Annotated in this window: 51 protein-coding genes and 1 pseudogene (2 of these 52 running past the window's edge); 33 read left to right on the forward strand and 19 right to left on the reverse strand. The window is 73.1% G+C overall.

Annotated elements, in window-relative coordinates; genetic code table 11:
- The 3 genes from ACH4NX_RS01660 to ACH4NX_RS01670 form a co-directional block, all read right to left on the reverse strand.
- On the reverse strand, positions 1-285 hold the 5' end (the start) of the coding sequence (locus ACH4NX_RS01660; RefSeq protein ID WP_398127327.1) for an NHLP family bacteriocin export ABC transporter peptidase/permease/ATPase subunit. 1,938 nt of this gene lie to the left of the window's left edge; only the first 285 of its 2,223 coding nucleotides appear in the window; the start codon lies at positions 283-285; the stop codon falls past the left edge of the window.
- Positions 282-1,088: an HlyD family efflux transporter periplasmic adaptor subunit gene (locus ACH4NX_RS01665; RefSeq protein WP_398127328.1), complete on the reverse strand. Its 807-nt coding sequence runs from the start codon at positions 1,086-1,088 to the stop codon at positions 282-284. The genes ACH4NX_RS01660 and ACH4NX_RS01665 overlap by 4 nt, the downstream gene beginning before the upstream one ends.
- 113 nt (positions 1,089-1,201) lie before the next feature.
- Positions 1,202-1,417 (reverse strand): hypothetical protein, encoded by a 216-nt coding sequence (locus tag ACH4NX_RS01670; RefSeq protein WP_003978108.1) that lies wholly within the window; start codon positions 1,415-1,417, stop codon positions 1,202-1,204.
- A 566-nt stretch (positions 1,418-1,983) separates the two neighbouring features.
- Here ACH4NX_RS01670 and ACH4NX_RS01675 point away from each other — a divergent pair.
- From ACH4NX_RS01675 to ACH4NX_RS01700, 6 genes are all read left to right on the forward strand, one after another.
- On the forward strand, positions 1,984-3,159 hold the full coding sequence (locus ACH4NX_RS01675) for a S1 family peptidase (RefSeq protein ID WP_398127329.1): 1,176 nt from the start codon (positions 1,984-1,986) through the stop codon (positions 3,157-3,159).
- Positions 3,160-3,714: 555 nt separating this feature from the next.
- On the forward strand, positions 3,715-6,171 hold the full coding sequence (locus ACH4NX_RS01680; RefSeq protein ID WP_398127330.1) for a SpoIIE family protein phosphatase: 2,457 nt from the start codon (positions 3,715-3,717) through the stop codon (positions 6,169-6,171).
- Positions 6,172-6,350: 179 nt separating this feature from the next.
- Complete coding sequence (locus tag ACH4NX_RS01685) at positions 6,351-6,770, forward strand: CBS domain-containing protein (protein ID WP_351400284.1); 420 nt, start codon at positions 6,351-6,353, stop codon at positions 6,768-6,770.
- Positions 6,771-6,857: 87 nt separating this feature from the next.
- On the forward strand, positions 6,858-7,037 hold the full coding sequence (locus tag ACH4NX_RS01690) for a hypothetical protein (protein WP_351400285.1): 180 nt from the start codon (positions 6,858-6,860) through the stop codon (positions 7,035-7,037).
- A 184-nt stretch (positions 7,038-7,221) separates the two neighbouring features.
- Positions 7,222-8,193, forward strand: a complete 972-nt coding sequence (gene rfbB, locus ACH4NX_RS01695) for a dTDP-glucose 4,6-dehydratase (RefSeq protein WP_351400286.1) — start codon at positions 7,222-7,224, stop codon at positions 8,191-8,193.
- 36 nt (positions 8,194-8,229) lie between these two features.
- Complete coding sequence (locus tag ACH4NX_RS01700; protein WP_351400287.1) at positions 8,230-8,730, forward strand: metallophosphoesterase; 501 nt, start codon at positions 8,230-8,232, stop codon at positions 8,728-8,730.
- 102 nt (positions 8,731-8,832) lie between these two features.
- Here the strand turns inward: ACH4NX_RS01700 and ACH4NX_RS01705 are convergent, their stop codons facing one another.
- Entirely contained in the window at positions 8,833-10,587 is a 1,755-nt protein-coding gene (locus tag ACH4NX_RS01705; RefSeq protein ID WP_351400289.1) for an ABC transporter ATP-binding protein, read from the reverse strand.
- 179 nt (positions 10,588-10,766) lie between these two features.
- On the opposite strand from ACH4NX_RS01705, the gene ACH4NX_RS01710 reads away from it, so the two are divergent.
- The 3 genes from ACH4NX_RS01710 (at position 10,767) to ACH4NX_RS01720 (ending at position 13,511) form a co-directional block, all read left to right on the forward strand.
- Positions 10,767-11,855: an S-(hydroxymethyl)mycothiol dehydrogenase gene (locus tag ACH4NX_RS01710; RefSeq protein ID WP_351400290.1), complete on the forward strand. Its 1,089-nt coding sequence runs from the start codon at positions 10,767-10,769 to the stop codon at positions 11,853-11,855.
- On the forward strand, positions 11,855-12,484 hold the full coding sequence (locus ACH4NX_RS01715; RefSeq protein WP_398127331.1) for an MBL fold metallo-hydrolase: 630 nt from the start codon (positions 11,855-11,857) through the stop codon (positions 12,482-12,484). The genes ACH4NX_RS01710 and ACH4NX_RS01715 overlap by 1 nt, the downstream gene beginning before the upstream one ends.
- Before the next feature lie 88 nt (positions 12,485-12,572).
- Positions 12,573-13,511, forward strand: a complete 939-nt coding sequence (locus ACH4NX_RS01720) for an SDR family oxidoreductase (protein WP_351400308.1) — start codon at positions 12,573-12,575, stop codon at positions 13,509-13,511.
- Here the strand turns inward: ACH4NX_RS01720 and ACH4NX_RS01725 are convergent.
- Positions 13,495-13,894 (reverse strand): annotated as a pseudogene (locus tag ACH4NX_RS01725) (hypothetical protein). The gene ACH4NX_RS01720 and the pseudogene ACH4NX_RS01725 sit on opposite strands and share 17 nt — an antisense overlap.
- Here ACH4NX_RS01725 and ACH4NX_RS01730 point away from each other — a divergent pair.
- Entirely contained in the window at positions 13,893-14,693 is an 801-nt protein-coding gene (locus ACH4NX_RS01730; RefSeq protein WP_351400292.1) for an SDR family NAD(P)-dependent oxidoreductase, read from the forward strand. The pseudogene ACH4NX_RS01725 and the gene ACH4NX_RS01730 overlap by 2 nt on opposite strands.
- Positions 14,694-14,810: 117 nt before the next feature.
- On the opposite strand, the gene ACH4NX_RS01735 is transcribed toward ACH4NX_RS01730, so the two are convergent.
- From ACH4NX_RS01735 to ACH4NX_RS01750, 4 genes are read right to left on the reverse strand one after another with little or no spacing between them, the layout of a single operon-like run.
- On the reverse strand, positions 14,811-16,013 hold the full coding sequence (locus tag ACH4NX_RS01735; protein ID WP_351400293.1) for a Gfo/Idh/MocA family oxidoreductase: 1,203 nt from the start codon (positions 16,011-16,013) through the stop codon (positions 14,811-14,813).
- 14 nt (positions 16,014-16,027) lie between these two features.
- The gene (locus ACH4NX_RS01740; RefSeq protein ID WP_398127332.1) at positions 16,028-17,368 is read right to left on the reverse strand and encodes an ABC transporter substrate-binding protein; all 1,341 of its coding nucleotides are present in this window, start codon (positions 17,366-17,368) and stop codon (positions 16,028-16,030) included.
- A gap of 10 nt (positions 17,369-17,378) precedes the next feature.
- Positions 17,379-18,344, reverse strand: a complete 966-nt coding sequence (locus tag ACH4NX_RS01745) for a carbohydrate ABC transporter permease (protein WP_351400295.1) — start codon at positions 18,342-18,344, stop codon at positions 17,379-17,381.
- A gap of 16 nt (positions 18,345-18,360) precedes the next feature.
- Entirely contained in the window at positions 18,361-19,257 is an 897-nt protein-coding gene (locus ACH4NX_RS01750) for a sugar ABC transporter permease (RefSeq protein WP_351400296.1), read from the reverse strand.
- Between the two features lie 157 nt (positions 19,258-19,414).
- On the opposite strand from ACH4NX_RS01750, the gene ACH4NX_RS01755 reads away from it, so the two are divergent.
- The 3 genes from ACH4NX_RS01755 (at position 19,415) to ACH4NX_RS01765 (ending at position 21,795) form a co-directional block, all read left to right on the forward strand.
- Positions 19,415-20,578 carry an ROK family protein gene (locus tag ACH4NX_RS01755; protein WP_398127333.1) on the forward strand — a complete coding sequence of 388 codons (1,164 nt, stop codon included), beginning with the start codon at positions 19,415-19,417 and terminating at the stop codon, positions 20,576-20,578.
- Positions 20,579-20,728: 150 nt separating this feature from the next.
- Positions 20,729-20,914 carry a hypothetical protein gene (locus ACH4NX_RS01760; RefSeq protein ID WP_052841123.1) on the forward strand — a complete coding sequence of 62 codons (186 nt, stop codon included), beginning with the start codon at positions 20,729-20,731 and terminating at the stop codon, positions 20,912-20,914.
- A 56-nt stretch (positions 20,915-20,970) separates the two neighbouring features.
- The gene (locus tag ACH4NX_RS01765) at positions 20,971-21,795 is read left to right on the forward strand and encodes an EamA family transporter (protein ID WP_398127334.1); all 825 of its coding nucleotides are present in this window, start codon (positions 20,971-20,973) and stop codon (positions 21,793-21,795) included.
- A 38-nt stretch (positions 21,796-21,833) separates the two neighbouring features.
- On the opposite strand, the gene ACH4NX_RS01770 is transcribed toward ACH4NX_RS01765, so the two are convergent.
- Positions 21,834-23,198, reverse strand: coding sequence for a S1 family peptidase (locus ACH4NX_RS01770; protein WP_398127335.1), 1,365 nt, complete (start codon positions 23,196-23,198; stop codon positions 21,834-21,836).
- 208 nt (positions 23,199-23,406) lie between these two features.
- Between ACH4NX_RS01770 and ACH4NX_RS01775 the strand changes: the two genes are divergently transcribed.
- Positions 23,407-24,585: an aminotransferase class I/II-fold pyridoxal phosphate-dependent enzyme gene (locus ACH4NX_RS01775; RefSeq protein WP_351400300.1), complete on the forward strand. Its 1,179-nt coding sequence runs from the start codon at positions 23,407-23,409 to the stop codon at positions 24,583-24,585.
- Between the two features lie 109 nt (positions 24,586-24,694).
- The gene (locus tag ACH4NX_RS01780; protein ID WP_351400301.1) at positions 24,695-25,081 is read left to right on the forward strand and encodes a PPOX class F420-dependent oxidoreductase; all 387 of its coding nucleotides are present in this window, start codon (positions 24,695-24,697) and stop codon (positions 25,079-25,081) included.
- A gap of 56 nt (positions 25,082-25,137) precedes the next feature.
- On the opposite strand, the gene ACH4NX_RS01785 is transcribed toward ACH4NX_RS01780, so the two are convergent.
- Together ACH4NX_RS01785 and ACH4NX_RS01790 are read right to left on the reverse strand one after the other, a co-directional pair.
- Positions 25,138-25,569, reverse strand: a complete 432-nt coding sequence (locus tag ACH4NX_RS01785) for a Zn-ribbon domain-containing OB-fold protein (RefSeq protein WP_398127336.1) — start codon at positions 25,567-25,569, stop codon at positions 25,138-25,140.
- A gap of 187 nt (positions 25,570-25,756) precedes the next feature.
- Positions 25,757-26,491, reverse strand: a complete 735-nt coding sequence (locus tag ACH4NX_RS01790; protein ID WP_351400303.1) for a TetR family transcriptional regulator — start codon at positions 26,489-26,491, stop codon at positions 25,757-25,759.
- 609 nt (positions 26,492-27,100) lie between these two features.
- On the opposite strand from ACH4NX_RS01790, the gene ACH4NX_RS01795 reads away from it, so the two are divergent.
- The 4 genes from ACH4NX_RS01795 to ACH4NX_RS01810 all read left to right on the forward strand — a co-directional run bounded on the left by ACH4NX_RS01795 (position 27,101) and on the right by ACH4NX_RS01810 (position 33,928).
- A complete protein-coding gene (locus ACH4NX_RS01795; protein WP_398127337.1) occupies positions 27,101-30,532 on the forward strand; it encodes an ALF repeat-containing protein in 3,432 nt (1,143 codons plus the stop codon).
- 35 nt (positions 30,533-30,567) lie between these two features.
- Positions 30,568-30,918: a hypothetical protein gene (locus ACH4NX_RS01800; RefSeq protein ID WP_398127338.1), complete on the forward strand. Its 351-nt coding sequence runs from the start codon at positions 30,568-30,570 to the stop codon at positions 30,916-30,918.
- A 270-nt stretch (positions 30,919-31,188) separates the two neighbouring features.
- Positions 31,189-31,695: a hypothetical protein gene (locus tag ACH4NX_RS01805; protein WP_351401981.1), complete on the forward strand. Its 507-nt coding sequence runs from the start codon at positions 31,189-31,191 to the stop codon at positions 31,693-31,695.
- Positions 31,696-31,729: 34 nt separating this feature from the next.
- A complete protein-coding gene (locus tag ACH4NX_RS01810) occupies positions 31,730-33,928 on the forward strand; it encodes a S1 family peptidase (RefSeq protein WP_351401980.1) in 2,199 nt (732 codons plus the stop codon).
- Between the two features lie 53 nt (positions 33,929-33,981).
- Here ACH4NX_RS01810 and ACH4NX_RS01815 read toward each other — a convergent pair whose 3' ends face one another.
- From ACH4NX_RS01815 to ACH4NX_RS01825, 3 genes are all read right to left on the reverse strand, one after another.
- Complete coding sequence (locus ACH4NX_RS01815; RefSeq protein ID WP_398127508.1) at positions 33,982-34,209, reverse strand: hypothetical protein; 228 nt, start codon at positions 34,207-34,209, stop codon at positions 33,982-33,984.
- A 123-nt stretch (positions 34,210-34,332) separates the two neighbouring features.
- Entirely contained in the window at positions 34,333-34,716 is a 384-nt protein-coding gene (locus tag ACH4NX_RS01820) for a hypothetical protein (RefSeq protein WP_351401979.1), read from the reverse strand.
- Between the two features lie 244 nt (positions 34,717-34,960).
- Positions 34,961-35,881 (reverse strand): MurR/RpiR family transcriptional regulator, encoded by a 921-nt coding sequence (locus ACH4NX_RS01825; protein WP_398127339.1) that lies wholly within the window; start codon positions 35,879-35,881, stop codon positions 34,961-34,963.
- Between the two features lie 274 nt (positions 35,882-36,155).
- On the opposite strand from ACH4NX_RS01825, the gene ACH4NX_RS01830 reads away from it, so the two are divergent.
- A complete protein-coding gene (locus ACH4NX_RS01830; RefSeq protein WP_351401975.1) occupies positions 36,156-36,317 on the forward strand; it encodes a hypothetical protein in 162 nt (53 codons plus the stop codon).
- 55 nt (positions 36,318-36,372) lie between these two features.
- Here the strand turns inward: ACH4NX_RS01830 and ACH4NX_RS01835 are convergent, their stop codons facing one another.
- Positions 36,373-37,044, reverse strand: coding sequence for a nucleoside/nucleotide kinase family protein (locus ACH4NX_RS01835; protein WP_398127340.1), 672 nt, complete (start codon positions 37,042-37,044; stop codon positions 36,373-36,375).
- A gap of 54 nt (positions 37,045-37,098) precedes the next feature.
- Here ACH4NX_RS01835 and ACH4NX_RS01840 point away from each other — a divergent pair, with 54 nt between their 5' ends.
- From ACH4NX_RS01840 to ACH4NX_RS01855, 4 genes are all read left to right on the forward strand, one after another.
- Positions 37,099-37,839: a beta-phosphoglucomutase family hydrolase gene (locus tag ACH4NX_RS01840; protein ID WP_351401971.1), complete on the forward strand. Its 741-nt coding sequence runs from the start codon at positions 37,099-37,101 to the stop codon at positions 37,837-37,839.
- Entirely contained in the window at positions 37,836-40,190 is a 2,355-nt protein-coding gene (locus tag ACH4NX_RS01845; RefSeq protein WP_351401969.1) for a glycosyl hydrolase family 65 protein, read from the forward strand. Before ACH4NX_RS01840 ends, ACH4NX_RS01845 begins: the two co-directional genes overlap by 4 nt.
- Before the next feature lie 181 nt (positions 40,191-40,371).
- Entirely contained in the window at positions 40,372-41,850 is a 1,479-nt protein-coding gene (locus ACH4NX_RS01850; RefSeq protein ID WP_398127341.1) for a hypothetical protein, read from the forward strand.
- A gap of 197 nt (positions 41,851-42,047) precedes the next feature.
- Entirely contained in the window at positions 42,048-42,536 is a 489-nt protein-coding gene (locus ACH4NX_RS01855) for a DUF5709 domain-containing protein (protein ID WP_351401964.1), read from the forward strand.
- Positions 42,537-42,624: 88 nt separating this feature from the next.
- Here the strand turns inward: ACH4NX_RS01855 and ACH4NX_RS01860 are convergent, their stop codons facing one another.
- Both ACH4NX_RS01860 and ACH4NX_RS01865 read right to left on the reverse strand, forming a co-directional pair.
- Positions 42,625-42,846 (reverse strand): hypothetical protein, encoded by a 222-nt coding sequence (locus ACH4NX_RS01860; protein WP_279565300.1) that lies wholly within the window; start codon positions 42,844-42,846, stop codon positions 42,625-42,627.
- A 148-nt stretch (positions 42,847-42,994) separates the two neighbouring features.
- Positions 42,995-44,209, reverse strand: coding sequence for a beta-1,3-glucanase family protein (locus ACH4NX_RS01865; RefSeq protein ID WP_398127342.1), 1,215 nt, complete (start codon positions 44,207-44,209; stop codon positions 42,995-42,997).
- Positions 44,210-44,694: 485 nt separating this feature from the next.
- Here ACH4NX_RS01865 and ACH4NX_RS01870 point away from each other — a divergent pair, with 485 nt between their 5' ends.
- Both ACH4NX_RS01870 and ACH4NX_RS01875 read left to right on the forward strand, forming a co-directional pair.
- Complete coding sequence (locus ACH4NX_RS01870; RefSeq protein ID WP_398127343.1) at positions 44,695-45,597, forward strand: GNAT family N-acetyltransferase; 903 nt, start codon at positions 44,695-44,697, stop codon at positions 45,595-45,597.
- 132 nt (positions 45,598-45,729) lie between these two features.
- Entirely contained in the window at positions 45,730-46,116 is a 387-nt protein-coding gene (locus tag ACH4NX_RS01875; protein WP_351401985.1) for a hypothetical protein, read from the forward strand.
- A 9-nt stretch (positions 46,117-46,125) separates the two neighbouring features.
- On the opposite strand, the gene ACH4NX_RS01880 is transcribed toward ACH4NX_RS01875, so the two are convergent.
- Positions 46,126-47,007 carry a Gfo/Idh/MocA family oxidoreductase gene (locus ACH4NX_RS01880; RefSeq protein WP_351401958.1) on the reverse strand — a complete coding sequence of 294 codons (882 nt, stop codon included), beginning with the start codon at positions 47,005-47,007 and terminating at the stop codon, positions 46,126-46,128.
- A 436-nt stretch (positions 47,008-47,443) separates the two neighbouring features.
- On the opposite strand from ACH4NX_RS01880, the gene ACH4NX_RS01885 reads away from it, so the two are divergent.
- The 7 genes from ACH4NX_RS01885 to ACH4NX_RS01915 form a co-directional block, all read left to right on the forward strand.
- Positions 47,444-48,379 (forward strand): alpha/beta hydrolase, encoded by a 936-nt coding sequence (locus tag ACH4NX_RS01885; protein ID WP_351401956.1) that lies wholly within the window; start codon positions 47,444-47,446, stop codon positions 48,377-48,379.
- Between the two features lie 248 nt (positions 48,380-48,627).
- Positions 48,628-51,420 (forward strand): LuxR C-terminal-related transcriptional regulator, encoded by a 2,793-nt coding sequence (locus ACH4NX_RS01890; protein WP_398127344.1) that lies wholly within the window; start codon positions 48,628-48,630, stop codon positions 51,418-51,420.
- A 116-nt stretch (positions 51,421-51,536) separates the two neighbouring features.
- Positions 51,537-52,829 (forward strand): PucR family transcriptional regulator, encoded by a 1,293-nt coding sequence (locus tag ACH4NX_RS01895; protein ID WP_398127345.1) that lies wholly within the window; start codon positions 51,537-51,539, stop codon positions 52,827-52,829.
- Positions 52,830-53,283: 454 nt separating this feature from the next.
- On the forward strand, positions 53,284-54,075 hold the full coding sequence (locus ACH4NX_RS01900; protein WP_351401853.1) for an ABC transporter ATP-binding protein: 792 nt from the start codon (positions 53,284-53,286) through the stop codon (positions 54,073-54,075).
- Positions 54,072-54,872, forward strand: coding sequence for an ABC transporter ATP-binding protein (locus tag ACH4NX_RS01905; protein ID WP_398127346.1), 801 nt, complete (start codon positions 54,072-54,074; stop codon positions 54,870-54,872). Before ACH4NX_RS01900 ends, ACH4NX_RS01905 begins: the two co-directional genes overlap by 4 nt.
- The gene (locus tag ACH4NX_RS01910) at positions 54,869-55,765 is read left to right on the forward strand and encodes a branched-chain amino acid ABC transporter permease (protein ID WP_351401849.1); all 897 of its coding nucleotides are present in this window, start codon (positions 54,869-54,871) and stop codon (positions 55,763-55,765) included. The genes ACH4NX_RS01905 and ACH4NX_RS01910 overlap by 4 nt, the downstream gene beginning before the upstream one ends.
- On the forward strand, positions 55,758-56,538 hold the 5' portion of the coding sequence (locus tag ACH4NX_RS01915) for a branched-chain amino acid ABC transporter permease (RefSeq protein WP_351401847.1). The gene runs 356 nt beyond the window's last position; the window shows 781 of its 1,137 coding nt (coding positions 1-781); it begins with the start codon at positions 55,758-55,760; its stop codon lies off the right edge, out of view. Before ACH4NX_RS01910 ends, ACH4NX_RS01915 begins: the two co-directional genes overlap by 8 nt.

Below are 56,538 nucleotides of genomic sequence, written 5' to 3' on the forward strand. Positions count from 1 at the left end.
GTCCATCTGCATGCCCTTGGCGGTGAAGCCGTAACCGCGTGCCGCCTTCAGCAGGTTGCTCGCCCGGGAGCCGTCCCGGGAGACGCCGCAGGCGATGCGCAGCTCCTCCAGCGGTATGTGCCGGCCGTAGTGGCCGAGCACCATCGCGAGGGAGGCGGCGCCGCACTCCACGGCCTCCATCTGGAGGATGGTGGGTGTGCGGACGGTCTTCGCCCGGCTCCTGGGCACCCCGCGCCTCGGCGGCGCGGCGCGGCGTCTGCCCCGGGTCTCCTGTGCGGTACTCACGGCAGCAGCCAATCGACGGGTCGCTGGTCGGCCAGCCGGATGGAACCCTCGGCCATGGTCATGGAGGTCAGCTCGAACGGTGGTCCGTCCGCGGACGACCACTCGTAGCCGCTCCTCGTGGATTTCGACGTGTCCAGCCGGACCGTCACGGCCACCGGCCTGCCCTCCTTGGTGAACTGTTCGCCGAGCTGGCTGTCGCCGAGGAACGCGGAGATCGTCTGCGCCGACTGCGCCGAGCGGTCCACCGACCTCACCCGGCCGTGCAGGACGCCGTACTCCTGCGTCGGCACCGACTGGACGGTCAGGTCGACGGAGGCGTGCGCGGGGATGGCGGCGGCGTTCTCGGCGGGGACGTAGACGGTGGCGAAGAGCGGATCGTCGGCGTGGGCGACCTTCTCGACGGAGGCGATGTTGGCGCCGGTGCCGATGATCTGCCCGACGGTCGCGGCGAGTGCGCTGACCCGGCCGGCGTCGACCGCGCGGACGACGGTCTCACCGTCGGCGGTGCGGACCTTCAGCACGGGGGCGTCGGCGGCGAGTCGCTCGCCCTGGCGTGCGAGGACGGCGGTGACCTGGCCGGAGACCGGGCTCTGCAGGAGGTAACTGCCCTGCCCGTGCGTGAGGATGGCGGGTGCGGCGACCGTGGAGGTCACCGAGCCGCTCACCGCCCACACGGACGCGGCGGCCATCGCGACCACGGTCACGGACAGCACCAGCCAGCCCTGCGGGCGGGCGAAACGCACCGGAAGATCCAGCTCCTCCGGTGACTGGAGTTTTGCGAGGGCCTGTTGGCGGAACTGCACGTCGGACGTATCCCAGGGTTTTCCGGCGAAGCCACGGAGGGCGGACCGCGGCACGACGGCCGAAGAGTCCCGGAGCCTGGACGGCTCCGGGACTCAGCGGCACATGGGCGCGATCAGAGACCGGCGACCAGGCCCGTGACCGGGGCCGTGTTCAGGCCGGTGACACCCTCGACGGTGCCGACGGCCGTGTTGAGCAGGCCCGAGACCGGGGCGATGCCGTCCACCAGGCCGGTGACGGTGCCGACGGCGTTGACGTTCAGGCCGCCGGAGACGTTGTCGAGGTCGGCGTCGGAGATCTCGACGGTCTCGACCTGGGGGGTGGAGTTCATGATGGAACTTCCCTTCGTATAGCCATTTCACAAGGGGGGAGCGGCCCCCTCTGGGGACAGAAGACGGCCGCGACCGCGGGCGCCGGGCGCCCCGTTCCGGAGCCCTCCGCGGCCCCCGCGGTGCGATGGATCAAAGCACGCGGCCGGTCCGCGCTTCCAATCAATCATCCCTCTCACCTGGGCACTTATGGCCCCCCGGCGCTCAAGCGTGCAGGTGCGGGCACGCCTTCGCGGCGACTTCTTCACATGGTGCGCGGCATCGTCCCGTGCCACCCCTTGCTCCTGGGCGGCGGAGTCGGCTCACCCTCCCCGCAGGAGTGCGGGACGCCCCCGGGTTGTGCAGATCCTCCAACGAGGGTGACCGGGTTGGGCATTCGATGTGCAGATTCCCTGAAGTGGGCATTCCGCTCCGCGACCGGAACCGAGCGTCGCCGAACGCATGCGCAGCGTGCCGAGGCGGCGTGATTGAACGGCCCGTCCGGCCTGTGCGTATGAACAGCCATCCAGGCGCCCCCCGACAGCTGCCGGACCGGCGGCACGGACCCCGTCCCAGGAGGTCGAGAAGGTTGAGTCACAAGCGGATTCCGAAGCGCAGGGCCGCGATGGCGGCAGGCGGTGTGGTGGCGCTCGGCGCGGCCGCCGTCCTGCTGCCGAACGCCAACGCCTCGCAGGACGGCGGTACCCCGCACGACGCGGCGGCGGCGCCGAGGACCCTGAAGGCGGCGGACGCGTCGGATCTCGCCTCGCGGCTGGCCGGCCTGCTCGGCGACGCCTTCGCGGGGTCGTACTACGACACCGGCGAGCAGCGGCTCGTCGTCAACGTCGTTCCGGGCGACGACGACCAGGTCGTCGCGCGGGCGAGGAAGGCGGGCGCGGAGGTCCGCGAGGTCGGCAACAGCATGGGCGAGCTGAGCGGCGGCGCGCGGACTCTGCGGTCCGAGGCGACCATCCCGGGCACCTCCTGGGCCCTCGACCCGCGCACCAACAAGATCCTGGTGACCGCCGACAGTACGGTCACCGGCGCGAAGTGGGACCGACTCGAGTCCACCGTCGAGAGCCTCGGTCCCGGCATGGCGACCCTCAAGAAGTCCGCCGGCACCTTCAAGACGTTCGTGTCGGGCGGCGACGCCGTCTTCGGCGGCGGTGCGCGCTGCTCGCTCGGTTTCAACGTCACCGCGGGCGACGGCTCTCCCGCGTTCCTGACGGCCGGTCACTGCGGCGTCGCGGACGACCAGTGGTCCGACGTGCAGGGCGGGCAGCCGATCGCGACCGTGGACCAGACGGTCTTCCCCGGTGAGGGCGACTTCGCGCTCGTCAGGTACGACGACCCCGCCACCGTGGCGCCGAGCGAGGTCGACCTCGGGGACCAGACCGTCCGGATCAGCCGGGCCGCGGAGGCGACGGTCGGGCAGCGGGTCTTCCGCATGGGCAGTACGACCGGACTGGCGGACGGCCAGATCCTCGGCCTGGACGCCACCGTCAACTACCCCGAGGGGACGGTCACCGGCCTCATCCAGACCGACGTGTGTGCCGAACCCGGCGACAGCGGTGGCTCCCTCTTCACCCAGGACGGCCTGGCGACAGGCCTGACATCCGGCGGCAGCGGCGACTGCGCGGTCGGCGGCGAGACGTTCTTCCAGCCGGTCACCACCGCTCTGGAGGCCGTCGGCGCCACCCTGGGCGGCGACGCCGGTGACGGTGAGGGCGTCGGCGGTGTGGACGGCTCCGGCCTGACGGGCTGACCCGAACGCCCACCCCTCGGGCACGGCTCCCCGCACCACCGGCCGGCCCCCGGCGGCGGTGGGCGGTCCGGGCCTTCGGCGGGAGGCCCGGACCGCCCCCCTACCCGCACCCGGCCTCCCGCCCGGGCTCACCCAGGTCCGCCGGGCAGGTGCCCGCGCGCCCGCAGCGGACCAAGGCGGACGGGTGGGACCGGACCACGGCGACGCGGGGACGGCGCCGGGCCATCTCCCCACCTTCGCCGACCCGGCAGCCGTCGCTACGCACCGCGTCCGCCACCGGGATCGGCGCGTGCGGGGCCACCCGTTCCCAGGGGCGCGGCGAACGCCCTGGGCAGCCCAGGGCGAGGACGACCGATCGTCACAGACGCCGGCCACCTCCTCGCACGGCCACGCCCGTGACCCCGCTTCCAATCCCCTCCCCACGGGCCCGCCACGCACGGCGAGCGTCGCATCGGCACGTCCCCACCACGCCACCGACTCCCCTTCGTGCCCCTGATCGCCGTTTCCCTGTCCGCAGGGGCTGCGCAGGTGCCCCACAAGCGCTGTAATGGCGGCGTGGTCAGTGAGGGCGGTGCGGAGCGCGGATCGAGAACGCCGCGTACCGAGGGTGCCCTGAAGGCGATCGCGTCCGGCCCGGACCCGGGGGAGCGGCTGCGCCGTGTCCTGGAACAGGCGCTGGTCTTCGCCGGTGCCTCCTTCGCCGCCCTCTACACGCCCGCCGAGAACCGCGAGCTGCTCTGCCTGGTCGAGTCGGCCGGTGTGCCGCGCACCCTGTACGGCGTGCGCGACAGCTACCCGGCGGCCGGTGGCTCCCCGGTGGCGGACGCCCACCGCGGCGGGACACCGGTGTGGCTCGGGCCCGAGGAGTTCGCCGGGTCCGCCGAGTCGCGGCGCGTGCCGTCGAGCGGCTTCTCCCTCGCCACCCTGCCCGTGCGCGGGGACGGAGGCGGGTGTCTCCTCGCCCTGACCGAGCGCCCGGAGGGCTTCGACGGCGACGACCGCGCGTGCCTGGAACTGATCGCCGAAGCCGTCACCTGCCCCGCCCCGGCCGCGGCCGCCGGGGCCGAGGGAGCCCAGGAGCTTCAGCCGGCCGCCTTCACGCTGGCCATGGACACCGGCCGGGTCGAGGCCGGCGACGGCATCCTGCGCCTGTTCGGCCTGGCCCCGGGCGAGTTCGACGGCAAGGTCGAGACGCTGCTGGGCCTGACGGTGCCGGAGGACCTGCCCTCGCTGATGTCGGTGACGGAGGCCGACCACATGTCCATCGGCGACCGCGAGCTGGAGTTCCGGGTGCTGCAGCCCACCGGTCCGCCGAAGTGGCTCCGGCTGAGCGGGCGCCTGCTGCCCGGCGGCGAGGGCCGCCCGGCCCGCCTCGTGGGGACGGTCGTCGACGCCTCCACCCTGCGCCCGGACGTGACGGACGTGGCCCGCGTCCAGCGTCTGGCCGCCGCGCTGGCCACCGCCGGCACCGTCCGCGACGTCAGCCAGGCCGTGGTCGCCGCCCTGCGCAGGCCGCTGCGCGCCGACCGGATCGCGCTGGCCGAGGTGGAGAACGACCGGCTGGTCGTCACCGTCCTCGACCCGCCCGAGCCCGAGTCCTGGCCCGAGCTGTGGCGGCTGGAATGGCGCACCGAGTGGCCCGACGCGCCCGTACGGGCCATGCCCACCCTCGCCGCCGCGCTGCGCGAGGGCCGCGCCCGGATCTGGCCCGCCGGCACCGGCGACCTGGAACCAGCCCTCGCCGACGTCGGCCCCGGCGGCCTCGCCGTACTGCCCCTGCCCGCGGCCGGGCGCATCGCCGGCGCCTGCCTGATCGGCTGGGACACCCCGCACGACTTCGGCCCCGACGAACGAGCCCTGCTCACCGCCTCCGCCGGCCTCGCCGGGCAGGCCCTGATGCGGGCCCACGCCTTCGACGCCGAGCACGAACTCGTCGGCATGCTCCAGCGCCAGCTGCTCCCGCGCCGCCTGCCGAAGCTGCCCGGCGCGGTCGCCGTCGCCCGCTACCTGCCCAGCACGGCCGGACTGGAGCTGGGCGGCGACTGGTACGACGTGATCCCGCTGCCCGACCACCACGTCGCCCTGGTCATCGGCGACGTCCAGGGCCACAGCGCCGCCGCCGCCACCCTCATGGGCCAGATGCGCACCGCCCTGCGCGCCTACGCCGTCGAGGGCCATCCGCCGGACGTGGTGGTCTCCCACGCCAACCGGCTGCTGATGGACATGGAGAGCGACCTCTTCGCGACCTGCGTCTACGTCGAGCTCGACATGGAGGAGGGCTCCGCCTGGTGCGTCCGGGCCGGGCATCCGCCCCCGGTGCTGCGCCACCCCGACGGCACGACGGAGATCGTGGAGGTGGAGGGCGGCCCCCCGCTGGGCGTGCTGACGCAGGCCGACTTCCCCATGAGCCCGCTGGGGCTCAGGCCCGGCACGCTGATCGCCCTCACCACGGACGGTCTCGTGGAGTCCGCCGACGCCGACATCGACGAGGGCCTGGACCGCTTCGCGCACGTGCTGGGCGCCGCCGACCCCGCACACCTCGGGCTCGTCGCCGACGCCCTGCTCGGCGACGCCCGCCGCAGCGACGACGTCGCCCTGCTGCTGGTGCGCTACGACGGCATGGCCCTGCGCCCGCTGCGGGAGAGCTGGTCGGTGTGGCGGCTGCCCGAGGCCGTGCGGCACGCCCGGCGATTCACCCGGCGCACCCTGCGTGTCTGGGGAGCCCCGGAGGGCGCCGTCGACGGCGCCCTCCTGATCGTCTCCGAACTGGTCACCAACGCCCTGGTGCACACCGACGGCAAGGTCCGTCTCGACCTCACCCTGATCGGCGACCGGCTGCGCGTCGCGGTCGCCGACGCCTCCCCCCGTACGCCCGTCAAGCCGACCAGCATCGGCTGGGAGGCGACGGGCGGCCGCGGCATCCTCCTGGTCGAGGCGATGTCGGCGACGTGGGGGACGCTGCCGGTCAGCGGGGGCAAGCGGGTCTGGAGCGAGATCCCGCTGGGCGGGTGAGCCTCGCCTCGACGACTTCCGGCCCGAGCCCGGTACGCGGCCCGCGGCCCGTCCCCCGGTGGCCTCCTGGTGCGGCACCGCACCGGATCGGCACCGACGACGAGGTGCCGGCACCGCTGCACCGGGTACCCGGCCGGCCACACCATGAGCCAGAGAGCGAAGGAACGAGGTAACACGCCATGACCCAGTACGTCCGCGACATCATGACCGGCGACCCGGTGACCGTGGAGCCGCAGGCCTCCGTCACCTCGGTGGCCCGCATCATGCGCGACCAGGACCTCGGTGCCGTCCTGGTCACGGACGGCGACGAACTGCGCGGACTGGTCACCGACCGCGACCTGGTGATCCGGTCCGTCGCGGAGGGCGGCGACCCGGAGCGGACCACCGTGGCCGGCGCGTGCAGCGACGACATGGTGACCGTACGGTCCGACGAGGAGCTGGACCACGCCGTCGAGCTGATGCGCGAGCACGCCGTACGCCGTGTCCCGGTCGTCGACGACGGCCGCCCCGTGGGCATCGTCTCCCTCGGCGACCTGGCCATGGAGCGCGCCCCGGAGTCGGCGCTGGGCGACATCAGCGTGGCCCGGCCCAACCCGTAGGGGGTGCGGGGCACCCGGCGTTTCACGCAGTCACGGCCGGGGACCCGTAGGTCAACGGCACCGGACGCAGAAGGAAGATGATGCCTCGTGACCGCTGACACCAGCGAGAAACCCGTCGCCCGTCGCCTGGAGACGGGCTGGTCGAAAGCCCGCCGCCTGCGCGGCAGGGGTGTGATGCGCACCTGGATACCGGCCGTCGAGGACGGCAACGCCGCACGCGCACCGCGGTCGGGCCAGGAGTCGAACATCGTCCGGGGCGAGGACTGACCGACCGAGCCCCGAGGGCGGTGGAGACCGCCCAGCGCGCCGGCCTTCGTGCCGGCGCGGTGCGCGTCCGGGCCGGCCGCGGACCACACGGGGCACGCGGGTAACGTCAAGACGCCCCCACAGCCCCACAGCTGTCACTCTGTCCCACCCGTACGTCCCACCGCAGCAAGGCACAGCACCGCTCATGAACCTCCTGGTCACCGGCGCCGCCGGATTCATCGGCTCCCGGTACGTCCGGACGCTCCTCGCCTCCGACGCGCCCGAGCCGCCGAGGGTCACGGTGCTGGACAGCCTCACCTACGCGGGCACCCCCGCCAACCTCGACCTCGGCCACCCCCGGCTCGACTTCGTGCACGGCGACATCCGCGACGCCGCGCTCGTCGACAAGCTGATGGCCGGGACCGACGAGGTGGTGCACTTCGCCGCCGAGTCCCACGTGGACCGCTCGATCGACGCGGCCGCCGACTTCGTCCTCACCAACGTCGTCGGCACCCGGACTCTGCTGGACGCGGCCCTGCGCCACGGCGTGGGACCCTTCGTGCACGTCTCCACCGACGAGGTGTACGGCTCCGTCGAGTCCGGATCGGCGACGGAGGACCACCCGCTGCGGCCGAGCTCCCCGTACTCCGCCTCGAAGGCTTCGGGCGACCTGCTGGCCCTCGCGTACCACCGCACCCACGGCCTGGACGTACGCGTGACCCGGTGCTCCAACAACTACGGACCGCACCAGTTCCCCGAGAAGCTCGTGCCGCTGTTCGTCACCCACCTCCTCGACGGCCTGCCGGTCCCGCTGTACGGGGACGGGCGCAACGTCCGCGACTGGCTGCACGTGGACGACCACTGCCGGGGCGTCGACCTGGTGCGGACCCTGGGCCGGGCCGGCGAGGTGTACAACATCGGCGGCGGCACCGAGCTGACCAACCGCGACCTCACCGGCCTGCTTCTCGACGCCTGCGGCGCCGGCTGGGACCGGGTCGTGCACGTCGAGGACCGCAAGGGCCACGACCTGCGCTACTCCGTCGACTGGAGCAAGGCCCGCGACGAACTGGGCTACCGCCCCCGCCGCGACTTCACGGCCGGGCTGGCCGGGACCGTCGCCTGGTACCGGGACAACCGCCCCTGGTGGGAGCCGCTCAAGCGGCGCATCGCGCGATGAGGTCCCTCCGTCACGCCGGCCGTTAGGCTGGAGCACGTGCGCCTGCTGCTCGTTGCCGACACCCATCTGCCGAAGCGGGCGAAGGAACTGCCCGCGCCGCTGCTGGCGGAGATCCCCCGTGCCGACGTCGTCCTGCACGCGGGGGACTGGGTCGACACCGCCACCCTCGACCTGCTGGAGAGCCGCAGCCGCCGACTCGTCGGCGTGTACGGCAACAACGACGGGCCCCCTCTGCGCGCCCGGCTGCCCGAGGTGGCGTACGCCGACCTCGGCGGCCTGCGCTTCGCGGTGGTCCACGAGACGGGTGCCGCCCGGGGCCGCGAGGCACGCTGCGCCGCCCGTTTCCCCGACCTCGACGTCCTGGTCTTCGGGCACAGCCACATTCCCTGGGACACCACCGCGGACACCGGCCTGCGCCTGCTCAACCCTGGGTCGCCGACCGACCGGCGCCGTCAGCCGCACTGCACCTACATGACGGCCACGGTCGCCGACGGCCGGCTCGGGGACGTCGAGCTGCACCGGCTCCCGAGGCGGTAGGCGGCCGCACCGGTGCCCGAGCCCGCGCTCCGGCCGCAGCCGCTTCTCCGTAAGGCCGTGTATACGACAGGGTCGGCCCGGGGGCAGAGGAGCCGGCGTCGCTCAGCCGCCGGCGGCCAGGAACTGGGTCGCCGCCAGCTCCGCGTACAGCGGATCGGCGGTCACCAGCTCCCGGTGCGTGCCGACCGCCCGGACGCGCCCCGCGTCCATCACCACGATCCGGTCGGCCATCGTCACCGTGGACAGCCGGTGGGCGACGACCAGCACCGTGGTCGTGCGGGCCACGTCGGCCACGGTGTCGCGCAGCGCCGCCTCGTTGACCGCGTCCAGCTGCGAGGTCGCCTCGTCGAGCAGCAGCAGCCGGGGACGCCGCAGCAGGGCCCGGGCGATGGCCACCCGCTGACGCTCACCGCCCGACAACCTGGTGCCGCGGTGCCCGACCAGCGTGTCCAGCCCGTTCGGCAACCGGGCGACCAGACCATCGAGCCGGGTCGTCTTCACCACCGCGGCGAGGGCCCCCTCGTCCGCCTCAGGACTGCCCAGCAACAGGTTGTCCCGCAGCGAGCCGGACAGCACCGGGGCGTCCTGCTCCACATACCCGATCGCCGCCCGCAGCGAGGCCAGCTCCCAGTCCGCCAGGCTCCGTCCGTCCAGCGTGATCTTTCCCGAGCCGGGGTCGTAGAACCGTTCGATGAGGGAGAAGACGGTGGTCTTGCCCGCGCCGGACGGTCCGACGAACGCCGTCATGCCCCGGGCCGGCACGTCGAAGGTCACCCCGTGGTGGATGTACGGCAGGTCGTCGGCGTAGCGGAAGCGGACGTCCTGGAAGGCCACCGCGGCCGGTTCCGCGCCCGGGGACGGCAGCGGGGCGGGGCGGACCGGGGGCTCCGCGGGCAGCCGCAGCGCGTCCTGGATGCGCGCGAGTGCCGCCTTGCCCGTCTGATACTGCGTGACGGCGCCGACGACCTGCTGTATCGGCGACATCAGATAGAAGACGAACAGCAGGAACGCGACCAGCGTGCCGATGTCGATGGCCTCCGTCGCGACCCGGGCCCCGCCCACCGCGAGTACCGTGATGAAGGCGATCTGCATCGCCAGCCCGGCCGTGTTGCCCGCGGCGGCCGACCACTTGGCGGCGCGCACACTCTGCCGCCACGACTCCTCGGCGGCCTCGTGCAGCGCCCGCTCCTCCCGGGCCTCGGCGCCGGAGGCCTTCACCGTGCGCAGCGCGCCGAGGATCCGCTCCAGCGCGGCACCCATCACGCCCACCGCGTCCTGCGCCTGCCGGCTCGCCCGGTTGATGCGCGGCACGATCAGACCCAGGACCGTCCCCGCTCCCAGCACCACCGCCAGCGTCACCCCGAGGAGCACCGGGTCGACCAGGCCCATCATCACCAGCGTCGCCACCAGCGTGAGCCCGCCGGTGCCGAGGCCGACGAGGGAGTCGGTGGTGACCTCGCGCAGCAGCGTCGTGTCGGAGGTGATCCGGGCCATCAGGTCACCCGGCTCGGTGCGGTCCACGGCCGTGATGCGCAGCCGCAGCAGATACGACGACAGGGAGCGCCGCGCGCCGAGCACCACCGACTCGGCGGTGCGCCGCAGCACGTACGAACCCAGTCCGCCCAGCGCCGCGTTGGCGACCACCAGGCCCGACATGGCCAGCAGCGCACCCGCGATGGTGCGGTCGTGTGACAGGTCGTCGATCAGCTCCCGTGCCACCAGCGGCAGCATCAGCCCGGTGGCTCCCGTGGCCAGCGACAGCAGGGCGCCCGCCAACAGGGTGCGGCGGTGCGGCCGTACGTATGTCAGGAGCAGTCGCCAGGCGGGGGGACCGGTCTCCGTCTCTGCGGTGCTCACGGCACTCCTTCGGCAGGTGGGCGGACGACTCAGGCTACGCCGGGGCCGAACGGCACGGCCCGCCGGTGCACGGGCGGGAACCCGGCACACCCTGCGGACCGCCTGTCACCTGCCCTTTGCCGGTCGGTTGCGCGTAGGGTCGTCAGGAACGCTGAACGGCCGAAGAAGGAGTCAGGACCATGGCGCAGGAAGTACGCGGCGTGATCGCACCGGGCAAGGACGAGCCCGTGCGGATCGAGACGATCGTCGTGCCCGATCCCGGACCGGGAGAGGCCGTGGTCAGTATCCAGGCATGCGGGGTGTGCCACACCGACCTGCACTACAAGCAGGGCGGGATCAGCGACGACTTCCCCTTCCTGCTGGGCCACGAGGCCGCGGGCGTGGTCGAGTCGGTCGGCGCCGGCGTCACCGACGTCGCCCCCGGCGATTTCGTGATCCTCAACTGGCGCGCGGTGTGCGGCAAGTGCCGGGCCTGTCTGCGCGGCCGGCCCTGGTACTGCTTCGACACCCACAACGCCGAGCAGAAGATGACCCTCGCCTCGACCGGGCAGGAACTCTCCCCGGCCCTGGGCATCGGCGCCTTCGCCGAGAAGACGCTGGTCGCCGCCGGACAGTGCACCAAGGTCGACCCGGCCGTCTCCGCGCAGGTGGCAGGCCTGCTCGGCTGCGGGGTGATGGCCGGCATCGGCGCCGCGATCAACACCGGGAACGTCGGCCGCGGTGACACGGTCGCCGTCATCGGCTGCGGTGGCGTCGGTGACGCGGCGATCGCCGGCTCCCACCTGGCCGGGGCCGCGAAGGTCATCGCCGTGGACATCGACGACCGCAAGCTGGAGACCGCCCGGGGCATGGGCGCCACCCACACCGTCAACTCCCGCGAGAACGACCCCGTCGAGGCGATCCGCGAGCTGACCGGCGGCTTCGGCGCCGACGTCGTCATCGAGGCGGTCGGCCGCCCGGAGACGTACCGGCAGGCCTTCTACGCCCGCGACCTGGCCGGCACCGTCGTCCTGGTCGGCGTACCGACGCCCGAGATGAAGCTGGAACTGCCGCTGCTGGACGTCTTCGGGCGCGGCGGCTCGCTGAAGTCGTCCTGGTACGGCGACTGCCTGCCCTCCCGCGACTTCCCGATGCTCATCGACCTCCACCTCCAGGGCCGCCTGGACCTGGGCAAGTTCGTCACCGAGACCATCCAGCTGGACGAGGTCGAGAAGGCCTTCGAGCGGATGCACGCCGGCGACGTGCTGCGTTCGGTGGTGGTGCTGTGATGGCCGCCCGTATCGAACGCCTCGTCACCTCCGGGCAGTTCAGCCTCGACGGCGGCACCTGGGACGTCGACAACAACGTCTGGCTCGTCGGCGACGACCAGGAGGTGATCGTCATCGACGCCGCCCACGACGACGACGCGATCGCCGAGGCCGTCGGCGACCGCCGGCTCACCGCCATCGTGTGCACCCACGCCCACAACGACCACGTGAACGCCGCGCCCGCCCTGGCCGAGCGCACCGGCGCCGTCATCTGGCTGCACCGCGACGACCTGCCGCTGTGGCGGCAGACCCATCCCGACCGGGATCCCGACGCCTGGCTGCGCGACGACCTCGTCATCGAGGCCGCCGGCGCCGACCTGACGGTCCTGCACACCCCGGGGCACGCGCCCGGCGCGGTCTGCCTGTACGACCCGGGACTCGGCGCCGTCTTCACCGGCGACACCCTCTTCCGGGGCGGACCCGGCGCCACCGGCCGTTCCTTCTCCGACTTCCCGACCATCATCGACTCGATCCGCGACCGGCTGCTGGTCCTCCCGCCCGAGACGAAGGTCCACACCGGCCACGGCGAGGCGACCACCATCGGCGCCGAGGCCCCGCACCTGGACGAGTGGATCAAGCGCGGGCACTGACACGCGTAAAAGGTGACAGAGGATGTCCGGCTTCCAGGGCACTCTCGAGCACGACATCGCTCGTGCGCGAGAGGAACGGGAGCCGGACATGGCCAAGTCACCGCAACAGTCACCGAAGAAACCGCTGGCAGGCAGGGTCGCACTGGTCGCCGGGGCGACCCGCGGCGCCGGACGCGGCATCGCCGTCGAACTGGGCGCGGCCGGCGCCACCGTCTACGTCACCGGCCGCAGCACCCGCGCCCGGCGCTCCGAGTACGACCGCCCCGAGACCATCGAGGACACCGCCGACCTGGTCACCGAGGCCGGCGGCCAGGGCATCGCCGTACCGACCGACCACCTCGACCCGGCGCAGGTCGCCGCACTGGTCGACCGCGTCGGCCGCGAACAGGGCCGCCTCGACGTCCTGGTCAACGACATCTGGGGCGGCGAGAACCTCTTCGATTGGGACAACCCCGTCTGGGAGCACGACCTGGACAACGGCCTCAGGCTCCTGCGGCTCGCGGTCGAGACCCACGCCGTCACCAGCCACCACGCCCTGCCGCTGCTGCTGCGCCACCCCGGCGGACTGGTCGTCGAGGTCACCGACGGCACCGACGACTACAACCGCGACCACTACCGCGTCTCCTTCTTCTACGACCTCGCCAAGACGTCCGTCCTGCGCATGGCCTTCGCCCTCGGCCACGAACTCGGCCCGCGCGGCGCGACGGCCGTCGCGCTCACCCCCGGCTGGCTGCGTTCGGAGATCATGCTCGGCCACTTCGGCGTACGCGAGGAGAACTGGCGCGACGCCCTCGACCGCGTCCCGCACTTCGCCATCTCCGAGACGCCCCGCTACGTCGGCCGCGCCGTCACCGCCCTCGCCGCCGACCCGGACGTGGCGCGCTTCAACGGCCGGTCCCTCTCCAGCGGCGGCCTCGCCCAGGAGTACGGCTTCACGGACCTCGACGGCAGCCGCCCGGACGCCTGGCGCTACATCGTCGAGGTCCAGGACGCGGACAAGCCGGCCGACGTCACCGGTTACCGCTGACGGGCGGCAGCGGCCGGCGGGCCGCGTGCCCCGGCGGCAGTTCCAGATCCGCCCGTACGGCCGTGCAGCGTTCCATCTCCAGCACCGACACGGCCCAGGCCCGGGCCGGGCGCGGGTCGTCGCCGAGGTGGGCGGCGATCCGGTACGTCAGCGTGACGGAGGTCTTGAGGGTGCGCGTAGTCGGCACAGACCGCGAGCCCGCGCTCCTCCCAGCGGGCCGCGGACTCGCGGCGCAACCGGGCCCGGGCGCCGCGGACCACGGCGAGATACGAACCGAGAGCGCCGACGACGACACCTATGAGCGCGGGGAGTTGCCGCAGAAACTCGGACGTGGGAGCACGCTGCCTGCCCGGATGATCGTCGCGGCAGTACCGTCGGGCCATGACGGACACAGGGCGATTCACCGACCACGGAGTACTGATCACGGGTGCCGCCCGGGGCATCGGCGCGGCCACCGCCCGCCGGTTCGCCGCCGAGGGGGCGCGGGTGCTGCTGACCGACGTGGACCTCCCCGCGGCGCGGCGCACGGCGGGGGAGCTGACGGAACAGGGGTTCACCGCCGAGGCGTTCGTCTGCGACGTGGCCGACCGGACGTCCGTCGAGGCGGCCGTCGCCCACGCCGTGGACGCTCTCGGCACCCTCGACGTGCTGGTCAACAACGCCTACGCCTGTACGCCCGACGCCCCGCTCTTCGAGGACGAACCGGACGAGGCATGGGCCCGCGACCTCGACGTCACCCTCACCGGCGCCTACCGCTGCTGCCGCGCCGCCTTGCCTCACCTGGCAGCCTCGGGGCGCGGCGCCATCGTGAGCGTCGGCTCGGTCAACGGCGTCCAGGACTTCGGCAACCACGCCTACAGCGCCGCCAAGGCGGGCCTCGCCTCCCTCACCCGCACCCTCGCCGGGCACGCCGCGCCGCGCGGTGTCCGCGTCAATCTCGTGACGCCGGGGACCGTGCGCACCACCGCCTGGGAGGGGCGGGACGAGGACCTGGCGGCGGTCCGGCGGCTGTATCCGCTGGGGCGGGTCGGTGAACCCGAGGACATCGCGGCGGCCGTCGTCTTCCTCGCCTCGCGCGACGCGTCCTGGATCACCGGCACCACCCTGGTCGTCGACGGCGGCCTGACCGCGGTGAACACCGGGTTCCGGCAGGCGGTCCAGGAGCGTGACGGCACGGACTGACGGCGGCCGACGCGCCGGGAGACGGACCGGGACCGCTGGGGAACGGCGACGCCGTCCACGTGTACGGCCGCGAGCCGGGCACCCGGCGGACCCGGGCGCCCGGCTCACGCCTTCGTGTCAGAGCTGAGGAGCGTCCCCGAAGTCCGGGATCTCCAGCCTGGCCCCGCCCTGCCGCGCGGACTCGTGCGCGACGATGCCCGGCAGGGTGTAGCGGGCCGCCACCCACGCGTTGACGGGCGGCAGGGTCCGGGAGTTGACCGCGGTCACGAAGTCGTCCGCCAGGAAGTGGTGGCTGCCCTCGTGCCCGTTGCGCATCTCGTCGAACTCCCGCGGCAGCCGCGCCCGGTCGTGCACCGGTGCCGAACCCGAGGTGAAGGCGGCCCGCAGCTCCGGCGCGATGTGCTGGAGGGACGGGTCGTCGGGGGACGTCGTCGGCTTGGGCTCCAGCAGCTCGCTGATGTCCTCCACCCCGGTCTTGTCCTGCCACAGCGCCACCGTGGCCAGCTGCTCCATGCTCGCCTCGGTACCGAAGAACCGGAAACGGGACTCACGGATGTGCGAGGGGTAGCCGACCCGCCGGAACTCGTTGGTACGGAACGACCCGCCGCCGGCCACCTCGAACAGCGCCGTCGCGTTGGAGACGTCGTTGTCGAACTGGCTGACCGACCGGTCGAAGACACCGTCCCCGCGCTCGTCCACCACCCCCAGCGCCGAGACACTGACCGCGTGCGTCTGCCAGGCGCCCAGCACCCCGCCCACCGAGTGCGTCGGGTACAGCAGCGGCGGATAGCTGGCGGTGGACTTCCATTCCTCGCCGCCGCTGTACTGGTACGCCTCGTAGAAGCCCAGGTCCATGTCGTGGACGTAGTCGCCCTCGGCGTAGAAGAGCCGCCCGAAGGCGCCCTCGGCGATCCGGTTGCGGGCGTGCACGGTCGCCGGGTTGTACTGGCTGGTCTCGCCCATCATGTAGGTCAGTCCGGTCGACTTGACCGCGTCGAGGATCTCCGCGATCTCCTGCGTACTGATCGCCATGGGCACGGCGGAGAACACGTGCTTGCCCGCGCCCAGTCCCTGGAGGACCAGCGGGGCGTGCGTCCAGCGCTGCGTGAAGACGGCGACGGCGTCGACCGCCCTGGACTCCAGCATCGCCTCGTAGGTCGGGAAGGTGCCGGCGAGGCCTTCGGCGGCGGTGAGCTGTTCGGCCCGTTGTGGCAGCAGGTCGGTGACGTACACGTCGCTCACACCCGGGTGGGCTTGGAACAGCTTGGCGAACTGGCCGGAGAACTGGCCGGCGCCAACGATGCCGAGGGAGAACGTCATGAATGGTGTGCCTTTCACTGGTCGAGAATCAGGTTGATCTGGTCGTTGGTCTCGTCGAGGCCGCTCACCGGTTTTCCGCCGCCGTAGACGTCCTGCATGGCGGGGCGCATGAGGGCCTGCACGTCCGCGGCGTAGTTGGTGATGGGGTAGGAGAAGGTCCGGAAGTTCTCCTTGTCGTCGACCGGCCGGGTGAAGGCCGTCACGTCGATGCCCTTCTCCTCGTAGGCCGCGACGGCCGCCTCGGTGCCGCCGGGCGTGGCCGGGAAGACGATGCCGTAGCCGCCCACGGTGCGCTGGCACTCCTCGGAGGCCAGGTACTTCACCCACTTCAGGGCGCCCGGCTTGTTGCGGGCGTCCTTGGTGACGGAGTCCGCGAGGCCGTTCATCATCGTGGCCCGCTTGCCGGTCGGGCCGGCCGGAGTGACGGCGGTGGCGAAGTCCACGCCCTCGAAGCCGGCGTACGTCGAGAGCATCCACGCCCCGTCGAAGGCGGTGGCCGCCTTGCCCGCGGCCACCTGGGCGTTGGCCTGGTTGGACACGGAGTAGTCGGTGAAGGGGGCCATGTAGCCCTTGTCCGCCAGTCCGAAGTACCACTCGATCATCGACTGGAAGGTGTCGTCGTCGTACCGGTACTCGGTGCCCCACCGCTCCTTGTCCGTGTAGGTCCACCCGGCGGACGCGGCGAAGTGGCTCCAGGTGGTCTGGCCGTCGCCGTCACCGCCCCCGTTGGTGGCCAGCCCGTAGACCTCGACGTTGTCCTTGTCGAAGCCGGGCTCGTCGCCCCGTCTGCCCTTCTCGTCCACGGTCAGGTGCGCGACGGCCTTCTCGAAGGTGCCGCCGTCCCGCGGGTTCCACGACAGGCCGCCCAGTTCCCCGGCGCTCAGCCCGGCGTCCTTCGCCATCTTCTCGTTGTAGAAGAGGGCGACGGTGTCCCAGTCCTTGGGGACGCCGTAGCGGTGGCCGTCCTCGCCGAGCCAGCTGGCGGCCAGACCGGGCTGGTAGTCGGAGTCCTCGATACCCAGGTCGTCGAGCGGCTCCAGCACCTTGAGGTCGGCGAACTGGCCGAACTTCTGGATGTGGTCGGTGAACACGTCGGGCTGGGTGCCCGCGATGAAGCTCGCGGTGAGCTTGGTCCAGTAGTCGTCCCAGCCCATCTGGGAGATCTTGACGTCCAGGCCCGGGTTCCGCTTCTCGAAGTCCTCGGCGCACGCCCGGTACGCGGGCAGCTGGTTGGTGTCCCAGAGCCAGTACGTCACCGTGTTCGCGGACGATCCGGCGCCGCCGCCCCCAGCGCAGCCGCTCACCAGGGACAGCGCCAGCGCCCCGGTCAGAGCGGCGGCCGTACGAAATCGCATGTCCGTCCCCTCACTTGATGCCGGTGAAGCTGATGGTGGTCACGATGCGGCGCGCGAAGACACCGAAGAGCAGCAGCATCGGCAGGGCCGCGATGAGCGTGGCCGCCATCAGGCCGGACCAGTCGGTGCCGGTCGTCGGGGTCTGCGCGCGGAAGACGGCCAGTGCCACGGTGAGCACGCGCGAGCTGTCGCTGTAGGAGACCATCAGCGGCCAGAAGTAGTCGTTCCAGGACGTGATGTAGGTCAGCACGGCCAGTGTCAGTACGGGCGTCGCCGCCATCGGCAGCAGCACCCGGAAGAAGACCCGCACCTTCCCGGCGCCGTCCAGCAGGGCCGCCTCCTCCACTTCCAGGGGGATGCTCATGAAGAACTGCCGCAGGAAGAACACCGCGAACGGGGTCATGAACATCGTAGGCAGGGCGATGCCCAGCAGGGAGTCCACCAGGCCGAGTTCCTTGACGAGGATGAAGTTCGGCAGCAGGGTGAAGATCGCCGGCACCATCAGTCCCGCCAGGAACAGGCCGAACACGGTGTCCCGGCCCCGCCAGCGCAGCCGGGCGAAGGCGTACGCGGCCATGGCGGAGAAGAGGATCTGGCAGACGGTGATCAGGGTGGAGACGAACACCGAATTGAGCAGGTACCGCCAGAACCTCAGTCCGCTGCCCGAGCCGCCCTGCGCGATCGCCTCCTCGGCGGACTGCAGGCCGAGCGCCCGCTCGAAGCCGCCGGTGGTCGGGTCGACGGGCAGCGGGTCGGCGGGGTGGCCGGCCAGTCCGCTGTTGGTGGACAGAGCGGTGCGCAGGATCCAGTAGAAGGGCAGCAGGGTGATGAGCACGATCGCGGCCATCACCGCCCAGGCCACGATCCGCCCGGGGGAGAGCCGCCCGCGCCTGCCGCGCCGTGCCGGCGCCCGGCCGGCCACGGGGGCCGGGCCGGTCACGGAGGCCGCGTCGGCCGTGGAGGTGGTGTCGGTCATCTCGTTCTCCTCTCCGTCAGCCGAGGTCACTCTGGCCGGCCCGGGTGAGCCGGTACTGGACGAAGGTGATGGCGCTCAGCACGACGAGCAGGGCGACCGACATCGCCGAGGCGTACCCGAACTGGAAGCGGCCGAAGGCGGCGCCGTAGATGTAGAACTGGAGCACGTTGGTGGCGTTCGCCGGTCCGCCCGCGGTGGTCACGGCGACCGTGTCGAAGACCTGGAACGATCCGATCACCGTCATGATGAGGACGACCGCGAGGACCGGCCGCAGCAGCGGCATCGTGATCCGCCAGAACATCCGCCACTCGCTCGCGCCGTCCACCTTCGCGGCCTCGTACATGTCGCCCGGGATGGCCTGGAGCCCCGCGAACAGCAGCAGGGCGGTGTACCCGACGTGCCGCCACACGTTGATCAGCGCGATGGTCGGGACCGCCCAGGTCTCGTCGGCGAGGAAGGGGATGCGGTCGAGTCCCATCGCCGTGACGATCTCGTTGCCGATGCCGAGCTGGGTGTCCAGGATCCACAGCCAGACGATGCCGGCCACGACGTTGGACATCAGGTACGGGGTGAGCACGATCCCGCGCAGCAGTGACGACTGGGTCAGCCGCTGCAGGAGCACGGCGACGGCCAGGGCCGACACCGTCTGCACGCCGATGTTGATGACGACGTAGACGACCGTGACCCGCATCGACTCCCAGAAGATGGGGTCGTTGACCATCCGCACGTAGTTGTCCAGGCCCACCCACTCGGCCGGGGTCAGGAGGTTGAAGCGGGTGAAGCTCAGGTAGATCCCGCGCAGCGTCGGCCAGAGCAGGAAGACCACGAAGCCCAGGAGCGCCGGCGCGATGAACACCGCGGCGAGACGTCCGTCACCCCGCTTCCCGGCAGGGCTGCTGGAGGCGATGGTCATCGGCAGACTCCCTCGCATGCGGCGGCTCGTCCTCGTTTACTTTTGGGCTGGAACAATCGATGCGTCAAGAGGTCGCGCGAACATCCTTTTCGAAGGCAAACTTGCCTGAAACAGCCTTGTTGTTTCCGGTCCGAAAGAAAGTGGAGGGCTCGATCTCATGCCCACCAGTGCCGAGAACTGGCTGCCGCTGAGCCCCACGGAGCGCTCCGTGGCGATCGAGGTGCTCGTCCACGGGCCCCTGTCGCGTACCGAACTCGCCCGGCGGCTCGACCTCTCACCGGGCAGCCTCACCCGGCTGACCAAACCGCTCATCGAGTCGAGGCTGCTGGTCGAGGTCCCCGAGGCGGGGGCGCCGGCCGGGGTCCGCCAGGGGCGCCCGTCGCAGCCGCTCGACGTGGTCACCGACTCCCGGTACTTCATCGGCTTCAAGATCACCGGTGACACGGTGTACGGCGTCGTCACCACCCTCAGGAGCGAGATCGTCGCACGTCACGACCGTGCGCTCACCACGCACGACCCCGGTGGGGTGGCGGACGTCCTGGCGGAGATGGCCGGGGAGCTGTCCCGCGGCCGTCCCCGGGTCGCCGGCATCGGCATCGGCGTCGGCGGACTCGTCGAGGGCCGGGCGGTGGTCGGCGAGTCGCCCTTCCTGGGGTGGCGCGGGGTCCCGCTGGCCCCACTCGTCGAGGAGCGCACCGGACTGCCGGTCGTCGTCGAGAACGACACCGCCGCCTTCGTGGAGGCCGAGACCTGGTTCGGCGCGGGGCGCGGCCTGGACCGGTTCGTCGTCCTCACCATCGGCGCCGGCGTCGGGTACGGGCTGGTGCTCGGCGGCAAGCGGGTGCCGTACTCGGGGGATGAGGACCGCGATTTCGGCCGCCACTGGATACTCGATCCCCACGGTCCGCTCACCCCCGACGGCCGGCGCGGCAGCGCCGTCTCGCTGCTGACCATCCCCAACATCCGCTACCAGGTCCGGGCCGCCACCGGCCGCGACCTGGGGTACGAGGAGATCCTCGCGTCCGCCGCCGCCGGGGAGCCCATGCCCGCGCGGGTCGTGGAGGAGGCGGGACGGGCCCTGGGCACCCTGGTGGCGCAGATCGCCAACTTCGTGATGCCGCAGAAGATCCTGCTCGCGGGGGAGGGAGTGGGTCTGATGGACGTGGCCGGAGAAGTGGTGGAGAACACCATCCGCGAGAACCGGCATCCGCGGGCCGAGCCGGTCGGTCTGGAGACCAGGGTGTCCGACTTCCACGACTGGGCGCGCGGCGCCGCGGTGTTGGCGATCCAGGTGCTGGTACTGGGGGCGGCGCAGGTGTGAAGGGGCGGGCCGTGTGCGCCAGAACACAAGTGGTGTGAACGAACTCGCTGGTAGGCCTTGACAGATGGAGAGTTCGACGTGATCAGCGACACGGTCCGGTATGTCCGGTTAGCTCGCGATTACTCACATCGTCTTCACGCCCGGCGCCGTATGCTTCACAGCATGTCCACCACTGTTGAACCCTCCTCCGAGCGATCGGCTGCCGAGGTCAACGAGGAGATCCGGGCCCTGTGGCTCCGGTCGGGCGGGACACTGAGCGTCGAGCAGCGCGCGGAGTACCAGCGGCTCGTCATGGAGTGGGCCACCGCGGCCCCCGAGTCCGTGAACGCCGCCTGACCGGCGCCTGAAGCTCCCCGGCGCATCGGAGCCCCGGCCCCGGGCACCCCCACGGGATGGGTGCCCTTCTCGCACTGACCTCGGCCGTCTGCTACGGCATCGTAGACTTCGCCGGCGGCCTGCTGTCCCGACGCGTCCACTTCGCCGCCGTCACCTTCCTCGGCCAGGTCGGCGGACTCGCGCTCGCCTGCGTGGCCGCCCTCCTCGTGACCGCCCCAGGCGTCCGCCCCGCGGACCTGCTGTGGGGCGCCCTGTCCGGCGTGGGCAGCGGCGTCGCCATGCACTTCCTCAACCGCGGCCTGAGCCGCGGCGCGATGAGCGTCGTGGTGCCCGTGAGCGCCGTCACAGGCGTCGCGCTCTCCGTCCTGTGCGGCGTACTCGTCCTCGGGGACCGTCCGGGCGCCGTCGCCTGGGTGGGGATCGCCGTCACCGTGCCCGCTCTCTGGCTCGTCTCCGGCGGCGGCACCGGCCCCGGCCACGCCGTCACCGACGGGCTGCTCGCCAGCGCGGGGGTCGCCGTCCAGTACCTCGCCCTCGGGCAGGCGGGCCCCGACAGCGGGCTGTGGCCCGTGGCCGCCGGCCGCGTCGCCGCCGTACTCCTGCTGCTGCCCGCCGCCGTACGGCACGCCGAACGCCTGCGCCTGCCGCCGCGCCGGTCCGCCGAGGCGCTGCTGATCGGCGCCGGCGCCGCCCTCGGTCTGATCCTGTACCTTCTCGCCGCCCAGCGGCAGCTGCTGTCGGTCGCCGTGGTCCTGGCCTCCCTCTACCCGGCCCTGCCCGTGATCCTCGGCCTCGCCCTCCTGCGCGAACGGGTCGGCCGCGGCCAGGCAGTCGGCCTGATCGGCGCGGCGGCGGCCACGGTGCTGCTGACGCTGGGCTGAGAGCGGGCCGGCTCCGGCCGAGGCGGCGGACGATCGGCTCACCCCCACGTCGTCGAGTAGTGCCGTCGGTAGGCCTTGCGGTCCTGCTCCGCGCGGATCCACCGGGTGGCCACCAGGGCGATCAGGCTGCCGGCGACGACGAGCATGCCGGGGCCGACGTTCCGGCGGTCGGTGAGACGGGAGAGCGGCGTCGAGCCGTCGACACCCGTCACGGGCGCCGCGGCGCCCGGCGCGGAACCACCGCCACCGCCTGCCGTGGCGGCCGGTGACGAGGGCGCGGCCCCCGGCCCCGCCGCCCCCTGGGGCGCCTGGACGAGCAGCCGCACACCGAGCGACTCCATGGCCTCCGGCAGCGGCTGGAAGAACGTCGTACCCCCCTCGGCGCAGTCGCCGCTGCCGCCCGACGTCACGCCCAGTGCGATGCCCTCGGAGAACATCGGGCCCCCGCTGTCCCCGGGTTCGGCGCACACGTCGGTCTCGATGAGGCCGGTGACCGTGCCCTCCGGGTAGTTCACGGTCGCCTCGAGCGCGGTCACCCGGCCGTCGCGCAGCCCGCTGGTGCTGCCGCTGCGGAACACCCGCTGCCCGACCGCCGGTTCACCGGTACCCGTGATCCGCACCCCCTTGCCGGCGCCGACCACCACCACGTCGGCACCGTCGCCCGCCTTGCCGTCGGCGTACTCCACCAGGGAGAAGTCGTCCCCGGGAAAGCTCCCGGCGACCGTCCTGCCGACCTGCCGGCCGCCCCCGCCGTCACCGAACCAGACGGACCCCGTCGGCCCGCAGTGGCCGGCGGTGAGGATGAAGTCGCGCTGTCCGTCGGTCACGTTGAAGCCCGCCGAGCAGCGCCCCGCCGTGGACAGGATCGGCTCCGCCCCGTTCAGGCGGGTCGTGAACGTGCCCTCGGCGCGCTCCATGCGCACGAAGCCGCCGACGCCCTCCGCGACGCCCGTCAGCCGGGACCAGTCGGATCCGGAGACCGTGCTGTCACCGCGTACCACCACCTCGTTCGACCGGTAGTCGAGGGCCCACGCCGTACCGGGCACCCGGGGCGCCGAACGCAGCGTCGAGGCGGCGGACTTCAGCTCGGACATGCTGTGCCGCACGACCTTCGCCTCGGCGCCGGCCCGCCGCACCTCCTCGGCCGTGCTCTCGTCGGTGACCGCGACGACCGGCTGCCCGTCGGAGCCGACCCAGTGGCCCGCCGTACGGGAGGTGCCCAGCCGTGCCACGAGGCCGGCGCCGGTGCCGGGCGCGGTCCGCGTCGACGTGTGCGGCGCGGCCCTCACCTCCGGGGGCTCGCTCGCCACGGCCCGGGTGACCATCGTCGCCCCGAGCAGGAGTCCAGCGACGGCCGCCAGCCGTGCCGTTCGCCGGACGATGCGTCGTCGTGCGTGCCTCATGCGTGCGCTCCCGAACCCGAACACGCGGCGTCGCCACCGCGAGGGCCTCCGGACGTCGGGCGCCCTCCTCCCATACGGGGGCCGGCCCGCCCCCGTTCACCGGGCCGGCGGTCCGGTCGCGCTCGCGGGCGCCCGGCTCGTCGGGGAGGTGACACGGCGTGCGGACGACCCGTTCCCCGGCCCCGCCACGGCCCCCTATCTTGTGGCCATGACCAGCATCCCGCAGGACCAGCCCCGTGAACCGAACCCCCTGCGCGCGCTCACCCTGGACCAGCTGCGCCGTCGTACGAGCATGAAGTGGCGCACCTACCCCGCGGACGTGCTGCCGCTGTGGGTGGCCGAGATGGACGTGCCGCTCGCCGAACCCGTCGTGCGCGCCGTCACCGAGGCCATGGAACTCGGGGACACCGGCTACCCCGCGGGCACCGCCTACGCCGAGGCCCTGGCCGTCTTCGCCGGCAAGCGGTGGGGCTGGGACGACCTCGCCGTGGAACGCGCCGCGATCGTGCCCGACGTGATGCTGGGCGTGGTCGAGATGCTCGAACTGGTCACCGGGCCCGGCGACCCGGTGATCGTCAACCCACCGGTGTATCCGCCGTTCTACCAGTTCGTCGGCCACATGGACCGGCGCGTCGTCGAAGCGCCGCTCGGCGCGGACCTGCGGATCGACCTCGGGAGGCTGGAGGAGGCGTTCCGGCGGGCCGTCGCCGACGGCGGGCGGGCGGCCTACCTGCTGTGCAGCCCGCACAACCCGACCGGCACCGTACACACCGCCGAGGAACTGGCCGCCGTCGCCGCCCTCGCGGAGCGGTACGGCGTCCGGGTCGTCGCCGACGAGATCCACGCGCCGGTCGTCACGGCGGGCGCGCGGTTCGTGCCCTACCTCAGCGTGCCCGGCGCCGAGCGCGGCCTGGCGCTGATGTCGGCGTCCAAGGGCTGGAACCTGGCCGGCCTCAAGGCGGCGCTCGCCCTCGCCGGACCCGGCGCCGCCACCGACCTGGCGCGGATGCCCGAGGAGGTCGGCCACGGACCCAGCCACGTCGGCATCCTCGCCCACACCGCCGCCCTGCGCGACGGCACCGCCTGGCTGGACGCCGTGCTGGCCGGCCTCGACGAGAACCGGCGGCTGCTCACCGGCCTGCTGGCCGAGCACCTGCCCGGGGTCGTCCAGCATCCCGGGGAGGCGACCTGCCTCGCCTGGCTCGACTGCCGCGCGCTGGGCCTCGGCGACGATCCGGCGGAGGTCTTCCTCGGCCGCGGCCGGGTCGCTCTCAGCTCCGGCATCCCCTTCGGCGCCGGCGGGGCGGGACACGTGCGCCTCAACCTGGCGACCTCGCCCGAGGTGCTCACCGAGGCGGTGCGGCGGATGACGGCGGCTCTGGCGTGAGGCGAGGGCGCGCGGCCCCGTCCGACCGCGGTGCGCGCCCCTCCAGTGGGTCGAAAGGGGTAGTCCCTCAGCCGTCCCGATGCCCCTCGCAGGCCCTAAACTCCGGACCATGGACGACTCGTCACTGGCCCGGCTCGGCGCCGGCAAATACCTGCTGGTCACCACCTACCGGAAGAACGGCACCCCGGTCGCCACCCCCGTGTGGGTCATACGGGACGGTGACACGCTCGGCGTCTGGACGGCGGCCGACTCGTGGAAGGTCAAGCGCGTCCGCAACCGCGCCGACGTGCTGGTCGGCCCCTGCGACCTGCGTGGCAATCCGACCGGCGATCAGGTCCCGGCGACCGCGGAGATCTGCGACCCGGCCACCACCGGCCGCTATCGCCGGCTGATCGCCCGCAAGTACGGCATCGTCGGCCGGCTCACCCTGCTCGGCAGCCGGCTGCGCCGGCGCGTGGACGGCACCGTGGGCATCCGGATCACGCTCCCGTCCTGAACGGCCGGCCCGCTCACGGGCCGACGGAGCACACCTGGGGGAAGGGGGGCCGGCGTTCAGGTCCAGGCGCGGTACGGTTCGTCGACCAGTTGGAAGACCGGCTGGCCCCGTACCGGGTCCTTGGCCGTGGACAGCCGCACCCGGTCCCCGCTGTGGATGCCGATGAGCGGGCCCATGACCCGGCCGCGCAGCACGAAGCCCTCGGCCATCTCGATCAGGGACACGTTGCGCGCGGCGGGGGTGTTGCGGTGCACCACCGTGGCGTGCCGCACCGTGCCCGTGCCCTCGCTGCGTTCCGTCCGCAGGTCGCTCCCGCGACAGACGGGGCACAGCACCCGGTGGTACATGGCCGTGCCGCACCAGGTGCAGCGCTGGTAGAAGACGGCCTCGGTGTCCGAGGCCGAAGAGGGCTGGGGGGCCTTGGGCACGAGCACGCCGGTCGCGGAGCCCGCTGCTTGCCGAGCGACGTTTCCTGAGTGGTGGTACACGCTGGTCAACTCCCTGCACTCGGGCCGGAATCCGCGTGCGCGGTCACCGGGCACGCGTGTGCGCGGCTCGCCGTGCCTCCGTGCACGCCCCACAGGGTATGGCACTCAGTGCCACTCGTAAAGGCACTCGGTACCCTCGATTCGGCTCTTCACGACCGGTGCCGGCGCTTCCCCCACCGCCGGCCGGTCAGTCGCGGGCGAACGCGGTCTCGACCTCCCGTACCACCTGCCACAGGGGCGTTCCGCGCCGCGAGACGACGACCACCACGTCCTCGGGCCCGTCGGACGGGGGCGCTGCGGGTAGGCCGCCGAACGTGGACTGCGCGTACCCCAGCGCGTGGTCCACCGCGGCGCCCACGTCGTCCCGTCCCTCGGAACGCAGCCAGGACCGCAGGGCGTTGTTGTGCGCGGCGACCACGGCGGCCGCGACCACGTCGGCGCGCATGCTCCCGTCCCGCCGCCCGCCCAGGCGCCCGCGCAGGTACTCGGCGAGGGCGCGTTCGTAGCGCCACACCACCGAGAGCTCGTACGCGCGCAGCCCCGGGACCTTCTTGGTCAGGTGGTAGCGCTGCACCGAGAAGGCCGGGTTCTCGGCGTACATGCGCACCACGAGGCGAGCCGCGTCGCAGACCCGTCGCACCGGGTCGGCGTCCTCGGGGGAGGAGGCCAGAAAGGCCGTCATGTCGGCCAGGCACCGTTCGTGGTCGGGGAAGACCACGTCCTCCTTGGAGGGGAAGTAGCGGAAGAACGACCGCCGCCCGACACCGGCGAGCGCGACGATGTCGTCCACGGTCGTCTGTTCGTAACCCCGCTCCAGGAACAGCCGGAAGGCCGCCGCGACCAGCGCCTCCCGCATCGGCGGCCGGGCACCCGCCGCGTCCGTCCCGTCCCCGCGGCGGGGCGCCGCACTGCTGGAGCTCATGAAGGGGAACGTAGCAGCTCACGGACGCATGTGACACTCAGTGCAGCGTATAGAGGGAACTCAGTTCCGCTGCCGTCCAGACGTACCGGTCACTTGGTACTCCTTCGCCACCGCCCCGCGGACGGCGGCCCTGCGGCGCCTGCTCGCGGCATGACCCCGGCCGAGGTGTCCTGGCTCGGACGCCAGCCGCGAATCAGTGGCTGTGCGGCCAGCTGTCGTACGGTGCGGCGAAACTCACCGAGGCGGCCTGCCCTGTGATGGTGCGGGATCCACGCGATGTGCTTTCGTCAGAATCCGCAGGGTGATCGAGCGGGATATCGGCTAATTCGAGTCTCCATCGATTCTTTACCAAGATCACTACAACCATTTGAGGGTGTGACGCACATCACGATGAATACCTGAAGGTTACCCGATTTCTTCCTGTTTTCTGCATTGGACGAGTCCACCGGGCCCGGCTTCGATAAGGAACTTGGACCGCAGGGGGGCGGCGAGATTCCCCTCGTAATCGAAAAGGGAGTCGCGATGTCACAATCACGACGGATATTCAACAGACGCCAGTCACTGGCCATTTTCGGCGGGATCGCGGCAGGTACCGCACTGCCTCTGGGGGTGTTCGGGTCCCGACCCGCGTACGCGGCGGGCACGGCGGCGGCCGACGGCGGTACACGGCTGCCCGACACCGACCGCGGCAAGGTCGTGCGGGCGTACCGGACCGGCGGCCGCGCGGTGCGCACGGCCGCGGCGGCGGCGCTCGTGGGCAGCGCGGACAACGTGGCCACGTTCCTCGGCGAGAAGCTGCCGGCGGCCACGGCCGAGGACAACCGGTTCACGCTCACCGAGGCCCTGGTCAGCGCGGGCAAGTCCACGCGGACCGGGATCGGGCAGGCGCTGTCCGGCGGGGACGCGGCGGTCGCGGCCTATCTGCGGGGCGGCTTCGCGGCGGCCGTGACCGAGGACCTCGAAGTGGGCGTGACCACGGTCAACGCGCACGGCGGCAAGGCCGTCAAGCGTGAGTCCGCCCAGGCGCTCGAAGCCGGTACGGACTTCGCGCTGCGGGACTTCCTCAGCACCGGGCAGCACGACGCACACGACGAGGACCAGCGCGTCCAGGTGACCTCCATCCTCGTGACCGCCTCGCCGCAGGTGCGGGAGTACGCGGAGCGGGCGCTCGACGACGGATCGCCGCGGGCGATCCAGTGGTTCCTGACGACGGGGCAGTACATCGCCCGGGCGCGGGATGAGGAGTCGGCGGAGATCCAGCAGCTGGTCAAGATCGTGGAGTCGGAGGGGCGGCGCGCCGAGCGCAAGACCGACGAAGCGGTCGAGCTGTCCGAGCAGGCGGTCCAGGCCGCCAGGAAGGCCAAGACGGCCGCGCTGGAGGCGAAGGCCGAGGCGCAGGCCGCCGAGCAGGACGTGCAGCGCTCGGCCAGGGCCGCGAACAAGGCGGCGCGGGCCGCCCAGGGTGCCGCGGCCGCCGCGTCGACCGCGGTGTCCGCCTCGCGTACCGCGCAGGCCGCGGCCCGGCGTGCCGTGTCCGCCGCGAACGCCGCCGCGGCAGCCGCCGCCGCTGCGGGGCGCGCCGCGTCGCGTGCCTACCGCGCCGCGATCAGCGCCTCCAAGAACGCGAACATGGCGGACGCCGCCAACCAGGCGGCGCAGGCCGCGCGGCTCATGGTCGGCTGGGTGCGCACCGTGGCCGCGAAGGCCAAGCTCGCGGCCCTCGCCTCCGATGCGGCCGAGGCCGCGGGCAACGCCGCCGCGGGTGCCGCGGTCGACTCGGCCGCCGCCGCGCGCGCTTCGGCCTCCGCCGCCGTGTCCTCCGGTGCCGCGCAGTCCGAGGCCGCCGAAGCGCAGCGCCAGGCCGCCATCGCGGAGGCCGCGGCCGGCCGGGCCACGGCGGCCGCGAGCCGGGCCTCGACTCTGTCCCGCAGGTCGGCCGCCGCCGCGCGTACCGCGTCCGCCGCCGCCGACAGCGCGGCCAACCACGCGGAGAAGGCGGCCGATGCCGCAGAGGAAGCGGCCCGGCACGCCGGCGAGGCCGTGGACTACGCCAACCGCTCCAGGGACGCCGCGAACGCCGCCGTGGACGCCGCGAACAAGGCGTACGAGGCCGTCACCGAGGCGCGTACGGTCGAGCAGGAGGCCCGTGAGGCCGAGATCGCCCGGCTGAACGAGGAGACCGAGGAAGCGATCGAGGTCGCCAAGCAGCTGCGGAGCGAGGAGACCGACCGTCTGGAGCGCTTCAACCGGGAGCGCACGCAGGAGGCGCGGCTGTCCGATGAACTCGTCGCGCTGATCACCGCGATGGAGGCGGCGCTCGCCGGCGGCCGGACCGGGGAGGCCGTGAGCAAGGGTCGGCAGGCCGCCGTCCGGCTGCTCGACCGGTCCGGTACGTGGACCCGCGAGGCCGCCGAGTTCGCGCTTGCCGGCTCGGACGAGGACGTACTGCGCTGGATCGAGGCCGACCGGGTCATCGCGCTGCAGCAGGACAACGCGGAGAACGTCGCGGCCACCGCCGCGATCTCCACGCAGAACGTGGCCGAGGCCGCCTCGGCGGCGCTGCGGACCGAGGACGCCGCCACCATCAGGACCTTCCTGGAGAAGGGCGCGGTCGAGGCGGCGAGGGACGACAACGAGGTCGAGATCACCACGCTCCTCGCGGACTCCTCCACCGGCACCGCCGTACGGCGTGCCGCCGAGGCCGCCCTGTCGGACGGCTCCGCCGAGGCGCTGCACACCTTCCTGCACGTGGAGCGCGCCGCTGCCGTCCACGAGGACGACAAGGTGGCGGCCACCACGCTCCTGGAGTCCGGCGGCCCGTACGTACAGGCCGCGGCGAAGGTCGCCCTCGAAGGCGATACGCACATGCTGCGCCAGTTCATCGGCACGACGCAGCACGAGTTCGCGCGCATCGACCACGATCACGCCACGCACATCAGCGCGATCCGTGCGGCGATCGCGCGGGCGGCCAAGATCGCCGAGGACGCTCTCGAGGACGCGGCACGCGCCTCCGAGGCCGCTGCCATCGCCCGGCAGGCCGCCAAGGAGGCCACCGAGTGGGCCAGCAAGGCCCAGGGCTGGGCGGCCGACGCCAAGGCCTCCGCCGAGGAGGCCCGCAAGAACGCGGAGGCCGCGGAAGCCTCCGCGGCCGCCGCCGCCAAGTCCGCGCAGACCGCGGCGAACGCGGCCGCGGCGGCCCGCAGGGCGAGCAGTGTGGCGCGGGACGCGGCCAACCGGGCCGTGCGCTCCGCCTCGACCGCCGCGGCCTACGCCGCCGACGCGCAGGCCTCCGCGACGAAGGCCCGGCAGGCCGAGCTCGCGGCGGGCAAGTCCTTCGCCGAGGCGGCCATCGCCGCCACCGAGGCGCGGATCCTGGTCATCCAGGCCGCGATCCAGCAGGCGATCCAGGACTCGATCGACAATTCGAAGGTGCCGATCGACGGCGAGACCGGGCTTCCCGACGGCGCCGAGAGCTGCCTGACGCCGTTCGGCGCCCCGATCGAGCACAGCAACAGCACCAACCCGTGGGAGCTGGGGTGGAGCTGGCTGACCGGTGACGGCCCCAGGTTGCAGTGTTTCGGCCCGAACGACGAGTTCACCGGCATCTACCGTGGGCACGAGCACACGCAGGGGGTCCTGGACTACTTCCTCAACGAATGGCAGCGGACCGGGAAGTACGAGCTGGGTCACACCTACATGAACGACTACATGCTCAGCGGTTTCGACGGCGCCGGCAAGTACCTCACGGACTACGGGACGCTCACCACCGGCGGGCTCACCGGCAACCTCGCGTACACGTTCCTGGGCTCGCATCAGGTCCGTATGACTCCCATCCGGGAGAACTCGGACGGATCGGTCACCTGGCGCTACACCGCGTACAACGAGTCGGACATCGAGTCGGCGACGCACCCGCCGGTCATCGGGTACACGGACTGGTGGAGCGACACCGTGGGCGCGCTCGTCGACAAGGTCGTCGGTGACGAGGGGCCGATGTCGCCCAAGAACCAGGTGATCGAGTTCAACGTTACGCTGGGCCCGTGACACGCGAGAGGACAAGTGAACGGTGGCTCTTCGCCGTGCTCGCCGCTTCCGCGGTGCTCGTCTCGGGGTGCTCGGCGGAGGTCGACCCGGAGAAGCTGCCCGGCGTGTACCGCAACGACGACGGCGGGCAGATCGAGCTCTCGGCGGAGGGCACGTTCTCGGCCACCGGTGTGACGACGAGCGAGGGCGCGGATCCGGTCGATTTCAGCGGCAGCTGGGAGTATGAGGACCCGGGCACCAAGAACGATTTCGTGTACTTGGGGGTCGAGGACGGCGGGCTCGGCACGACCGGCGGGATCCAGCTCTATGTAGACGATCAGGACACGCTGTACTTCCGGTCCGATCCGGACGGTCCGATCACGCAGGAACTCGACAAGACGAGCTGAGTGGCCTGACGGCGCAGAGCGGTAAGGCCGCGGAGTTTTCCTCCGCGGCCTTTCCCTTTTCTTCCCGGACACCTCTCGGCGGGTCACATCGCAAGCTGTTATGAAGTCGTTGTAAAGATCACCGCAACCCTCTCCGGGCGTGACGCGGATCACGGCCCGAACTCGCCGGTTGCCCGATTTCTGTCCGTTTTAGGAATTGGACGTGTTCACCAGGTGCCAGCTTCGATAGGGGGCTTGAACCCGAAGAGCTGTCGAGTTTCTAGGACTGTGATGAAGCCACGCAACGCATACGTGCGCATTCTGGGCGCCTCGGTCACCGCCGGCGCCCTGGCATGGGCCGTGCTCGCCCAGGGTGGCGCGAGTGCCGCCTCCGGGTCCTCCGCCGAGCCCGTCGCCGAGGCCGTGCCCGGCTACGCCGTCGAGGACTACAACTACCCGAACGCCGACAAGATCCTGGCCGAGCAGAACATCGTCCTCAAGCGCGGCGACGGCCACATCGTGCTCGCCGACTGCGCCGACGGGGGCAACCTCCTGCAGTTCCTCGCGCGCGACCACGAGGACGTCTGCTTCAAGGTCACCGCCGACGAGGGCTTCCTGACCCTCGAACTGCCCGCGGTGCACGGGGTGAAGACGGATGACTCCGCCAACACCCACCTGGAGATGACCGCCGAGGGTGACCAGGTCGAGTACGACATCCCCGCGGACACGTGGAAGGGCGTCGGCGAGTCCGTCGACGGACGCGAGCACGTCCTGGTCGAAATTCGCGTCACCAACTAGTCTGCGTCGTCCTGTGATTGAGGAAACCACTCGTATGCCTTCCATAAGACCTCCCCGTCTGGCCGCGCTCGGCGCGGTCCTGGCCGCCGGGTCGCTCGCGCTGAGCACGGCACCCGCCGTCGCCATCACCGGCGGCACGCCGGTCGCCGACTCGGACACCACCCACGCCTACACCGCACAGATCACCGTCGGCGCCCACGACCGCGGCTGCTCCGCCGTCCTCGTCGACGCCGAATGGCTGCTCACCGCGGCCAGCTGCTTCGCCGAGGACCCGGCTGCCTCGCTCGCCGTCCCGGCCGGCGTCCCCACCAAGACGACCACCGCTGTCATCGGCCTCTCCGGTACGCAGGGCGCCGAGCGCCGCGTCGTCGAGATCGTGCCGCGCACGGACCGCGATGTGGTCCTGGCCCGCCTCAACCGGCCCGTCACCAACGTGACCCCGGCCCAGCTCGCCACCACCGCGCCCGCGGCCGGTGCGGAGCTGACCTTCGCCGGATACGGCCGCACGAAGACCGTATGGGCACCGCTCAAGCTGCACACCGGCACCTACACCGTCGACTCCACCGCGGCCACCTCCGCAGGCGTCACCGGCAAGGACGGCGCGGCCGCCTGCATGGGCGACACCGGCGGCCCGGTCATCTCCGGCGGCAAGCTCGTCGGCCTCAACAGCCAGTCCTTCCAGGGCGGCTGCCTCGGCATCGACGAGACCCAGACCTCCACCGCGGGCGTCATCGCGCGCGTCGACGACCTCGCCTCCTGGATCGACGCGCAGGCCGGCGCCACCCGCATCGTCGACTTCAACGGCGACGCCGTCGAGGACATCGCCATCGGCGACCCGATGGCCACGGTCGGCGGCGACACCACCGCGGGCCTCGTCCGTGTCGTCCACGGCGGCGGCAAGGGCACCGCCGAGATCACCCAGGACCTCGACTGGGTGCCCGGCGGCGCCGAGGCCGGGGACCACTTCGGCGGCCACCTCGCGACCGTCGACTACAACGAGGACGGCTACACCGACCTCGTCGTCACCGCCTCCGAGGAGAACGTCGGCAGCGCGGTCGACGCCGGCTTCGTCGACATCCTGTTCGGGGGCAAGGACGGCCTCGGCAGTGGCCCGGCCGCCCGCCACTTCGAACAGGGCTCCGGCAACGGCTCCATAGGCACCTCCACGCCCGAGGACGGCGACCGGATGGGCGTCTCCCTCGCCGCGGGCACCACCGCCGAAGGCAAGCCGTGGATCCTGATCGGCACGCCGGGCGAGGCGCTCGGCTCGCTCACCAAGGCGGGCGGTGCCTTCTACGTGCACGGCGACACCAACATCAGCATCAACCAGGACACTGCGAACGTCCCCGGCGCGGCCGAGGCCAACGACGCCTTCGGCACGTCCGTCACGGGCGACTCCAACTTCATCGCCATCGGCGCTCCCGGTGACGCCATCGGCGGCGACGCGAACGCGGGCAACCTGGCCGTGCTCAGCCACAAGCTGGACGCCGACGGACGGCCCACCGTGGTCACGGGCATGGACCAGGACGACGAGAAGATCAGCGGCGGCGCCGAGGCCGGTGACAAGTTCGGTCAGGCCCTCGCGCTGGTCGCCTACCGCCCGTCCGGTGCGGCCACGGCCACCGACTCGATCCTCGCGATCGGCTCGCCCGGTGAGGCTCTGCCCGCCGAGACCGGCGGCGCGCAGCGGGCCGGCGCGGGCAACGTGATGCTCGTGCACATCGAGGCGGACGGCACCTGGGACTACATGCACGCGCTCAACCAGGGCACGAGCACAGACGACCGCTCCGGCGGGATCGAGGCCGGTGACGGCGCGGGTTCGGCCCTGAGCGCGGTCAACACCGCGCCCCGGGAGGTCGGTTCCGCCGCCACCCTGAAGGTCGCCGTCGGCACCCCCGGCGAGGATCTCGCGGGCGTCGCCGACGCCGGTGCCATCCACACCTTCTCGCTGATGGGCGCGGCGGGCGCCAACGACCTGTGGGTCGAGGCCGGCGACGGCGACGGCATCCCCGGTTCCCCGGGTGAGGGCGACAAGCTGGGCACGAGCATCCACTTCACCCCGCGGAACCTCTACGCCGGTATGCCCTACGGGCCCACCGCCACCGGAGCCCTGCACGTCCTGCCGTTCCCGAACGCCGTAGCGGGCGGTACGAGCAGGCCCGCGACCACGTACCAGCCGGGCCAGGGCGGACTCCCGGCCAACGGCAACTACTTCGGGTACTCGGCGCGGTAACGGCTGCCGCCGTACGACATGGGCCCCCGGGTGCCATCCGGTGACGCTGTTGGTCAATTCGGGGGCAGGCTCTTCTCGGCCCCGCCGGGCTTCGGCCCGGCGGGGCCGAGTGCTGCGAAGTGGCTGGTGCGGGAGCGGGCCCGGAGTGGGGCGGCGAGGTGGGCGTCGATACGGGCGGCCGGCGTCCGCTCGGCCGGCAGCACGTCGTGCTGGGTCAGCATCGCCCGCTCGCTCGCGACCAGGGCCAGTTCGGCACGCCGCAACGCGGTGAGATCCTGCACGAAGCCGTGCACCTCGACGGGAACGCCGTCGGCGCCCGCCGAGGCCTCGGCGACCAGCGGCAGATGCCGGACCCCGGTCGGTGTCCTGCTCCGGAAGGGGACGTCGCACGGCCGTTGCGCGGGTCAACGCCCGGCGGCGCCCCGCTCGACCAGCGCCTCGGTGACCGCCCGCACGCTGCGCGCGATGTGCTGCAACTGCAGGACTTCCGCCGCGTACAGCTTGATGGTGTGCTCGATGACCGACTCGGGCAGGCCGAGCCGGGGCAGATCCGCCCGGGCGGTCCGCAGCGCGGTGCGGGCCACCCGGATCTCGTGCTGGACCTGGATCTGCGCGTGGCGGGCGAGCAGTACGGGGTGGCGGATCAGCGCCGGGTAACCGGCATAGCGGGCCGGCACCAGCTCGCGCAGCCACCTGGCCGCCGAGCGCTCCCAGTCGTAGCTGCCGGGGGCCTTGACCTGGCAGGGCCAGTCCGGGCTGGTGCGCGTGGTCGTCAGGGGCATGATCATCGCCTTTGGGGGTGGGCGTCGACGGGTGGGGCGACGGATGGGACGGCCCCGGTCCAGGCGGAGGTCAGGGGATGCTCGCGCGGATGCGGACGCGCTCCGGCGTGGCCGGGTCGCGATCCGTGAGCAGTATTTATATATGCCATCCGCTTTGCAAGGCGTATGAAAACATTCATGCCCGCTGAGACACGGACGGCCCCCGCCCGCGCCGGCCAACTGCCCGCGGACCCCCAGAAGGTGCGCCGGTTCAGTCCCGGAGGAAGAAGTGGTGCTCTTCGGCGACCTGCTCGTACTCCTCCAGGCGGGCCTGCGTCCGCTCGGGATCGGCGTCGGTCATGGCCTGCAGCAGCGCCGCGCACATCACGCCCGGTGCCGCGTAGGAGTCGAAGACCAGCCGCGCCCCCGTGCCGGTCGCGAAGGTGACGTCGGCCTCGTCCACCACGGGGCCGAGCGCCAGGTCGGTGATCAGCGCCACCTTCAGTCCGGCACCGCGTGCCACCCGCACGGCGTCCAGGGTCTCGTGGGCGTGCCGGGGCAGCGAGAAGGCCAGCACCCAGGTGCCGCCCGCCTCCCGGGACTGGAGCAGGGCGTCGTAGGCGACGCTTCCGCCCCGCGTCACCAGGCGCACGTCCGGGTGGACCCGGCGGGCGGCGTAGGCGAAGTACTCGGCGAGCGAGACGGAGATGCGCAGCCCGAGGACGGTCAGCGGCGCCGAGCCGGCCAGCTCGCGGCCGACGTCGATCACCCGGTCGGCGTCGGCGAAGTCGCGCCGCAGGTTCTCCAGGTTCTCGATCTCGGCGTCGACGGCCGCCTGGAGTTCGTTGCCCCGGTTCTCCTCGGCGGCCGGGGCGCCGCCCCGGGTGCCCAGCGCGATCGACTGGAGCCGCTCCCGCAGCGCCGGGTAACCGCTGAAGCCGACCGCCGAGGCGAACCGTGTGACCGACGGCTGGCTCACACCCACCCGGTCCGCGAGGTCGGTGATCGACAGGAACGCCGCCTCGGTGAGGTGCTCGATGAGGTACTGCGCGATGCGCCGCTGTCCGGGGGAGAGGCGGGGCCGGTCGAACAACGTCCTGAGCCGGGACGTGGGGGAGGCCTCCGATCCGGGGGCCGCCCGTCCCGAGGTGATCGCCGATGTTTGGGCGCGTGCCTGCTGCGGCGATGGCACGGGTGCGCCTCCTCTGTCTCCCACGGAGGTCAACATAGCTCACCCCCCATGACCGGCCGGGCGGTGTCAGCGGCCCTGCCGGGGCCCGCGCGGCCCGGAAGGCACCTCGCCCGCGACCGGCCGCACCCTCCTCGTGAATCGGCAGCCGCGCCCCGTGGGGGATAGCACCGAGCTGTCCGGGAACCCGCCGTCACGGAGGCGAAAGCCTCCACGCGACACAGCACCACGGAACACAGCACCCACGGAAACACAGCACGGACGAGGAGTCCCCGTCATGACCGTCCCGGAAGAGAACCGGCCGAAGACCGACACCACCGACGACGTTCTCGAGCAGCGTGACGAGGACGCGCCCCGCCCGCCCGGTGGCACCGGCCGGACCATGCGCGAGGCCCTGGAGGAGGCGCATGTCCGCCCCGACGACTACGACGAGGAATGACCGCGCCATAGCCGGTCGACCAGGCGATTCGCGGTCCTGATCCGACGGCCGCGGATCACGACCGGGTGACCGGCACCGCCGCTTCCGGTACCACGAGGTCGGCGCGGTCCCGGGTCGCGGCGACCAGGTCGGCGTTGCGCTGGTCGGTACCGAGCGCCCAGGCGAGCGCGTCCTCGGGGGACTTGCCGAACCGCTCGTGCCGCTCCACCAGCCTGCGGACCCGCTCGGTCTCCGCCGGCTCGCAGAACCACACCTCGTCGAGCCGGGCACGCACCCGCGCCCACGCGCCGGTCCGAAGCAGCAGGTAGTTGCCCTCCGTCACCACCAGCCGGGCCGATGGCGGCACCGGCACGGCCCCGGCGATCGGCTGCTCCAGCTCCCGCTCGAATCCGGGCGCGTACACGATGTCGCCCGCCGCCTCCTCGCCGTCCGTCCCCTCGCGCAGCCGGCGCAGCAGTGCCGCGTACCCGGCCGCGTCGAAGGTGTCGGGCGCGCCCTTGCGGTCCCGGCGGCCGAGCCGGTCCAGTTCGGCGTCGGCGAGGTGGAAGCCGTCCATGGGGACGTGCGCGACCCACGGCTCACCGGGGCCGTTCAGCTCCCGCACCAGATGCCCGGCGAGCGTCGACTTCCCGGCGCCGGGGCTCCCGGCGATGCCGAGGATCGCCCGCCTCCCGCTCCGCGGGAGGCAGCGGGCGCGGGTGAGGAGGTCGTCGAAAGTCAGCGGCACACCGCAGAGTGTGTCACCTGATCGGACCCGCCCCGGCGGGGAACTGTGTCGGGTATGACCACGCAGCTCGGACTTCCCGACGACATCCAGGCCTGTCTCTTCGACCTCGACGGGGTCGTCACCAGGACGGCGGTGGTGCACGCCGCCGCCTGGAAGGAGACGTTCGACGCCTTCCTGCGCGAGCGGGACGGCGCGGACTTCCGCCCCTTCACCGACTCCGACTACGGCGAGTACGTCGACGGCCGCCCCCGCGCCGACGGCGTCCGCTCCTTCCTCACCTCCCGCGGCGTCGAACTGCCGGAGGGAGACCCGGACGACCCGCCGGACGCGCGGACCGTCAACGGCGTCGGCAACCGCAAGAACGAACTGCTCCTGAAGAAGATCCGCACCGACGGCGTGGAGCCGTACGAGGGCACGCTGCGCTACATCGACGCGGTCCGCGCCGCCGGCCTCGCCACCGCCATCGTCTCCTCCAGCGCCAACACCCAGGACGTCCTGCGCTCCATCGACGCCGAGCGGCTGTTCGACGTACGGATCGACGGAGTGGTGGCGCGGGAACGGGAACTGCCCGGCAAACCGCGGCCCGACACCTTCCTGGCCGCCGCCCGCGACCTCGGCGTCGAGCCGCCCCGCGCCGCCGTCTTCGAGGACGCGCTCGCCGGTATGGACGCGGGACGCTCCGGGCACTTCGGCTACGTCGTCGGCGTCGACCGCGTCGGCCAGAGCGACGCCCTCTACGCCCACGGCGCCGACCGCGTGGTCGAGGACCTCGCCGAGCTGGGAGGCCAGGCATGATCACCAACCGGACGTACGCCGTCGAACCCTGGTCCGTGCGCGAGACGGCCCTCAACCTCGACCTCCTCGCCCAGAGCGAGTCCGTCTTCGCCCTGTCCAACGGGCACATCGGCTGGCGCGGCAACCTCGACGAGGGCGAACCGCACGGCCTGCCCGGCAGCTACCTCAACGGCGTCCACGAACTGCACCCGCTGCCCTACGCCGAAGCGGGCTACGGCTACCCCGAGTCCGGCCAGACCGTCATCAACGTCACCAACGGCAAGCTGCTGCGGCTGCTCGTCGACGACGAGCCCTTCGACCTGCGCTACGGGCGGCTCACCCAGCACGAACGCACCCTGGACCTGCGGCGCGGCGTACTGGAGCGGACCTGCGAGTGGACCTCCCCGGCGGGGACGACCGTCCGGGTGCGCTCCACCCGGCTGGTCTCCCTCACCCAGCGGGCCATCGCCGCAGTGGAGTACGAGGTCGAACCCGTCGACAGCCGGACCCGGGTGGTCATCCAGTCGGAGCTCGTCACCAACGAGAGCCTGCCCGACCCCGACGGCGACCCCCGGACGGCCAAGGCGCTGCGGTCCCCGCTGGAGCCCGAGGAGGACCTGGCCATCGGGTCCCGGCTGCGGCTGGTCCACCGGACCCGGCGCAGTGGGCTCAGGGTCGCGGTGGCCGCCGACCACGTCGTCGACGCCTCCGGGGAGATCACCACCAGCAGCGAGAGCAACACGGACGTGGCCCGTCTGACCATCACCTCCGTGCTGGAGCCGGGACAGCGGCTGCGGGTGCAGAAGACGGTCGCCCACGGCTGGTCGGGCGCCCGCTCCCGGCCCGCGATGAGCGACCAGGTCGAGGCCGCGCTCGCCGCCGCCGCGCACAGCGGCTGGGACGGCCTGGTGGCGGAACAGCGCGCCTACCTCGACGACTTCTGGGCCCGGGCGGACGTCGAGGTGCACGGCGACGAGGAGATCCAGCAGGCCGTCCGCTTCGCCCTCTTCCACGTCCTGCAGGCCGGGGCCCGCGCCGAACAGCGGGCGATCCCGGCCAAGGGACTGACCGGCTCCGGCTACGACGGGCACGCGTTCTGGGACACCGAGATGTTCGTGCTGCCCGTGCTGACCTACACCGAACCCAAGGCCGTCGCCGAGGCGCTGCGCTGGCGCCGGGACACCCTGCCCGCCGCCCGGGACCGCGCCACCCAGCTCGGGCTGCGCGGCGCCGCGTTCCCGTGGCGGACCATCGACGGCTCCGAGGGCTCCGCCTACTGGCCGGCCGGCACGGCCGCCTTCCACGTGGCCGCCGACATCGCGCACGCCGCGGTGCGGTACACCGCGGCGACCGGCGACACCGACTTCGAACGCGACACCGCCCTGGAACTCCTGGTGGAGACGGCCCGCCTGTGGCGCTCGCTCGGCCACCACGACCACCACGGCGTCTTCCACATCGACGGCGTCACCGGCCCGGACGAGTACAGCGCCATCGCCTACGACAACACCTACACCAACCTCATGGCGCGGTCGAACCTGCTCGCCGCGGCCGACGTGTGCGAACGCCACCCGGACGAGGCCACCCGCCTCGGCGTCGACGACGAGGAGAGCGCCGCCTGGCGGGACGCCGCCGAGTCCGTGCACATCCCCTACAACGACGAGATCGGCGTCCACGAACAGCACTCGGGCTTCACCCGCCACCAACGCTGGGACTTCGCCCACACCGCCGCCGACCAGTACCCGCTGATGCTGCACTTCCCCTACTTCGACCTCTACCGCAAGCAGGTGATCAAGCAGTCCGACCTCGTACTGGCCATGTACACCTGCGGCAGCTGGTTCGACGCCCACTGCGACGAGGACCAGATCGCCCGCAACTTCGCCTACTACGAGCCGCTGACCGTACGGGACTCCTCCCTGTCCGCGTGCTGCCAGGCCGTCGTCGCCGCCCAGACCGGGCATCTGCGCCTGGCCTACGACTACGCCGCCGAGGCCGCCCTGATGGACCTGGCGGACCTGGAGCACAACACCCGCGACGGCCTGCACATCGCCTCGCTCGCCGGTACGTGGATGGCGCTGGTCGCCGGGTTCGGCGGCACCCGCCGGGACGGTGACAGCCTCCGGTTCGCGCCACGCCTGCCCGAGAAGTTCAGCCGCCTCGCCTTCCGGCTCCAGTTCCGCGGGCGGTGCCTGCGCGTGGAGATCGGCGCCGACAGGGCGACGTACACGCTGCTGAGCGGCTCCCCCCTCACGATCCGCCACCACGGGAGCGAGCTGACCGTGAACGGGGACGGCCCCGTCACCCGCGCCGTCCCCGCACCCGAACGGCGCCCCACTCCCGAACAGCCCCCGCACCGCCGTCCCAACGCCCGCTGACCCGCCGGACGCGGGTGAGGAGGGGGCTGAAACGAGACGGCTCGACTGGCCGAGCAGTACCCTGCGCGTCCCTGGTACGCGGGTTAGTTTGACCTTGGTTTCCCGGTTTCCGGGCTCCCGCCACCGGCGGCAGGAGGTGAGGACGAGCGGCCCCGCGACGAGCGGGGGTGAGGGGTGCACGATGGCCGACGGCGCGAACGCCATACTCGCCGGCAGACGGCGGGACCCGGCGGCGACGACGTCCGGCAGCCGACGGCGCCTCGGCGGCGACGCCCCGCTCGCGGTGGTGGCCGCCGTCTTCACAGTGGTCCAACTGGCCTTCGTCCATACGTGGATGGGGCTCGGCTGGGACGAGATCGTCTACACCAGCCAGGTCACCACCCACCACCCCGCCGCCTTCTTCAGCGCACCGCGCTCCCGCGGCGTCTCGCTGCTGGTGGCGCCCGTCGCGTCCTGGTCGTCCTCCACCGAACTGCTGCGCGTCTACCTCGCCGTACTGTCCGGCGTCGGCCTGTACCTCGCCCTGCGCGCCTGGAAGGGACTGTTCCCGGCCCGCGTCCTGGCCACGGCCGGCGCCTTCTTCGCCACCCTGTGGGTGACCCTCTTCTACGGTCCGCAGGCCATGCCCAACTACTGGGTCGCGATCGGCGCCCTGATCTGCGTGGGCTGCTTCCTGCGCGCCTGGCAGGGGCAGTCCGGCCGGGCCGCGCTGTGGGGCGTGGTGGCCGGGGCCGCGCTGATGACGTGGATGCGGCCCACCGACGCGGTGTGGGTGACCGTCCCCCTGCTGGTGCTCGTCCTCGTCCGCCGCCACTGGCTGCTGCTGCTCGCCCTCGCGGGCGGCCTCGCGGCCGGGGGAGTGGAGTGGGTGATCGAGGCGTACGGCTGGTACGGCGGCCTCGGGGAGCGTCTGTCGAGGGCCTCCGAGATCCAGGGCGGCCTCGGCTGGAACATCGCCGTCGACGACCAGATGCGCAGCCTCGGCGGGCGGGGCCTGTGCCGCCCGTGCACCGGGTCGATGCCGCACCCGGTGGTCACCGCGTGGTGGATCCTCCTGCCGGCCGTCGCCGTCCTGGGCGTCGTCGTCGCGGCCCGGGCCCGGCGTACCGCCCGCACACTGATCCCGTTCGTCTGCGCCGTGACGGCCGCGCTGCCGTACCTGTTCATGATCGGGTACGCGGCGCCCCGCTTCCTGCAGCCCGCCTACGCCCTGCTCGCCATCCCGGTCGCCGACGCCCTGTGGCACCTGGCCAGGACGGAGCACGGCCGGTGGCGTCCGGTGGCCGCGTCCCTCGTCGCGCTCGCGCTGGCCGGGCATGTGACGGTGCAGCTCGTCGTCCTCGAGGGCACCGTGGACCGCAATGTCGACAGCCGCGAGGACTGGGCCCGCGTCGCGGACGAGCTGCACCGCCTCGGTGTCCGCCCGCCCTGCCTGGTCACCGGGCACGAGTCCATCCCGATCGGCTACTACACCGGCTGCTCCTCCGGCTCCACCAGCGGCAACAACGAGAACACCACCGCCGCCGAGATCGTGGAGAGTGCCCGCCGCGTCCCGGTCGCCGCCGTCACCGGTCCGGGCGGGACCCCGCCCGACTACGCCCGCGACTGGACCCCGCACCGCGTCACCGACCTGACCGTCCGCGTCGCACCACGGGGATGAGGGTCCCGGTCCGGGAACGGGTCGGAGAGCGGGTACCGGCAACGGGGCGGAGAGCGGGTACCGGCAACGGGGCGCAGGTCGGGTATCGGGAGCGGGTCGGAGATCGCGTACCGAGAACGGGTTAGAGATCGCGTATCGGGAAACGCGAACCGGACACCCAGACCACCGAGCCGACGCAGCGCGAGAGGGAGGCAGCGATGGGCACGGACCCGATGGCCGACGACGTCTACCAGCCCACCGGAACCAACGAGGAGCAGGAGGACGCCGCGCCCCTCGACCTCCAGGACGCCGTCGACGAGCGGACCTACGACGACACGCTCGACGAGGGCTACTCCCCGCCGGAGAAACCCCTCGGCGTGACCAAGCACGGCACCACCGCCGCCGAGCAGCACGACGGCGAGAGCCTCGACGAACGGCTGGCCCAGGAGACGCCCGACGTGTCCGTGCCGGACGGGGACGGAGTGGGCGACAAACCCGATGGTGAGGGCGAGCCGGTCGATCCCGAGGCGGGCACGGACCGCTCCGGCCGGCTGGTCGCCCCCGACGAGGGCGTACGCACCGACACGACCAAGGAGACCGTCGCCGAGGACGTCGGCATCGACGGCGGTGCGGCGGGCGCCGAGGAGGCCGCCATGCACGTCGTGGAGGACGAGACGGCGCTGCCGGACCGGGAGACCGGCCAGTAGGGTCCCGGCCGAGCGCGCTCACGCGTCACGTGGCCCGGGCCGGTGCTCAGAGCACCGGCCCGGGCCACGTGACGTCCGTGCCGCCCGGTCAGGGCAGCAGCTTGTCGAGGGCGGCGGGACCCTCCTCGTCCAGCTTGCGCCTGGCCCATTCGAGGTTTTTCGGGGTGACGTCCCGGCCGGCCGCCAGGACCAGGTCCTCCGGGGACACGTCGGTGCCGTTGCGGGTGTGGAGCAGTTCGTCCGGTGTGGCGCGGTCGTCGCCCGCGCGGGCTTCGGACGGCCGGGAGGCATCGGGCTGTGACGTCGACATGATCAGTGCTCCTCGAATCCGGATCGCTGCTTCGGTGCCGTGCTGTTGTCGGTCCCGAATATCCCGATAACACCATTCAATGCGGAAGCCGCCCGCGCATCCGGAGGGCGACGCTCCAGCCCCGCCGCCCGCCACCCGCCGCGCCTCTCTAGAAGGCGGTGAGCGTCAGCCGGAACCCGGTGGGCGCGGTGTCCTGGATGTAGGAGGCGAAGTCCGCCACGTCGTCGAAGGCGAAACCGTACGCCCTGCCGTCCTCGGTGGCCGCGTGCACCGCCTTGGAGTAGTGGTTGGTCAGCGCGGTCCCGTAGAACGCCGAGGGGTCGGTCGTCGGCTGGGCCGCCGAGGAGAGCAGTGTGGAACGGTTGAAGCCGGCGCCGAGGACCGCGGCGACGGGGCCGGTCGTGCCGTCGTTGGGGGCGGCGAGGGCACCGTCGCAGAACAGCACGTCCCGGGTGGACGGCTTGGCGAAGGACACCTGGGCGGGCCCGTCGAAGGTCAGCCGGTCACCGCGCACCCGGCCGGTGAAGGTCCCGGCGTTGGTGGTGATCCTGAGGTCCTTGCCGGTGCAGGTGCTCCAGACCTCGTCGATGTACGGGGCGAGGTAGTCCTCGGGGAACAGGCCGGCGTCCAGTCCGTGCCCGGGGGCGATGATCCGGGTGTCGTCCACGACCAGTGGGGAGAACTCCTCGGTCCGCCGCAGCGCGTCGAAGGCGGCCGTCCGTCCGCCGGCGCGCACCGTGCCCGTGGTCTGGTCCTTTGCGCCGGTCAGCCGGATGGCGAGCGGCACGCTGAACATGTCGACCATGGTGGTGTTGCAGAACATCCCGGCCGAGTTGTAGGTGAACTCGGCGCAGTCGTGCAGCACCCCGTAGTTGGGATCGGACTCGACCCAGCCCGCCGGGTACTGCAGCGCCGCGTCGCCGGCGCCGTCCGCGACCACCTTGAACCTCAGCTTCGCGCCGAGCGACACGTAGATCCGGCCGGAGAGGTGGGGCAGGTTCAGCCTGGTCTCGCCGCTGCCGGCGAGGCTGATCGCGTAGTCGGTGTAGCCGTCGGCGCCGTTGTCCGACAGCGCCACGGGTGCGACGGTGCCGTCGGGGGTGACGCGCACCTGCCGGCCGTCCTGGTTGCCGACGATGTAGACGTGGACGTCGGCGTTGCCGAAGGAGCCGGTGCTGTTGACGATCGTCAGTGGCAGGGTGCCCGCGGCCTTGGCCTCGGGGGCGGCCGGGTCGCCGTCCGAGCCGACGCCCGCGAGGGCGTGCGGTGCGACGACGGCGGCGAGGGGCGCGGCCACGGCGGCTCCGCCGAGGGCGACCAGCAGCTTGCGGCGGCCCGGCGGGCGCTGGTGACGAGGAGTCATGTGGGGGGTCTCCAGAGTGATCGGAACATGACAGTGGGAGAGATGTCTGAGAGCGCTCTCACGACGTGGCCGATGGTACGCAGGACGGATGGCCCGGCCAACCGTGTCCCTGAGCCCTCAAACCCGTTGCCGCAGATGGGACTTGGGGTGACCGGCGTCGCGCGGGGAAGGCTTAACCGTTGTTTAAGGCCCGTTTAATCCGGGCGCGCGATCCGCGCCCACGATCCGGTGCGGGAGTCCGGTGCGGAGGTCCGGTGGGGAATTCGCTGCGGGAGTCCGGTGCGGGGTTCCACGCCGCCGGTCCGTGCCGGAAAACCGGTGGCCGCGCTATCGCGGCACTCTGTACCGTGTGGCCCACGCCTGGAGACCGGCGGAAGGGGGGCAGAGCCGTGCAGCTCACCTCGCTCCCGCACTCCCTGTCCGTCGCCCCGGCGTACCTGGACCGTCCGGGAGCGCATCACGTATGACGCATCCCGGAGGAATCCGTGACCGATCTGGTCATCCGCGCGCTCGACGCGAGCGACGCCCATCTCTTCGACGCTCTGCCCGATCCGCTGGACGCCCGTGAGGGCCACCGGCTGACCCGCCACCGCCCCGACTGGCAACGGGTCGCCCTGCGCGACGGAACCGTCGTCGCCCGCGGCGCCTGGTGGGGCGGCCCCGACGACACCGAACCGGTCACCGTCAACTGGTTCGACGTCGCCGAGGGCGAGGAGGAAGCCGGAGCCGAACTCCTGCGCACCGCCCCCTGGCAGGTCGAACTCGAACTGAACCCGCCCGGCACCTGGCGTGAGGATCCCGCCCTGCGCGCCGCCACCGAGGCCCGCTTCACCGCCGCACGGGCCGCCGGGTACGACCTCCTGGTCGAACGCTTCCTGTACCGCTGGACCCCGAAGTGCGGCCTCCCCGAGCGGCCCGGCCGTCTGGACTTCCGTCCCGAACCCGACGACGCGGTGTTCTTCGACGCGCTGCGCCGCATCCACTCCGCCACCCTGGACGCCCACGCGCTGATGGACATCGAGGAGGGCGGGCTCGACCGGGCCGCACAGTCGGAGCTCGACTTCTTCCGCTGGTGCCCGTCACCGCGGGAGTGGTGGCAGGTGGCGTACACCCCGCGGGGCGAGCTCGCGGGCATCCACGTCCCGGCGCACAACCCGTCCGGTCCGTGCGTCGGCTTCATCGGCGTCCTGCCGGAACACCGCGGACTCGGGTACGCCTACGACCTCCTGGCCGAGTGCACCCACTTCCTGGCCGAGCGGGGCGCGGAGTTCGTCTCCGCCGCGACGGACCGGGGGAACCACCCCATGGCCGCCAACTTCACCAAGGCCGGCTACCCGGTCGTGCGGGAACGGATCAACTTCCGTCCCGCAGCGGCCGGTAGCCGGTAGCCGGTAGCCGGCAGCGCACAGCCGACGGCCGAGGACCGGAGCGCACCGGGCCGGAGGTTCTCCGGCCCGGTGCCGGTGACGGGTGGCATGCTGTCCCGCGCAGTGATCGGCGGTGCGGGTGGCGGAGGCGATGTGGGGTTCGAGGGCGAGACCTGGTACGTGCGCGCGGCGCCGGACGCGGGGGAGCGAGCGGACGAGGCGGAGGACGCGCAGGCCGGTGCCGAGGTCGGGGAGATCGTGATCGACGACCCCGACTTCCCCTGGCTGTCGGGCCGGTTCCGTGCCGGCCCGGGGTTCGGCGCCGTCCAGGACCTCTTCGCCCGCGAACTCGCCCTGGCCGAGCGGGACGACGAGGGACACTGGGAGGAGTGGGAGACGGTCTACGCCGAGATCGAACGACGCGTGCGGCTGGTCTCTCCCGACGGCCCGGTCGCCGAGTTCCTGCTGCACATCCAGGGCGAGCGGGCCTGGTTCCGGTGGAGCGACGAGCCGTTCCAGCGGGAGGGGGCCGGCGACTGATCCCGGTCGCTACCGGCGGTTCAGCAGGGCCTCGGCCGCGGCGAGGACCTCGGTCACCCGCAGGCCGAACGCGGCGTCGCAGGCGTGCGGACGACCGCCCCCGGCGGAGGCGAGGAGTGCGTCCGCGGCCCGCAGCAGAGCGGGCACCGGCCCCTCAGCGGTCTCCGGGAGGAGCGTCACACCGGCCCGGCCGCGCAGCTCCACGGTCGCACCCGCCGCGGCGGGGGGCGCCGTCAGGCTGAGCGTGAGCGTGCTCGAGGCACCGCCGGTGTGGTCGAGGACCAGATGGACGGTGTCCCCGGGCCCCGGTGCCGCCGCGGCCACACGCCGCGCGTCGCCGAGAACCGGCAGCAGCACGGACAGGGCGTGCGGCCCAACGTCCCACAGGGCGCCCTTCTCCCGTCGCCACGGCGAGTCGGCGAACGGGCTGTCGCCGGTGAACACCGCGCCGAGCCACTGCGCCCGCGCCGTGAACCAGCCATCCACAGCGGCCTGTTCGGTGATCCACGCCTCGGTCTCGGGCTGGAACCGCGCGGTGAAGAAGACGACGGAGGCGACGCCCGCCGCCCGCACCGCCTCGACCACCGCCCGCCCCTGCGACACCGTCGTCGCCAGGGGTTTGTCGAGCAGCAGATGGCACCCGGCCCGCGCCGCGCGTACCGCCAAGTCGGCCTGCACGTTCGGAGGCAGCGCGACCGCGACGGCCTCCACGTCCGCCAGCAGGGCGTCGACGTCGTCGTAGGCGCGCGTGCCGTGCCGGTCCGCGAGCTCCTTGGCGGCGTCCGGGCGACGTCCCCACACTCCCACGAAGTCCAGGCCGTCGTGTCCGCGCAGGGCGGGGGCGTGCGTCATGTCCGCCCAGGGGCCGGTGCCGAGCAGTCCGATGCGCATGCCGTCGCCTCTCCACGGTGCGGGGCCCGTCGCGGGGCCGCCGACGCTCCTCCATGACGACCGGCGTACGACACAGCCCGGCCGGTGCCGAGCGTGTCACACCGACCGGGTGCCCGGGCAAGCCCCCGGGCGCCGGGACACGACGCCACCACAACTGCCCGGTCGGTGTGTTCTTTCCCGCCCCGGGGCGCCCCGGGGGAGGCCGGCAGACCGCGACACCGCACGCCCGGCCCCCGCCCGCCCTCCGCCACCCCACCCGTCGTACGAGACCGGTGATTCTGCCGATCCCCCCGCCCGCCCCGCCCGCCGACAGTGGCACCGCCAGTTCATCGGCGACGCCCGTCCGGCGGATGTCCCGGGACGCGACCCCACGTGTTCCGGGCCCGTGTGCGATCACCGGCCGGGCCCCTCGCCACGACCGAGAGGACGACTCCTCGTGCAGCAGAACCCCCACACCCACGCCGCCTCCCGGGCCGCGCGCCCGGCGTTCCGCGGAGCGCGGCGGCGGCTCGCCGGCGTCACGGCGGCCGTGGCCGCCGTCGTCGCGCTCTCCACCCTCACCAGCCCCGGCGCCCAGGCCGCCGCGGACAACCCCTACGAGCGCGGCCCGGCGCCCACCGAGTCCAGCATCGAGGCACTGCGCGGTCCGTACTCCGTGGCGGACACCAGCGTCTCCTCGCTCGCGGTCACCGGCTTCGGCGGCGGCACGATCTACTACCCGACGAGCACCAGTGACGGCACGTTCGGCGCCGTCGTGATCTCGCCCGGCTTCACCGCGTACGAGTCCTCCATCGCCTGGCTCGGTCCGCGGCTGGCCTCCCAGGGCTTCGTCGTGTTCACCATCGACACCAACACCACGCTGGACCAGCCGGCCTCCCGGGGCCGGCAGCTGCTGGCGGCCCTGGACTACCTCACCGAGCGCAGCTCCGTCCGCGGGCGGGTCGACAGCAGCCGGCTCGGCGTCATGGGCCACTCGATGGGCGGCGGCGGCTCCCTGGAGGCCGCGAAGTCCCGGCCCTCACTCCAGGCGGCCATCCCCCTCACCCCCTGGAACCTGGACAAGAGCTGGCCCGAAGTCAGCACCCCGACGCTGATCGTGGGGGCCGACGGCGACAGCGTCGCCCCGGTCTCCTCGCACTCCGAGCCGTTCTACTCCAGCCTGCCGTCCCGGACGGACCGCGCGTACCTGGAACTCAACAACGCGAGCCACTTCACGCCGAACACGTCGGACACGACGATCGCGAAGTACAGCATCTCCTGGCTCAAGCGGTTCATCGACAACGACACCCGCTACGAGCAGTTCATCTGCCCGCTGCCCCGGCCGAGCCTGACCATCGAGGAGTACCGGGGCAACTGCCCGCACGGCTCCTGACACCCCCGGCACTCCCAACGGCACCACTTGGCGCCACCCGGCACCATCCGGCGGCGGTCGCGGGCACCTCGCGGCCGCCGCCGGCCCGCTGTGCCGCCGCACGGCCCCGGAGCGGGACCGCTGGGCAGCGGCACAGTGCACGGATCCGGCCGCACGGTCCACAACCGCAGGTGACACGGCCGACACCCGGCCGGCCGCGGCGGACCGATGGCTTCCGCGTCAGGTTACGCGCGCGTAACCTCCCGGGAATGACCGGAGAGACGACCGTACGTACGGCCGTGCGGATCCACGGCCGGAGCGCGCAACGGCAGGCGGTGCGCGCCCTTCTGGACGGGCTGAGCACCCACAGCGGCCACCTCCTCGTGACCGGCGAACCCGGACTCGGCAGGACCGCCCTCCTCCAGTGGGCCGCCCGCTCCTTCCGGGCCGGTCCCGTACTCGACCTCGGGCCCGGCCCGGACCAAGGCGCGCGAGGCTCCGCCGAGGACCTGCTGGGCACCCTGCGGGCGGCGGCCGGCGAGGCGCCCGTGCTCGCGTGCGTCGACGACGCGCACCTGTGGGACGCCCGCGCCCGGGCCGCGCTGGGCCGAGCGGCCGGACTCCCGCACACCGCGGGACGCGTCGGTCTGCTCCTCTCCGCCGCCACAGACCGCGCCGTCGACCCGGAGTTCGCCCACCTGCCCGCCGTACGCCTGGACCCGCTCACCCCGTCGCAGGCCGGCGCCCTGCTCGACGACGTGACCGACGGCGCCGCCGACCCGGCCGTCCGCGAGGAACTGCTGGCCGAGGCCGAGGGGAACCCGGCCCTGCTCCTCGCCCTCGTCCACCGGCTGTCACCCGCCGAACTGCGCGGCCACCGTCCCCTGCCCAGACCCCTGGCCGACGCCGGGACCCTGGCGGAGGTGGCGGGCGAGGCGCTGACCGGCCTGTCCGCACACGCCCGGGACCTGCTGCTGACGGTGGCGGCGGCCGTGCGGGCGTCGGACGGACCGGACGTGGACGCCGGCCCGGTCCTCGACGCCGTACGGCGTCTGCGGCCGGCGTCCGCGCCCTCCCTGGAACCACTTCCGGCGCCCCTCGCGCTGGCCGACGACCGGCTCCGCTTCCACGGTCCGCTGGTCCGCCGTACGGTCCACGCCACCGCCGCACCGGACCGGCGCCGCGCCGCGCACCGCGCGCTGGCCGACGTACTGGAGGCCGGCGGCCATCCGCTCCCGGGGCTGCTGCACCGCTCCTGGTCACTGACCGGCCCGGCGCCCGAACCGGCCCTCGCGGACCGGCTCGCGGCGGTGGCGGCCGACGGCACGGTGCCGGCCTCGTACCGGCTGCGCGCGGCGGCGTACGCCCGTGCCGCCGAGCTGACCGCCGACGGTCCGTCCCGGGCGGAGCGGTACACGGCAGCGGCCGAGCACGCCCTGCTCGCCGGCCGGCCCGACCGGGCACGTCCCCTGCTCGCCGCGGCCCGCGGCTGCGCCGCGCCGGACGGGGTGCGGGGGCGGGCCGAGCTGGTACGCGGCCTGACGGAACTCCGGGACGGCCCCGTCGGCGACGCCCACCAGTCCCTGCTGCTGGCATCCTCCCTGCTCGCCGCGGACGCCCCCGCCGACGCCGCGACCGCCGCGCTGGCCGCCGCCGACGCCGCCTGGGCGGCGGGCGACCTGCCGGCCTGCCTCGCCACACTCGTGCCCGACCCGCCGCAGTCGCACCAGCACCAGCCCCCGGCTCCCCGGCACACCGACACCGCGCACCACCCGGCACGGCCCGTGGACGCTGCCGTGCCGGGTGACGCGGGAAGGCCGCCCCCGGACCCGGTGCGCGACCACCGCGTCGGCATGCGGGCGCTGCTCGAGGGACGGCTCGACCGGGCCGCCGAACCGCTCGGCCAGGTGGTGGAGCGGGCCAGGACCGACCACCGGCCCGAGGGCCTGCTGAGGTCGGCGTCGGCCGCCCTGCTGCTCGGCGACGTGGAAGCCGCCCGCCGGGCCGGGGCGCGGGCCCTGGCCGCCGCCCGGCAGCTCGGGTCGGACGCGCTGGTGCCACGGGCACTGGAGTACCTCGCCTACGCCGAGCTGCGCGCCGGCCGGCACCCGCAGGCCCGCGCCCACGCGGAGGAGGGGCTGCGCACCGCGCTGCGGACCGGGCAGCGCAACACGGCGGCCCACCACCGGGCGGTGCTGGCCCTCGCGGCGTCGATCGAGGAGGAGCCGGACGTCGTCGCCCGGCACGTGACGGCCGCGCTGACCACCGCACGGCGCCACGGACTGGCCCAGGCGGCCACCCTGGCGGAGTGGGCGGCGGCCCGGGCCGACCTGGGGCGGGGGCGCCCGCTGGACGCCGCCGACCGGCTAGGACTCCTGGTGCTGCCCGGACCCGGGCGCGGACACTTCGCGGTGTGGCGGCTCGCCGTGCCGTGCTTCGTGGAGGCCTCGGTCCTCGCCGGCCGCCACGAGGACACCGGCGCGGTCCTCACGGACTTCGCCGACTGGGCGGCGTTCGGGGCCGATCCGCAGGCCGCCGCGCAGCTGGCCCGCTGCCATGCGCTCCTCGCCCCGCCGGACCGCGCCGACGCCCTCTACCGGCAGGCACTCGCCCGGCACGAGGAGGCGGGCGGCGACTTCGAACGGGCCCGTACGGCGCTGCTGTACGGCAAGTGGCTGCGCCGACGGCGCCGGCCGCGCGAGGCCCGCGGCCGCCTCGGCACCGCGCTGGCCGGCTTCGACCGCTGCGGCGCCGGCGTCTGGGCGGCGCAGGCACGCGGCGAGCTGCGGGCGCTCGGAGCGGCGTCGCACGGCGGCGACGCGGGGGCGCCGACCAGGTTGACCCGCCTCACCCCGCAGCAGCTGCGCATAGCGAGACACGTCGCCGAGGGCGCCACCAACCGCGAGGTCGCGCTGACCCTCGCGGTGAGCATCCGCACCGTCGACTACCACCTCCGCAAGGTCTTCGCCGCACTCGGCGTACGGTCCCGCCTGGAGCTGGCCCGTGTGGTCGAGCAGGCCGAGCACGCCGGGCCGGCCGAAAAGACCGGTGCACAACCCTAGGGACCGACCGGACGGTATGTCATCCTTCGGGCAGGACGAGTCAGGGGGCATGCCCGGCACGGGCGGACAGCCCGTCGCGGGGCGCCCCCGCCAGCCCTGGCCTGGGGAGGACCGCGATGCAACACGCCGTACGGTCACGAGGAGCGATCCGCGTCGGGCTGACGCCCGTACCACGCCCGCGGACACCGAGCGTCGCGTCGTTGATGGACGCCGACGCCCTGCGTGTCCTGCACCGGGCCGCCCGCGCCCTGCTCGACGACCTGCCCGACCTGACCGACCGGCTGGTGGCCCTGCTGCACGAGCAGGAGCCCGCGTACCGCGCGGCCATCACCAAGGACCCCACCGCCACCTGGCAGGAGGCCCAGCGCTCGCTGCGGCACAGCGTGGCCTCGCTGCTCGACCCCCGTGGCGCGCGGGACGCGGCCCGCCGCTGCTCCTGGCGGATCGGCGCCACCCGCGCCGAACAGGGCCTCCCCCTGGACGCCCTGCTGCACGCCTTCCGTCTCGGCGGCTCCCTGGTCTGGCAGCGACTGGTCGAGGAGACCTCCCGCACCGCGCCCGAGGACGTACGTCTCCTCGTGCACGTGGCCGCCGACGTGTGGAACTTCGTCGACGAGCACTGCACCATCGTCGCCGACGCCTACCGGCAGACCGAGTGGCAGATCGGCCGGCGCCGTGAGAACCGGGCCCGGCTGCTGGCCGCCGGTCTGCTCGACGGCACCAGCCGCATCGCCGACCTGCCCGAGGCAGCCCAGGTGCTGGGCCTGCCGGAGCAGGGCCGGTACGTCGTCGTCGCCGTCACCGGCGTGCACTCGGCGCGATCCGACGCCGCCCGCGCCGCCGCCGTACCGTCCGGCACCCGCGTCCACTGGCACGCCGGGGCGGAGGCCGACTACGGCATCGTCCTGGTCGGCGCCGGCGACGAGGGGCTCCCGGAGCCGGAGGAGCCCGGGGCCGGGTCCGCGCCGCGCGCCCCGGTCCCCGGCCTGCGGATCGGCGTCGGCAGCGCGGTCGTCGGACTCGCCTCCGTCGGCGACGGCCGAAGACTGGCCGACACCGCGCTGGACATCTGCCCGGAGGCCGGCGGCACGGTCCGGCTCGCCGACCACCTTCCCGCCGCCCTGGTCGTCTCCAGCCCCGAGCTCGGCCGGGCACTCGCCGAGAGGGTCCTCGGCCCCCTGCTGCGCCTGGAACCCGCCGACCGGGAGGTACTGCTGGACACCCTCACCACCTGGCTCGACTGCGACGGCTCGGCACAGCGGGCCGGCGAACGCCTCTACTGCCACCGCAACACGGTCCTCAACCGCCTCCGCCGCTGCGAGCAGCTGACCGGCCGGTCCCTGGCCCGCCCGGCCGACGTGGTCGAGATGAGCCTGGCCCTGACCGCCCGGCGCGTCCTGCGCGACTGAGGGACGCGCGGACCCGGATTCCCGGCTTCCGTAGCGCGCCGGACACGCGCCCGCGCCGCACGCCGCAGGTCCCGGCGTGCGGCGCGGAGGCGTGTCCGGCGCGAGTGGTGTTCCCGCGGGCGGGGCGCGGCGCCCCCGCGTCCGCCGGTGCGTCACCGGCCGGGGGCGCTGCTCCGGGCGCCGGCGCCCCGCGCCCCCGGCGGACGCGGGGCGCCGTCTCCCGCCAAGGGCCCGTGGCCCCGCCCCCCCCGGGAGTCCCCGCGCCCGCGTCGTGGGTGCTCCCGTCCCGGCCCCCGCCGTCCGCCTCTGGGCATCCGCACAGACTCTCCGGCCGGGGACTGGGACGCCGCAGCGACCCGGGCCGCGGCTCTGTACCGCCACCGGCGCGCGTGCTGTCGTGAGCTCCCCCCTTCCCCTCACCGTGCCGGTCTCGGCCCGGTCCCAAGGAGCCGTGATGCCCGCAGCACCACCGGACGGCGAACCCGCGCTGCACGTCGAGAGTCTCGACGTGACGTACGGGCGCGCACTGTCCGCCCTCCGTTCCGTGTCCCTGACCGTCCCGCACGGCGGCGTCGTCGCACTGCTCGGTGCCAACGGCGCCGGCAAGACGACGCTGCTGCGGGCCGTGTCGGGCACACTGCGCCTGCACCGCGGCGCGATCACGGCCGGTCGCGTCCGCTACGGCGACACGTCTCTCGACGGCCGGGACCCGGTCGCCGCCGTACGCGCCGGAGTCGTACAGGTCCCCGAGGGCAGGCGGGTGTTCGCCGGACTCACCGTCGACGAGAACCTGCGGGCCGGCGGGCTCGGTCTGAACCGGCGTGCCCCGGCCCAGGTCCGCGAGGCCCGGGAGCGGGTCTTCACCCTCTTCCCGCGGCTCGCCGAGCGCACCCGCCAGGCGGCGGGCCTGCTGTCCGGCGGCGAACAGCAGATGCTGGCCATCGGCCGCGCCCTGATGGCCGCGCCCCGCCTGCTCCTCCTCGACGAACCCTCCCTCGGACTCGCCCCGCTGATGGTGGAGCGCATCGCCGAGGTCGTCCGGGAGATCAACACCCAGGGCACCGCCGTACTCCTCGTCGAACAGAACGCCGGCATGGCGCTGTCGCTCGCGGAACACGCCCACGTCCTCGAGGTCGGCGAGGTCAGGCTGTCCGGGCCCGCCGGCGAACTCGCGCGGACGGACGCCGTACGCCGCCTCTACCTGGGCGACACCACCGAGGGCACCGACAGCAAGGGGGCCGCGTGACCACCCGTACCGCCGCACCCCCCGCACTCGAGGTCCGGAACGTGACCGTGCGCTTCGCCGGCCTCATCGCCCTCGACGACGTCTCCTTCACCGTCGCCCCGGGCACCGTGCACGCCGTCATCGGCCCCAACGGCGCGGGCAAGTCCACCTGCTTCAACGTCCTGTCGGGGCTGTACCGGCCCACCGCCGGCACCGTACGGCTCGGCGGCGGCGAACTGACCCGGCTCGCCCCGCACAGGATCGCCGCCCTCGGAGTGGCCCGCACCTTCCAGAACATCGTCACCACCCAGGGCACCGTCGCCGACAACCTGATGCTCGGCCGCCACGCCCTGTCCCACGCCGGCTTCGCCGCCAGTGCCCTGCGGCTGCCGCGCGCCGTGCGCGAACAGCGCGAACACCTCGCCAAGGCCCGCGAGATCGCCGAACTCACCGGCCTGGGCGCCCACTTCGACGCACCCGTCGCCCTGCTGTCCTACGGCGACCGCAAGCGGGTCGAACTCGCCCGCGCCCTCTGTCTGGAGCCCCGTGTACTGCTGCTCGACGAACCCGTGGCCGGCATGAACGCCGCCGAACGCACCCGCATGACCGAAGTCGTCCGGGAGATCCGCGCCGAACTCGGCCTGTCCGTCGTGCTGGTCGAGCACGACATGGGCCTGGTCATGCGGCTCGCCGACGACGTCACCGTCCTCGACTTCGGCAAGGCCATCGCCCACGGCACCCCCGACCAGGTCCGGCGCGACCCCGAGGTGCTGCGCGCCTACCTCGGCACCGGCACCACCGGGGAGGACGCGGCATGACCGGCTTCCTCGACAACCTCCTCAACGGCCTCGCCCTCGGCTCGGTGTACGCGCTGATCGCCCTCGGCTTCGTCACCATCTTCAAGGCGTCCGGCGTCCTGAGCTTCGCGCACGGCTCACTCCTGCTGCTCGGCGGCTACCTCGTCGCCGTGCTCCACGACGACATCGGCTTCGCCGGGGCGCTGGCCGTCGCGGTCCTCGCGACGGCCGCCGTGGCCGGGGCGCTGGACCGGCTGGTGCTGCAACGGGTCGGGACCGACCCGCAGGCCGCCCACGTCCAGACCATCGTCACCATCGGCATCGACATCGTCCTGGTGACCGACCTGGCCCGGCGCATCGGCGGCGACCTCCTGCCGCTCGGCGACCCCTGGGGCAACTCGGTGACCGACCTGGGCCCGGTGACCGTCGCCGACAGCCGCATCGCCGCGATCCTGGTGTCCGCCGTGGCCATCGGCGGTGCCTTCGCCCTCTTCCGGTTCACCCCCTGGGGCCTGTCGCTGCGCGCGGCGGCCGAGGACGGTGAGGCCGCCGCCCTGATGGGCGTACGGCTGACCCGCGTACGCACCGTCGCCTGGTGCCTGGCCGGCGGCCTCGCCGCGCTCGCCGCGGTCTTCCTGGTCGCCTTCCCGGCACCGGGGCTGGAGCGCACCACCGGCCAGATCGCCCTGAAGGCCTTCCCGGCCGCGATCCTCGGCGGCATGGCCTCCCCGGTCGGTGCCCTGGTCGGCAGCATGCTGATCGGCCTCACCGAGGCCTTCGTCGCCGGATACCAGTCCGATCTGCACGTCCTCGGCGAGGGCTTCGGTGACGTCGCCCCGTACGCCGTGATGGTGCTGGTCCTCCTGGTGCGCCCGGCCGGACTCTTCGCGGCGAAGGGAGCGGCCCGTGTCTGACCTCCGTTCCGTCCTCGTCAAGCGCGGCGGACTCCTGCTGCCCGCCCTCCTCCTGTGCGCCCTGCCCTTCTACCTGGACGCCTTCTGGCTGCGCATCGGCCTGTTCTCCATGGCCGCGGCGATCGGCGCCGTCGGGCTCGGCCTGCTCAGCGGCACCGCGGGGCAGCTCTCCCTCGGGCACGCCTTCTTCCTCGCCGTCGGCGCCTACGGCTACGTGTGGCTGGCCGGGGAGTCCGGGCCGGGGCTGCCGCCGGCCGTCGCGCTCGTCCTCGCCGTGCTGCTCGCCGGTGCGGCGGGCGGACTGTTCAGCCCGGTCGCGGGCCGGGTGAAGGGCATCTACCTCGGCGTGGCCACCCTCGCCCTGGTCTTCCTCGGCCACCACGTCCTGCTCACCGCGGACTCCGTCACCGGCGGCTTCAACGGAAGCTCGGTGCCGCCACTGGAGCTCGGCGGCTTCACCTTCGCCGAGTCCGACCCGGAGCTGACGGTCCTGGGCGTGCCGTTCGGCGCCGAGGAACGGCTCTGGTACCTGGGCCTCGCCCTGTTCGCGCTCACCTGGTTCACCGCGCGCGGCCTGCTGCGCGGACGGCCCGGACGCGCCCTGGTGGCGCTGCGCGACAGCGAGACCGCGGCGTCCGTGATGGGCGTGCACGTGGCGAAGTACCGCTCGGCCGCCTTCGTCGTCTCCTCGATGTACGCGGGCCTCGCCGGCGTCCTGCTCGCCCTCTCCTTCCGCCGCGTCGTGCCCGACTACTTCTCCCTCCTCCTCTCCG

This window comes from Streptomyces sp. NPDC017225 (assembly GCF_044331465.1).
In the GTDB taxonomy this organism is placed as follows: Bacteria; Actinomycetota; Actinomycetes; order Streptomycetales; family Streptomycetaceae; genus Streptomyces.

Excerpts from the sequence above, each read along its gene's own strand:
- ACH4NX_RS01860 (WP_279565300.1), bottom strand. The coding sequence starts at position 42,846 with ATGTCGACGTCACAGCCCGATGCCTCCCGGCCGTCCGAAGCCCGCGCG.
- ACH4NX_RS01740 (WP_398127332.1), bottom strand. The coding sequence starts at position 17,368 with ATGCGATTTCGTACGGCCGCCGCTCTGACCGGGGCGCTGGCGCTGTCC.
- ACH4NX_RS01745 (WP_351400295.1), bottom strand. The coding sequence starts at position 18,344 with ATGACCGACACCACCTCCACGGCCGACGCGGCCTCCGTGACCGGCCCG.
- ACH4NX_RS01810 (WP_351401980.1), top strand. The coding sequence starts at position 31,730 with ATGCCTTCCATAAGACCTCCCCGTCTGGCCGCGCTCGGCGCGGTCCTG.
- ACH4NX_RS01820 (WP_351401979.1), bottom strand. The coding sequence starts at position 34,716 with ATGATCATGCCCCTGACGACCACGCGCACCAGCCCGGACTGGCCCTGC.
- ACH4NX_RS01685 (WP_351400284.1), top strand. The coding sequence starts at position 6,351 with ATGACCCAGTACGTCCGCGACATCATGACCGGCGACCCGGTGACCGTG.
- ACH4NX_RS01890 (WP_398127344.1), top strand. The coding sequence starts at position 48,628 with ATGACCGGAGAGACGACCGTACGTACGGCCGTGCGGATCCACGGCCGG.
- ACH4NX_RS01730 (WP_351400292.1), top strand. The coding sequence starts at position 13,893 with ATGACGGACACAGGGCGATTCACCGACCACGGAGTACTGATCACGGGT.
- ACH4NX_RS01790 (WP_351400303.1), bottom strand. The coding sequence starts at position 26,491 with ATGAGCTCCAGCAGTGCGGCGCCCCGCCGCGGGGACGGGACGGACGCG.
- ACH4NX_RS01715 (WP_398127331.1), top strand. The coding sequence starts at position 11,855 with ATGGCCGCCCGTATCGAACGCCTCGTCACCTCCGGGCAGTTCAGCCTC.
- ACH4NX_RS01750 (WP_351400296.1), bottom strand. The coding sequence starts at position 19,257 with ATGACCATCGCCTCCAGCAGCCCTGCCGGGAAGCGGGGTGACGGACGT.
- ACH4NX_RS01855 (WP_351401964.1), top strand. The coding sequence starts at position 42,048 with ATGGGCACGGACCCGATGGCCGACGACGTCTACCAGCCCACCGGAACC.
- ACH4NX_RS01805 (WP_351401981.1), top strand. The coding sequence starts at position 31,189 with ATGAAGCCACGCAACGCATACGTGCGCATTCTGGGCGCCTCGGTCACC.
- rfbB (WP_351400286.1), top strand. The coding sequence starts at position 7,222 with ATGAACCTCCTGGTCACCGGCGCCGCCGGATTCATCGGCTCCCGGTAC.
- ACH4NX_RS01865 (WP_398127342.1), bottom strand. The coding sequence starts at position 44,209 with ATGACTCCTCGTCACCAGCGCCCGCCGGGCCGCCGCAAGCTGCTGGTC.
- ACH4NX_RS01710 (WP_351400290.1), top strand. The coding sequence starts at position 10,767 with ATGGCGCAGGAAGTACGCGGCGTGATCGCACCGGGCAAGGACGAGCCC.
- ACH4NX_RS01880 (WP_351401958.1), bottom strand. The coding sequence starts at position 47,007 with ATGCGCATCGGACTGCTCGGCACCGGCCCCTGGGCGGACATGACGCAC.
- ACH4NX_RS01895 (WP_398127345.1), top strand. The coding sequence starts at position 51,537 with ATGCAACACGCCGTACGGTCACGAGGAGCGATCCGCGTCGGGCTGACG.
- ACH4NX_RS01670 (WP_003978108.1), bottom strand. The coding sequence starts at position 1,417 with ATGAACTCCACCCCCCAGGTCGAGACCGTCGAGATCTCCGACGCCGAC.
- ACH4NX_RS01830 (WP_351401975.1), top strand. The coding sequence starts at position 36,156 with ATGACCGTCCCGGAAGAGAACCGGCCGAAGACCGACACCACCGACGAC.
- ACH4NX_RS01910 (WP_351401849.1), top strand. The coding sequence starts at position 54,869 with ATGACCGGCTTCCTCGACAACCTCCTCAACGGCCTCGCCCTCGGCTCG.
- ACH4NX_RS01850 (WP_398127341.1), top strand. The coding sequence starts at position 40,372 with ATGGCCGACGGCGCGAACGCCATACTCGCCGGCAGACGGCGGGACCCG.
- ACH4NX_RS01775 (WP_351400300.1), top strand. The coding sequence starts at position 23,407 with ATGACCAGCATCCCGCAGGACCAGCCCCGTGAACCGAACCCCCTGCGC.
- ACH4NX_RS01780 (WP_351400301.1), top strand. The coding sequence starts at position 24,695 with ATGGACGACTCGTCACTGGCCCGGCTCGGCGCCGGCAAATACCTGCTG.
- ACH4NX_RS01840 (WP_351401971.1), top strand. The coding sequence starts at position 37,099 with ATGACCACGCAGCTCGGACTTCCCGACGACATCCAGGCCTGTCTCTTC.
- ACH4NX_RS01845 (WP_351401969.1), top strand. The coding sequence starts at position 37,836 with ATGATCACCAACCGGACGTACGCCGTCGAACCCTGGTCCGTGCGCGAG.
- ACH4NX_RS01760 (WP_052841123.1), top strand. The coding sequence starts at position 20,729 with ATGCTTCACAGCATGTCCACCACTGTTGAACCCTCCTCCGAGCGATCG.
- ACH4NX_RS01765 (WP_398127334.1), top strand. The coding sequence starts at position 20,971 with ATGGGTGCCCTTCTCGCACTGACCTCGGCCGTCTGCTACGGCATCGTA.
- ACH4NX_RS01755 (WP_398127333.1), top strand. The coding sequence starts at position 19,415 with ATGCCCACCAGTGCCGAGAACTGGCTGCCGCTGAGCCCCACGGAGCGC.
- ACH4NX_RS01770 (WP_398127335.1), bottom strand. The coding sequence starts at position 23,198 with ATGAGGCACGCACGACGACGCATCGTCCGGCGAACGGCACGGCTGGCG.
- ACH4NX_RS01735 (WP_351400293.1), bottom strand. The coding sequence starts at position 16,013 with ATGACGTTCTCCCTCGGCATCGTTGGCGCCGGCCAGTTCTCCGGCCAG.
- ACH4NX_RS01720 (WP_351400308.1), top strand. The coding sequence starts at position 12,573 with ATGGCCAAGTCACCGCAACAGTCACCGAAGAAACCGCTGGCAGGCAGG.
- ACH4NX_RS01900 (WP_351401853.1), top strand. The coding sequence starts at position 53,284 with ATGCCCGCAGCACCACCGGACGGCGAACCCGCGCTGCACGTCGAGAGT.